Here is a 57,671-nt window from a genome sequence, read left to right on the forward strand (position 1 = left end):
AACGAAGTTCTTCGACAATTTTTCTTTTCTTTGCAGACGGATAATTCCTTTTTACAGTTTCTTTTAAATTCCTATTATTCATAACTTTATACTTAAAGTGTAAAGCTATTTCAGGAGTTTACCATTTGTCTTATAATTTTTGTTATGTTAAATAGGTTCCTTTGTTTGTTTTTTCATTAATTACCGCTAGTAATTACGTCTGATTACTTCTATTAAATTACAATAGGAATTAGTCCTGGCGGCATGATTACTGACCTTTTCAAATCTAGTTACATACAGAGTCTAATTAATCCAGATGGTTTACTAGTGAGCTTCCTGTGATTTCTGCTGCTTGCTATTGGTAGTTTTCTTTACAGAATAAGGTTTTGAAGATAAGGCGAGTAACGGTATCTGGCTGCGATAAACCAATTGTTCCGATACGCTATTGTGGAAAATTCTTTCCAGCATATCTGGTTCATAAACAGATAATGCCAAGATATCAATTTGGTTTTCCCGCACAAAAGTTTCTATTCCGGCAATTATATCATTTTCTTTTATTTGCGAAAAGCTAAAGTTATTCTCTGGAAAATCTCTCTTTATTTTACGCAAAATTTGCTGGTCGCTTACCAGATCAAGTTGATTTTCGCTTTTAATATTAAAGATGGCTATTGAAGAGCCAAGCGGTTCAGCAAATTTCACAAGCTGTTTCAAGTACATTGTTTCTTGGCTTTCAAAATTAGAGGCATAAGCTATAGTCTTAATAAATTTAAGCTGTACACCTGACGGAATTGCCAGAACTGGGCAAGCTGCTTGTTTAATAAAGCTAGCGGTATTGGTACCAAAAATTTTATCGAGCCAATTATGCGCACCTTTTGTGCCCATTACAACTAAGTCTACTTGCTTGCTACAAACCAAATCGTTTAAAGGGTTTGGGAAAGGACCTGGAACACATATGGTTTCCACCTCTAAATTACTATCGAACTGTAAACGGATGTATTTAGCCAGATTTTGGAGCTTGTCTTGGTAGTATGCTACCAATCTATTATCGGTTCTGCGAATGAAAGGATACCAGGAAACTCTACTACATCTGGCTCTATGGCGTGCATTAGAATCAGTTTACTATTTGTAGCTACGGCTATTCCAGCAGCATAATTGATGGCATTAGCAGCATTAGTAGAAAAATCAGTGGGAACAAGAATCGTTTTCATGGTATTAGAAAGTTATAGTTCATATTTTTAAATCAAGGTAGCAGTTGTTTTCAAACAGGTTAGTATTCTGTCAACACCTGAAATTACAAAGGCTATAACCTATTTGTAATGATTTTAGTTAGTAAGTTGAGTGATACTAATCATCATTCCCTTTATTAAAAGAAATTAACCCCCATTTTTTTCAACTTAGCCTGTTTAAAATTAGCCATGTTTTCTTTTCTCGTTAAATCACCAATTAGGCATTAGCTTTCACTAATGAATAGAATGGAAGAAAAACAAGTGCTTTATTCCTGAAAAATGACAATATTTTTTTTCTGTACCTCTAACCTCAAGCCCCTCTTGCTACAGGCCTGCCCATTACTACAGGCTATTATTTTACTAGGCCTATCCTACTCCAACAAAGCCCAGCCGGAAGCTTCTTTGAATTTTGATAGGCGGATGAAACAACTGAAAACCGGCCATGCCACCGTGCTGGCCATTTGGGCCGGGTTGAACATTATAACCGGGGGAATACTGATGTTAATTGCGGCGGAGGACCAACTTTCTTATTTTTCTGCCATGAACAGTAGTTGGGGGGTGGTAAATTTGGGAGTCGCCTGGTTCCTTTATTCCCACCACAATGAGGTATTTAACCAACCCCAGACACTCCTGCAACAAATGTATCACCAGCGGCACGCTGAAAAAATGATACTGTTCAGCATTGGCTTGGATTTAGCTTTTATTGCCAGTGGCTTTGCTTTACAGCTGCTTGGGCACTCCCTAGGTATCTCCTATCCCGTGTTGTGTAAGGGATTCGGAACATCCGTTATTCTACAAGGAGCTTTTTTACTAGTGCAAGACACGTTCTTTTACCAACTTCATCTAAAAAATCGCAAAAAGGTATATCCCTTATGGCAGCAGCAGTTAGTAGAAGGGCGTTAGGTGGGTTTAGTTTACAAGCCTGGTTAAATATTAGGCTGCTTTCTTTCCTTTTTTTCCAGTATCAAATACTTTAAGAAGTTTGGTAAAGAACTGCATTCTGTTTTTAAATATGAAGTATGGTGCGTTTCTGAAATGCTTCTTGGTAAGTTCCTGGACCTCCGCTTTAAATAGGCTTCCGCTTAAAATACCGTTTTTAATGAAAGGTGAATATTAAATATAAAATAAAATATCCTAAAGGACTGCTTAAAAAAAGTTTTTAACAGTAAACAAAAACAAACCATAAATCAAAGAGAACTATCCCCATACCACTTAACATGTTGATAAACATCAATTTACCTCATGATGTTTATCATTATTAAAGTTGAATAATTTTTGAACATTTGTTTCAAATCCTTCTCTCCACTTTAATATACAATCGCCATGAAAACAATCTTATGCCCCACCGATTTTTCTGCCGGAGCCGAGAATGCGGTCCTCTACGCGAACGAAATGGCCCAATATATGGATGCCCGTTTGGTTCTCTTTCATTCTGTTTTTGCCCCAGCCGCAGAAGTTGTTTCCTACGGCAGTGGTCCTTACACCCGTTCAGGTAAAGATTTAGCTTACGAAGATGCCCAGAAGAGGAAACTGGAAGCGCTAAAGAGCACGTTAGAAAGTACCGATTGGTGTATGCCGGTGCAGTACGAAACCAAGCTGCACTATGGTTTAACGAAAGATACCATTCCGCAGATAATACAGGAATTAAACGCAGATTTAGTAGTAATCGGAAATGAAGGTGCTGATAGCTTAAAAGAGATATTTGTGGGTTCAGTAGCGGCCGAAATCATTAAAAATGCAACTTGTCCGGTCTTGATTATCCCCCCCAAAGCTACTTTTAAACCATTACGTAAAATTGTTTTTGCCACCGATTTAAAAGGAGAACCCTTTCTGGATGTGCACTCTGTCATTAATTTGGCCAGCTTGTTTGAGGCAGATATTTTGTTTCTGCATATAATACCAGAAGCAGGTACTGCTAATGAGGAATTTGCCCAAGCAGAACTAGACCGCCTGCACAAACAATTTCCCTATCAGAATGCTACCTTTTACGCCGAACCTAATGCGCATATAGAAGAAGGCATTAGCCAGTTTTGCCGCCTGCACCATGCCGATATGCTGGTGATGGGCTACCATCCGCGCACTTTTTGGCAACACCTGTTTACTCAGGATTACACTCAGGAAATGGCTTACCACACTTATTTACCGCTGCTGGTAATTCATTACCGCCAATAAACTGCTGCCAGATTAATTCTGACCTATATTCTAATATTTCTCTCTAGAAAATATTCCATCTTATAGGTTGATTTAGATACAATTCACACCTCCCCTCTTTTATCTGTCCTCCTTCCATAACTTTATTTGCCATGAAAACATATATTCTCCCTTTCTCCCAAGTTAATTTAAAACACTTGCCACTGGTAGGCGGTAAAAATGCCTCGCTGGGCGAAATGTACCAGACTTTAACTAACAGCCAAATACGAGTGCCAGACGGCTTTGCCACCACGGCTGAAGCATTCCAGGACTTTTTAGCAGAAAACCAGATTCTGGCAGAAATAAAAAGCCAGTTAACGCAACTCGATACCCAAACCTTTAGCAACCTGCACCAGGTAGGCAGCCAAATCCGAAAGATAATCTGGGAAAGCCGTTTGCCCCCTACCTTGGTGCTGGCTATTAAAGATGCTTACCAGAACCTTTGTGCGCAATACGCGACCCCTATTCAGGTAGCGGTCCGGAGCAGTGCTACTGCCGAAGACTTGCCCAACGCCAGCTTTGCCGGTCAGCACGAGTCTTATTTAAATGTTGCGGGCGAAGAAGAATTATTGCGTGCAGTTCAGAAATGCTATGCTTCATTATTTACCGACCGGGCCATTAAATACCGGCAGGACCACAGCTTCGACCACCTGAAAGTATATTTATCGGTGGGAATACAAAAAATGGTACGTTCGGATTTGGCCAGTTCGGGTGTTTGCTTTACCCTCGACCCGGAATCGGGCTTTACCAACGTGGTACTAATTACCGGTAGCTGGGGTTTAGGCGAAAATGTAGTGCAGGGGGCGGTTAATCCGGATGAGTTTTATGTGTTCAAACCCACGTTGCAGCAAGACAAACAAGCCATAATTAACAAAAAAATGGGTACCAAGGCCCAAACCATGGTGTATGCCGCCCAGCCTAATTCCGAGCAGCCCGTTGTAAATATTCTTACACCACCGGAAAAGCAGGAACAGTTTGTTTTAACCAATGACGAAATAACTAACCTAGCTCAGTGGGCCGTGCAAATAGAAGAACACTATGGCCGGCCCATGGATATTGAGTGGGCCAAAGATGGCGAAACCAACCAAATATTTATTGTGCAGGCCCGACCTGAAACCGTGCACAGCCAGGAACAGAAATCTTACAAAATGCACAGCTACAGCTTAAAAGAAGCCGGTGAACTGCTGGTGAGCGGCAAAGGTATTGGTGAACGCATTGTAAGCGGCGTGGCCCGGCTATTAAATTCGCCGGCGGAAGCCGACTTACTGCAGCCCGGCGAAATATTAGTAACAGATATTACTAATCCGGACTGGGACCCTATCCTGAAAAAAGTATCAGCTATTATTACCAATAAAGGCGGGCGCACCAGCCATGCGGCTATTGTGGCCCGGGAGTTAGGCGCCCTGGCCGTGGTGGGCACCGGCAATGCCACCCAGGTTATTCAAAATGGGCAAGAATTAACCATTTCGTGCGCCGATGGGCAGAATGGATTGGTATACGCGGGTAAATTAGCCTGGGAAGTGCAGGAACTCGATTTTACCGATTTGCGCCAACCTACTACCCAAGCCATGTTTATACTGGGCGATCCGGAAAAAGCTTTTCAACTGGCGGCATATCCTAACGATGGTGTTGGTTTAATGCGCCTGGAATTTATCATCAACAACAGCATTCAGATACATCCGATGGCTCTAATAAAATACCACGAGTTGCAGGACGAAGCGGTAAAAGCCCAAATAGATATACTCACTTACCACCACCAGAACAAAGAAGATTATTTTGTAGAAAAGCTGGCCCAAGCAGTAGCCACTATTGGGGCGGCCTTTTACCCCAAAGACGTGATTGTGCGCATGAGCGATTTTAAAACCAACGAGTACGCCAATTTAATCGGCGGCAAAGCCTTTGAACCAAAAGAAGAAAATCCCATGTTGGGCTTTCGTGGGGCATCGCGTTATTATAACCCGCGTTACAGTGAAGGTTTTGGGCTGGAGTGTAAAGCCATGAAAATGGTCCGCGACGATATGGGTTTAACCAATATTAAACTGATGATTCCGTTTTGCCGCACCATAGCCGAAGGCAAAAAAGTTTTAGCCATTATGGAAAGCTTTGGCCTGAAACGAGGAGAAAACGGGCTGGAAGTTTATGTTATGGCCGAAATACCCAGCAACGTAATTCTGGCTGAAGAATTTGCCCAAATATTTGATGGTTTCTCCATTGGCTCCAACGACTTAACTCAATTAACCCTGGGCATCGACCGCGACTCTTCTATCGTGAGTGATTTATTTGATGAGCAGGACGATGCAGTAAAAGCCATGATGCAGCAAATCATTCAAACCGCCAAAAGAACCAACACCAAAATAGGATTGTGCGGACAGGCTCCCAGCGATTTTCCGGAGTTTGCGCAGTTTTTAGTAGAGCAAGGCATTAACAGCATCTCCTTTAACCCGGACGCCTTGCTGAAAGGCATTAAGAATATGCTGGCCGCGGAAGCAGCAGTGGCATTGCAGCAAAAAAAACAAACAGAAGAAAGATTAAGACAAGTACACTTAGCCAGTGAATTTGTGGACGAGTAAATTCTCTCATTACCTGCTGTTCCTAGTGTCTCCTTATGCCTCCAAATTATTTACCTACTCTTTAATTTGAAATTGTCATGAAAACGATTCTCGTACCCACCGATTTTTCAAAGAATGCCACCAATGCCCTCAACTACGCAGCCGGATTAATAAACCAAATAGGTGGAGAACTAATAATGGTTCATTTTATTGAACTGCCCGTAACTCCTCTTGATGGTGCCATGATAGTAACCCCGGTCGCTCAATTGGCCGAGGAATACCATCAGGAATTAACCCAGCAAGCAGACACCTTAGCTAAACAATTCTCTGGAAATATTAAAATTAAAGCTCAATGTCGGTTTGGTGATTTATTAACCAACCTTAATATCCTGATAAAAAATTATAATATTGATTTAGTCGTAATGGGAACCAAAGGTGCCTCTAATGTTCTCTATAAACTGGTTGGCACCAATACGGCTGATTTCATTAAAATAGCCAACTGTCCGGTGTTAGCCGTTCCGGATAAAGCCCAGTTTACTGGCATTAACCAAATAGCTTATGCCTCTGATTTCGAATCGGAAGAATCTATTTTCCTGCAACAACTATTTGCCTTTGCCGAACCCTTACAGGCCGAAGTAGCTATTATCAATATTATCCCGGAACGCCACCTCAATATCTTTTCGGATAACCACGTTCTCCGGGAAATAAAACTACAGTATGCAGATAAAAAGTACAGCATTGCTCAAATTCAGGAAGGTGATGTACTCACCGGAATAAATGAATTTGTAGCGGAAACGCATCCGGATGTTTTGGCTGTTTCTATTCATGCCCGGAGTTTTCTTGAGGATATATTCCACAAAAGTATATCAAAAAGTTTATTTTACCAGGTGCAGTTGCCCTTACTAGCTTTACCCGAAAGAACTTACTGGCAATCTGTTTTTAAACCAGTAACTCAAGCTCAGAATCCTTTAGTAAAATAATTATTATATAAAATACATGGGTAATGAAATACCCTGACTACTTGAATCAGTTTTGATATTTAAATAAAGGATGCTGTTGTAACCTGTTACCTAAGAAGCTGTTTGGAGTTTAGATAACCACCAAAGAAATAGAGGTTTAAAAGAGTTTACAAAGACAAATTTACCTAATCCCTACTTCAATGGCAGTAATAAGCGAAGATGGCGTAAAGCGGTATATAGTACCTCATTTAAGTATTAGTAAAAGAGGGAGTAAATTAAAAGTAGAAACGGCCCACCTGCTAGCCGCCATTATCTCTCGTTTAAAACAGGCTGTCAGTGGCGGGAACTACCTTCAAAAAGAATTGTTGAATGGGAATATTTGCTGGCAAGGGGTTTACCACCATTTTCGCAAATGGCCCTGTGAAGGCAGCCTGACCAAGGCCTGGGTGGAGCTTCTTAAAAGCCAGCGCCGGCTAATAGAATTGTCCAGCGTGCAACTAGATGGTAGCCAGACTATCTGCAAGAATGGCGGGGAAAGCATTGGTTATCAAACCAGGAAAGTCGCTAACAGTTGCAACTGCCTGTTTTAGACTGATAATAAGGGGCAGATGCTGGCATGCAGCCCGCCCGTATCAGGTGCCCATTGATTTATATGAAATAGAGGCGGTGTTTAAACAACTTTGTAATTTGTTAAAAGAAGAAGGCGTTGAAACAGAAGGCTTATTTTTAAATGCCGACGCCGGCTTTGATTCAGCTGAATTTAGAAGCTTGTGCGCTGAAATGAAAATAGAGGCCAATATTGCTTTTAATCCCAGGAATGGAAACCCACCGGATGATTATGTTTATTTTGATGAACAGCTTTTTAAAAGAAGGAACACTATTGAAAGGGCCAATGCCTGGTTAGACAGCTTTAAAGCTCTACTCGTACGCTTTGAAACTAAAGCCCTGCACTGGTTCAACCTCCAGCTATTAGCTTTTACCCTACTGTTCATCCGAAAAATTAACAAACTAAAACTCTAAACAACTTCTAAATTAAATTTAATATAAATGGCAACCCTCACCCTTTTTTCTTGGTTTTGCCCTTTAGTAATATTACCTGCCCAATCCACAACCCCACTGATTAAAGTTTTAAATCGGCATTTCTAAATAGCCATGGCCGCTCAAACGTTTAATTATAAATATTTAGGTTTAACAGCGATAAAATTAAATGTTATGGTTATATTATTAAACCATAAGTGTTGACCTCTATGAAGCGGTTTGCCTGTATTTTTGTCGTTATCGCTCTGGTTTTGGGGGGGTGCTCGGATGGTTGGGAACGGACCAAACCGGTTATCAGTCCGTTAACGGAATCGGTTTATGCAACAGGAAATGTTAAAGCCACTGATCAGTATAGTGTATTTCCGGTAGTGAGCGGCATTGTGCAAAGAGTAATGGTGAAGGCCGGCGATACAGTTAAGGTTGGAACGCCCTTGTTTCTGCTGGATGACCGCACCGCCGGCCTGAATGCCCAAAGTGCCCGACTGGCGTTGGAACTAAGCCAGCAAAACAGCCGCAACACGTTTGGCCGACTGCGCGAAGCCGAACTGAACGTAAACACGGCCCGTGCCAAATATGAGCTGGATTCGATTATGTATCGCCGGCAGCAACGATTATGGGAACAAAAAATAGGCACCCGGCAAGAGTACGAACTGCGCCAGCTAACCTATACAAGTTCCAGGAGCAATTACCAGGCCGCCCTCACTAACCTGGCTTTACACCAAACCCAAATCCGAAACGAGTTGCAGCGGGCCCGCATTAATTACGACATTAGCCGCCGCCTAGAAGACGATTACATGATCCGGAGCAGCCTGAACGGCAAAATTTACGATGTACTCCAGGAAGAAGGCGAACTGGTAACGCCGCAAACCCAATTAGCAATTATTGGCCGTAACAACAGTTTTTTGCTAGAGCTGCAAATTGATGAGGACGATATTGCCCGCGTAAAAGTAGGTCAGCCGCTGGTGGTGACTTTAAGCAGCCACCCGGGCCAGGCCTTCGATGGTCGCATCGAGAAAATATACCCCATCATGGACGAAAGATCGCGTACTTTTAGGGCCGAAGCCAGTTTTATTAACCCGCCGCCGGATTTATTCCCGAACCTGACCGTAGAAGCCAATATTATTATCCGGACAAAAAACAAAGCTCTGCTGATCCCGAAAAATTACGTGGTAGATGATAACCACGTTTATATAGCCAAAGACCGCAAACAGCCTGTAAAAACCGGGCTGCGCGATTACCGGAAAGTAGAAATACTGGATGGCCTGGACACTACCCAATATATTTATAAACCTCAGTAAGATGCCTGCTAGTCTGAGTCTGAAAATAGCCCTGAGTTTATTAAGGGCTCGCCTCGGCCAGACGGTGGTAGCGGCGGCCGGGGTAACCTTTGGTATTGCTATGTTTATCGCTTTGGTTAGCTTTATGACCGGCCTGAACAAACTGCTCGACGGGCTGATTCTGAACCGCATTCCCCACATCCGGCTTTACCAGGAAATAAAACCCAGCCCGGTGCAGCCGGTCGACCTTTCGAAGAAATACCGGCGCCACCAGAATTTTATTCGTTCCATCAAACCTCGCGACCGCGGCCGGGAAATACGCAACAGCCAGCTAATTATGCGGGCCATTCAGGCCGACCCGCAGGTAGTAGATGTGGCTCCCAAACTGGTTACCCAGGTTTTTTATACCACCGGTACCATCGAGTTAGGCGGCGTAATGGATGGCATTGTTCCAGCCGCCGAAGAAAACCTTTTCCGGCTGAGCGATTATGTTATTACGGGCAACCTGAATGACCTGACCACGGTAGCCAACAGTATTATTATCGGGAAAGGTATTGCGGATAAAATGCTGGTAGAACCCGGCGATATAATTCAGGTATCAACTGGCATGGGGCAGCAGGCTTTACTCAAAGTGGTGGGCATTGTACAGTTTGGCATTGCCGAGATAGATAATATTCAAAGTTATACAGCTTTGTCCACTGCCCAGAAAATCCAGGGCAAACCACCGGCTTATATTACCGATATCCAGGTTAAACTAAAAGACATTACCCAAGCGCCCGCAATTGGCCTTGAATATGCCAAGTTATTCCGGCTGGAAGCCATGGATCTGCAAAAGGCCAATACCCAATTTGAAACTGGCAGCAATATTCGGTCTATCATTTCGTACGCCGTGGGCGTTACTTTGCTCATTGTGGCCGGATTTGGTATTTATAATATTCTGAATATGCTGATTTACGAGAAAATGGATGCCATTGCCATTCTAAAAGCCACTGGTTTTTCGGGCCGCGATGTCCGGTTTATTTTCATTTCGCTCTCGTTGATTATTGGCATCGCCGGTGGAATTTTAGGTCTGGGGCTGGGCTACGTTCTATCGGTTATTATCAACCATATTCCATTTCAAATCGAATCTTTGCCAACCATCCAAACCTACCCGGTAAATTTCAATCCTTTGTATTACTTTATCGGCATTTCCTTTGCGCTTATTACGACTTATATAGCCGGTTTTTTCCCGGCCCGAAAAGCCAGCAAAGTCGATCCGGTGGTTATTATCCGAGGTAAATAAAATGGACAATATTGTACTGGAGGCCGTTTCTATAAATAAATATTTCTACGACCCAGTGAAATTCCGGGTGCTCTCGGATATTTCTTTTAAAATTGAGCACGGCGAATTTGTATCGGTAGCGGGTAAATCAGGCTGCGGAAAATCAACGCTCCTTTATATTTTATCGACCATGGACACCGATTACGAAGGCGAACTTTACCTGCATGGCGAAGCCTTGCACCAGAAAACAGCCAACGATCTGGCCCGGATTCGGAACGAGAAAATAGGCTTTGTTTTCCAGTTTCATTACCTTATCGAAGAATTTAATGTACTTAAAAATGTAATGCTGCCGGGCCTTAAACTCGCTAAACACAGCCGGCCGGAGTTAGAAAGCCGGGCCTTGAACCATTTAAAAAGATTAGACGTAGCCGACCAGGCTCTGAAAATGCCCCACCAACTGAGTGGCGGCCAAAAGCAACGGGTGGCGATTGCCCGTGCCATGATTAATGACCCACTAGTAATTATGGGCGACGAACCAACCGGCAACCTGGATAAAAAAAATTCCGACCTGGTATTCGCCATCTTCCGGGAGCTTTGTCAGGATAAAAAGCAATCGCTTCTGATAGTAACCCACGACACTGATTTTGCCCTGCGCACCAACCGAACTATCCAGATGGAAGACGGCAAAATTTTAAGCTGACAAAATCCAGATCTCGGCATGTTTCTTAAGATTAGTTATTTGAAGTTGCTACCCCGTAAAATTTGACAGGTGAAATTCTTAATAAAGCCGGACAACATTCGAGCTTCAACTCCCCCCCTTTTTTAATCAAGCTATTTTATTTTTTTATATAAATATCCAATATTCTGCTCCCGGTTGTGACCAATAACCTTTACGATCCTGATATATATCATTGATTTTTAAATTTTTATATTTTTTCTTAGTAAAAATATTTTTTATCAGTCAGGCATCGCAGCTTATTTATTTTAGATGTTTTCTCAATCTGTAAACCAGCCATTAAAACTTTAATTTGGTTACGCCCCTAAACAGGTAGCTTTTAACTGCAGAGAAAAACAAGAAATAGAACTTTTTAGGTTAAATACCATGAAACCATTTTTTAAATTTTTCAGCCTGCTGCTTATTCTTTCCTTTACCACTTCTCCAGTTTTTTCCGGAGATTTCCAGGCCGGAGGTAAAAAAACGATTAACCGCCCCGTTAACGAAGATTTGTATGTAAGTAGGGGTGCCATCCTGGTAAATGCCCGCATTAATGGGGATTTGGCAGCTGCCGGCGGCACTGTTACCCTGAAGACTCGGTTAGTGGTGATGTGCTCCTGGGTGACGACAATTTAAATATTACCGGCAACATTAAGGATGACTTGCGGGCCGCCGCCGGCAAAATTAAAATAGCGCAAGACGTACTGGATGACGTGATACTAGCCAACGGTGAGGTAGAAATGAGGTAGAAATAAGCGCCCGTGCCACGAATGGGAGCGGGTTCTGGTTGCCTGTTAAAAAATTATTGAATCTAAACTTTTACATCCATGGAAACTACTCAGATTAAACAACTTATTTCTTCCCTTACCGAAACCTTTTCGCAGAACTCCACCATCAAAAAAGTTTACGGCGACCCCAAAGAAACCCAGGGCAAAACCATTATCCCGGTAGCCAAGGTATCCTTTGGTTTTGGCGGCGGCTTTGGCGGTGGCGGTATCAAAGGCCAGGAAAATGCCGATACACCGGAACCTGAAACCAACAAAGCCAAAGGCCAAGGTGGCGGTATGGGCGGCGGACTTTTGGCCAAACCACTGGGGTTACTGGAAATTACGCCCGAATACACCCGCTTTGTCCGGTTTGATATTTCCCGCTACCTGGTGATTGGCGGTGTTTTGGGGTTAATGGTAGGTTTGATCAGCAAACGGAACCGGCGGAAGCATCAATACCCGGCTTTGTAAAGTATACAATTATCGGTGTTATATGAAAGATTATGTAAAGGCAGCCGGTACCATTAGTGGTTTTTAAATAAGTCCATTAAACTCTTAATGCCATGCTTGGAGAATTAAATCAGACCCAAATAGATTATGTACTGCGCAGCCAGGCAGTAGGCCGGTTGGGTTGCTGCGCTGGTGGCCAGGTGTATATTGTACCCATAACCTATGTGTACGAAGACCCCTATATTTACGGCCACACCAAAGAGGGCCTGAAAGTAAATATGATGCGGAAAAATCCGCACGTTTGCTTCGAGGTGGATATAATCCAGAATTTGGCTAATTGGCAAAGCGTGATTTTGCAGGGCGAGTACGAAGAACTAAGTGGCCAGGAAAATCAGCAAGCCCTGGAAATAATAAAAAGCCGCATTACGCCGCTACTATCAAGTGAATTCATACTTCCGGCTGCCAGCCCCGACATTCATCATTCCATTACCGCTTCCCGTCTAGTTAGGGTTTCTTACCGCATCCTGATAAACCACAAAACCGGTCGTTACGAAAAAAGATAGTATTTAGGGCCAGGAGAAGCTGGTAATATTTTGGCTTGGTTCAAACCGGGAGATAGTTTCCCGGCGGACATAAAGCCAATCCGCCATAATTTGTTTGGGAATAAAACCCTTTCAGGGTGATTTTCTCCCGATTTCAACGGTTTAAAAACCGGTTTACTGAAAACACCAAGTTTAAATGAGAGCCATCCAACAGCACCTGCCCAACCCGAGTCATACCGAAGTGCACCGGATTTTTGTGAAAGCTACACCCGAAGTGGCCTAGGAAACCGTCCGCCACTTCGATATGGCCTCTATTCCCTGGGTGCGCTTATTATTTAATATTAGAACCTTGCCCAACCAGTTGTGGGAGCAGCCACCTGAGAAAGACCGCAGATTGGGCGTAGACCAGATAGCTGACAGCGGTAAAGGGTTTATGCTGGTGCACGAAACGCCGGGCTGGGAGGTGGTAGTGGCATCGGTTGGCCAGTTCTTGCATTTAAATATTCCTTTTGCCCATATCAATCCCGCCGATTTCAAAACCTTCAGCACACCGGGTTATGGCAAATTGGCCTGGGCCCTTTCGGTAGAACCTTATTTAGAAGGTAGTACGATTTGCCTGGAACTCCGCACCACCGCTACCGATGAAGATAGCTGGCATAAACTAAATAATTATTACCTAATCATTGGCATTGGCTCACGCCTGATCCGTGAATCAAGTATGCATCATTTGGTAGCCACCCTTGGTAAGCTCCTGCTGCCCGATGATGATGAAAGAATATTGCCGGGTGATGAACTACTGCCTCACGCCCACTATGGCCTTACCCACCACCTTAATGTAGAAGCTCCCCCGAGCTGGTCTGGGCTTACCTCATGCAAATGGGCTGCGACCGGGCCGGTTGGTATAGCATCGACTGGCTCGACAACAATGGCGTGCCCAGCATTGACCACCTGGTGCCTGGCTGGGAAAAAAGGAACCTAGGCGAAAAAATTTCGGCCACTCCAGCCCATAATAACTTTTTTGAGGTACTGGCGCTGGTAGAGAAAAATTTATTCGTGATAGGCGGTGAAACCCAACGGATGGGCGGACCTTTTAAAATGACCTGGGCTTTTGTGCTGGAGCCTATTGGCACCGATGCTACCCACCTCATTACCAGGACCCGGGCGGAGGCTTCACCTAAATGGGCCGAATGGCTGATGGGTAATGTAATTTATCCGCCAATCCACGGAATAATGTCGGGTGCCCAGCTAAAACACATTCGGCAACTGGCCGAGCGGGATGCCCGCATGCGCTGACCGGTGAGATGGTTTGAAAGCAAGTTCAGAAATCTCTCAACATTTAAATCAGGAATACTCCAGCGGCTATTTCTTTACATAAATGTAATAATAGAGGTAGCCTATCCCATAAACTAGTAAGAATAAGGCAATTACTATACTTTCCATACGATTTTAACCTTTATTAAAACTATAAATTTTATTTTATTGTAAACCATGAACTAGAAACCCCCTTTGAAGAATCATCTTCCTATTGGCTGCATTAATTACCATAATGCACGTTTCTATTACCTGTTAAAAGAGCCCCAGATTTAAATTGAATAGCATTAATTGTTAGGGAAAATCTACTAACAATACAGCCGCGCCATTTACCTTACCTTGGCGTAATGCCTCTAAAGCTTCGTTAGCTTTTGCCAAGGGAAAAAGCTGTGTTTCTGTTTTTATGGGAACTTGGGGAGCTAATTCCAGAAACTCCAAACCATCCTGGCGCGTCAGGTTGGCAACGGAACGTAAAATTCTTTCTTCCCATAGCAGGTGATAAGGAAAAGTAGGAATATCGCTCATGTGAATACCTCCGCAAACCACTTTACCGCCTTTGTCTAATGCCTTTAGGGCTAAAGGTACCAATGGGCCTGCCGGGGCAAATAAGATAGCTGCATCCAGCTTCTCCGGCGGCAGTTCCATTGAGTCCCCCGCCCAAGTCGCTCCTAGTTTTAAAGCAAATTGTTGCGACGCTTTATCGCCTGGCCTCGTAAAAGCAAAAACTTTTATGTTTTGGGAAATAGCTAATTGAATCAGAATATGCGCAGCAGCGCCAAAACCATAAATTCCTAAAGTAGCCAGATGTGGTCCTGCCATTTTATAGGAACGATAACCTATTAAGCCAGCGCATAAGAGAGGGGCGGCGGCAGGACCGGTTGCCGCCGCCAACGGAAAACAATACCGCTCGTTGGCAACGGTGTATTCCGCATAGCCCCCATCCAGCGTATAACCCGTAAAACCAGCAAACTCACAAAGATTTTCCTGATTATGCAGGCAATACTTGCATTGCCCACAGGTGTAACCTAACCACGGAACACCTACCGTTTCGCCTTCCTTAATTTCCTTTACTTCAGTTCCTCGCGCTACTACCGTTCCTATAATTTCGTGCCCAAGTATAAGCGGTAACTTAGGCGGCGTAAGCTCTCCATCCAATATGTGCAGATCAGTTCGGCAAACCCCGCAGGCTGTAATTTTTATTAAAACCTGGCAAGAGTTCGGAACCGGCATGGGAATTACTTTTTCAACCAGCGACTGCCCCAGCTTTTCCAAAACCATGGCCCGCATTTGGGTTGGGAGTTTCATGGGTGTAAACTTTTAAAAGCCCACCCTTATAGTAAATAAGGAGGCATAACACACTACCTTTTTAATGTATTACCGGGTGGTGCTTTTGGTTTAGAATTCTATAATTCGGGTGCTTATACGGTATGTTTCGGAGCCATAAATAATCGGGATTGCCTCTTGATAAAACCACCATGGCCAAGGCCATAATTAAAGTAGCCGGAAAAGCTGACCCTACGCCAAAAGGAATAATGGCGTACAAAAAAATTATTCCCCCAATTAACCCAATGGTATACACTTTGCCGCGCAGCAGCATCGAAACCGCAATTAACCCTTGGCAGGTGGCAATAAACCCGACAACCAGTTGTATATGTTCGCTAAACCAGCCGGTAATAAATTTCTTATAAAGGTCACTTAGGGTTAAATCGGCATAATCCAGATACACCTCGGGCGCTGACAGTACCGTTTTCCAGTTTATCCAGCAAGCCCAGGCAAATAACATCAGAAACATTAAACGGCCAACCCGAGGCCACCTCCAGGCCGAAATGAGCATCAAAATGGCTACCGCATTCGAAATGAGGTAAGCTATGAGGTAAGTTTGGTTTTCTAACCCTTTCATAACATGAGAAAATTTTAGGTTAATCTAATTTTCAGGCAATAATTACTCCGGCAGAAATCTACTTTTATCTTCGGTGAGGGTTATTGCTGCTCATTCAGCAGCTTTTTCTCAACTCTTAGGCGGTTAGATTTTGTCGGACCAGGTAGGGTAAGAAAGGGTAAAAAAGGATTAGCGGTTATTTTGCCGGTGACGGTTTTTTGTAATAGTTTTTCTAAAAATGTATGCTGGTTAGGAGCTAGCACGAGTAAATCATTTGGATGAGACTCGGTAAAAGCCTGAATTCCTTCCGCAATGTCTGGTTGCTGCTGGAAATAAACTTTATAATTAAGGTCAAAAAACGCTTTATCCAGAATGGCCAAGGCCGTTAAGGTTTTCTCTTCTTCTTTTTTCCGTTCAGGTTCTTGGTATATATGCAATATTGTCAAATTAGCCTCAAAACTTTTCACCCATCCCCGGAGCGTGTTTAAATTAGTTATATCAGGAATTTTAGATAAGTCGCAGGCAAAAACAATGGATTTGATTTCTTTAAAGATAGTATTTTGTGGCAAAGCCAACACGGGTACTTTTCCGGATTGAATAACGGCACCAACGGTGCTGCCTAAAAACGCCTGCCTTATTGCCCCTGCTCCGCGGGTGCCCATTACCACCAAATCGGCTTTATGATTTTTGGCAGCCGTAATTATTTCATCGGCCGCCCAACCTAATTTAGAAATACAATTAATTTTAATAACTGCTATTTCCGCCACTCTTTTGTCTTCCTGGACGGTATGAAACTGGGTTCCCGAAGCGGTAAATTGGCCAGTTTCTTGGCTTACTCCGGGAGGTTGGGAATTTGCTGGGTCGTTATTGGCTTTACAGTTAAACTGTAGGCTAAAATTTTTACAAACTTCGGTTTTTACTTCGGTGGCATACTCCCGGAGAATGGTATTTTCCTCTTTTTCCAGCTCCTTTACCGCATCTTCAAACCGAACAGCATCGTTTAACTTAAGGGGCTTATGAAAGGCGTGCAGCAATAAAATATTAGCCTTTGTTAAGCTGGCCATTTCCAAAGCATACACAAAGGCCTTTCTGGCTTCTTTCGAATAATCGGTGGCAACTAGTATAGTTTTCATGACAGATGGCTTAACTCATTAAAAAGAAAATCACCTCTTGGCTTTCTTCAATTAAATTTAACATTGTTTTGCTTTGAAGACGATGATTATGATTAGCTACCCGGATGATTTTGCTCAATAAAAGCAGTTATAATTACCTTTATTTTTTTCTAAATGATTTTATTAATTCAGTACTGTTAATCAATACCACCTAGTCCATTCATAGCACTCTCCAGGTTCCTCCTCGGGAATCACTTGCAGAATAGTGAGGCAGTAAATTCAGGAGGAACTTTTTGCCAGTGTTTTTACCTGGCACCAAGTAGTTGACCCCAATCATCTAATATGCTGATAATTATCCTGTTATTCGGGCAAGGGAAGTAGTAGCTTTAACATAATAACAACAATTATTAACCTTATAAAGCAACAAAAAAATGACACGGCCAGCAGAACTTTACATTCTTTACTTTCTCCTCCTGATGCTGAGTTTAAATGCTTTGGTTGGCGGAGGTGCCTTAATCCTAGATCCCCAAGGTTCATTAATGGACCTTAATCCGGATTGGCTCCAGAACACGCCTTTTAACAGTTACTTGGTACCGGGCCTGCTGCTGTTCACCTTCATCGGCTTACTGCCTCTTTTTGCCCTTATAAGTTTATTGTTTCGGCCCAATTGGCACTGGGCCAATGTATTAAATATTTTTGCAGATAAATACTGGGGCTGGACTTATTCCCTCTTTACCGGCATTATCCTGATTACCTGGATAATTGTGCAGGAAATGCTCACCCATTATTTCTTGTTACACACCGTGTTTATCATAATGGGAATCCTGATAATCCTACTCACACTCCTGCCCCGGGTGCAAAAGTATTATTCCCAGCATCATTAAATCCGTTATGCACGCGCTCCATATAAGCCGTCAACTCACTCTTATCAGCACGGGACTGGCCGGTCTGGCCGCTGCCGGTGGCCTGGGATGGCCCAGCTTGTACCTGGATAAGGCTCTGTTTAAATTGGCCTGGCTCGGCAACGATATTGTGACTTTAGCAGTGGTTGTTCCGCTTTTGCTGTTAGCTTTATTCTTTTCCCACAAGGGTTCCCAACGGGCTTACCTAATATGGATGGGGTTGCTGTGCTACCTGTTTTATAACTATGCCTTTTACCTTTTTGGTGCCGCCTTTAATGTTTTCTTCCTGCTGTATGTAGCAATATTTACTTTGTCAGGATATGCCTTAATATTGGGGCTGGTAGCCTTAGATGTACGTGGTCTGAGTAAACAGTTCAAGCCCGAAACACCCCGGAAATGGTTGAGCATGTACTTGTTTTTCATTTCGCTGCCCTTGGGTATTTTTGAAATTACACAATGCCTGGGTTTTGTTTTTACCGGAAATCTACCGCAGCCACCCAGCTTAATTTTTGCCCTCGATTTAGCCATTGTGGTCCCGAATACAGCCTTAGCAGCTATTCTGCTTTGGAAACAACACCCCTGGGGCTACGTGCTAAGCATTATTATGTTGGTTAAAGCTTTTACCTACGGGTTAGTTTTAACTGTATCCACCACCTTAATTTCCTTATCAGACCTGCATGTTGGTTGGGATCCGCTAATGTCATTTTATGTGTTTGTAATGGTGGGCGGTTTTATCGGGAGCCTGATACTGCTTAATAATTTAAAACCCCGCTTTCAGCAATCCTCCATCTACTCACAAACACGAATAGCTAGCTTACATCAACCTTAATTATTTGGGAATCATGATACCTTTCCGCTACTTTCTACTTTGGCTCTTTCTGCCTCTTTTAGGGGTTCTGAATGGAACCTTCAGGATAATTTATCTTACCAGATATTTGCCTGATTTGGCAACTCACCAGGTTTCTACCCTAACCGGCATTATATTATTTGGTGGCTATATCTGGTACGTAAACCAGCGTTGGCCATTTGATTCAGGCAAGCAGGCAATTTTGGTTGGTTGCACCTGGCTTGTACTTACCATATTGTTTGAATTTGGTTTTGGGCATTATATTTTTGGTCAGCCCTGGCCGGCTCTCCTGCACGACTACCATATTTTAGCGGGTCGGGTTTGGCTTTTAGTTCTATTTTGGATAACCATTTCACCCTTGATTTTTTATAAAATAAAGGAAAAGAACCCTCCCAGCCGCCAACCTTTCTTAAAGTAAGATTTAGTTATTCCAATGAAGTAAATGGTATTTAATATAAGGTTTATAAATACCTCTAAACTCTCTTTCAAAACTGACATTCATCCTACTCCGAGCCAAAATCATGTTAAGATTCACCTTTTTTTTTATAACGTTTTTGCACGCGCTAATCCACCTGCTGGGTTTTGTAAGTGCCTTTCGGTTGGCTTCTGTGCCGCAGCTTACGGGTAAAACTATATTTACGCTACCTACCGAGGCCTTCCTGCCTTTAGGTTTATTGTGGCTGGTAGCAGGTAGCTTGTTTTTTGCCTCCGCCCTCTTGTTCTTGCTTAAAAAGGAGTGGTGGTGGATGATTGGAGCAACTGGACTGGTAGTATCCCAAGCCTTAATAATCCTGTACTGGCCGGAGGCAAAATTTGGTACTGTGGCTAATCTAATTATGCTGACAGGCATTGTACTGGCGTATGGCTCCTGGAATTTTAAAGCAATGGTAACCCGGGAACTCGCCAGATTTAATGCGCCATTAATTACCGAAAGAGAAATAATTACGCCAAAGAGGCTATCGGATTTGCCACCGGTGGTGCAACAGTGGTTGCATCACGCCCAGGTTATAGGTAAGGAAAATATTCAAACGGTGCACCTGCAACAGAGCGGCGAAATGCGGATTAGCCCCGAAGGCAAATGGATGCCCGTAATCGCCAACGAATATTTTACCGTGGCGAAGCCCGGTTTTATCTGGGTAGCCGATGTAAAGGCCGCCCCCTTCCTGCACCTGGCCGGGAGAGATAAATACGAGAATGGCCGCGGGCATATGCTCATTAAGCTACTTTCGGTATACCCGGTAGCTGATGCCAAAGGAAAAGAAACCGACCAGGGCACGCTGCTGCGTTACTTGGGTGAGATGGTTTGGTTTCCGACGGCAGCCCTCAGTAACTACATTCGCTGGGAACAATTAAGCGAAAACGCCGCCAGAGCTACCATGAGCTATGGTGGCGTTACAGCGGCAGGTATATTTAGATTTAACAAAGCCGGAGATGTTATTAGTTTTGAAGCCAAACGTTATTACGACCGGAAAGAAGGTCCTACCTTAGAGAACTGGCTGGTAACTGTTGACCCGCACAGCTGCCGGGAATTTAATGGCATCCGGGTTCCAACCAAATCAGACGTAACCTGGAAACTAAAAACTGGTGATTTTACCTGGTTTAAACTAGAAGTAACCGATGTAGTTTTTAATAAGGCAATAAACCCATCCGGAACGTTACAGCCCACCATAGCCGAAACTAATTCTTATGAAATGGCCCGGTAAATACACCCGCAAATGGATGATGCACTGTACTTTGGGCGCATTGCTGGGCATTGGTGCTGCTGGCGTTATTGCTTTCGCGGTAAATCATACGCTGGGCGAACCTGTTACGCTGCCGCAAAAGCTAACTGTTTTAAGTAGCATGCTGGCTGCTGGAGCCATAGAAGGAAGTTTACTGGGTTATATGCAATGGCGGGTTCTGCAAGAGCGCAATCCCCAACTACCTGCGTTGGAGTGGATGGGTTGGACAGTAGCAGTGGCGGTACTGGGCTGGTTCTTAGGTATGTTACCTTTCCTTTTCTTCCTGGTTGGTACTGCTGATAATTCTTCCCAAGCTCCTGCTGCGGCTCTGGATAATTTTTTCGTCTTATCTTCCTTTGCGGTAGCGGTGGGCTTGTTGGTAGGCGCTTTGTTTGGGTTGTTCCAATTGTTTTCTTTAAGAAAATATGTACCGGCGGCGGGTAAATGGATTCTGGCTAATGCTTTGGGCTGGGGTTTGGGACTTGGCTGGATTTACCTGGCCGCCTCGTGGCCTGACGAAAACACCTCGCTACCGTTAATTATTATTTCAGGTGTTTTGGGCGGAATAATGGCAGGCCTTTCGGTAGGCTTTATTACATGCATTTACCTGCAGAAACTAACCCATCCTAAGAGCCAGATAGTTTATTTTTTAAAGGCAACCTGATTTTGTTCTTACTAATGTGCACCCATAATGAATACTCCAAAACCGTCTTCTCCTTTTGCCGGGAATTTAATTCGTAATAAAAAGGCGAAACCGAATAAAGTAAGTAAGCCCCTGGATAGCCGGAATAAAAATAATTACCTGAAAGATTTTGTGTATGGGGCGGTAGACGGAGCAGTTACAACTTTTGCGGTGGTGTCGGGAGTAGCCGGTGCCAATTTGTCGCCCAGGATTGTAATTATACTAGGCATGGCCAATTTGCTGGCCGACGGGTTTAGCATGGCCGTAAGCAATTACTTAGGCGTTAAAACCCAGAATCAATTACTCCAGAAAACCCGGAACGAAGAAATAAACCATATTCAGCAAAACCCAGAAGCGGAAAGAGCAGAAATCAGGCAAATATATGCGCAAAAGGGGTTCGCCGGGGAAAATCTGAACCAGGCCGTTGCCATTATTACAGCTGATAAAACCCAATGGACCAACACCATGCTGCAGGAAGAATTTGGGCTAGTGCCCACCGAAACTACTGCCTGGAAAGCCGCCCTGGCTACTTTTATCGCCTTTCTGGTTGTTGGTTTTATTCCGGTATTCCCGTTTTTGTGGAATTACCTTTCTCAGTACCGGTTTGCCAACCCCTTCTTCTGGAGCAGCATCAGTACCGGTTTGGCGTTCCTAGCCGTGGGAGCCATAAAAAGCAAGTTTGTGAATAAGCCCTGGTATAATTCGGGCCTGGAAACACTTTTACTCGGAGGAGCTGCCGCTACCCTGGCTTACCTGGTGGGAGATTTATTAAAGGGTCTCGAATGATGGCAATATTTTAATATTGATTATAATTTGAATCAAATAATCAACTACAGTAAAAATTTTACAATATACTGATTTATAACATCCTACACGCGCTTACCTGATATTGTATATCTAAACCATAAACCTAAATAAAATCATGAAAAAAGCTATACATTACTTTGTCTGCTTTATACTACTTTATTTAATTGCAAATGCCACATTCGCGCAAGGCTTCTGTAACCAAATTGCGAAAGACGACATAGTAGGACCAATTCCTTGGAATTCAGGATTAAGTTTTTCATTGGCTAAGTTGCAGGCCAACGATACTGAAAAGTTAGAACTGGCAGACTTTCCCAGTAGATTCCTGTATTATGGCGACTACCGGATTGGGATAGTTGGTTATTCTGAGACAACTAAAATGTTCAGTATAAGCCTCCTCATTCAAGGATACATAGGGCCAGTTTCTTTTACTTACACTTTAAAAAAAGAACCGGAGACCCGTTTGGGGGCTCCCTTCATCATTAACGGAGAGGAGCACTACTACGAAGTTATTCAGCTAAATGCTCAACTTTCCTGGCAGGATGCCATGGCGCAGGTGGGAGCCCGTTCCTATAATGGTCAGAAAGGTTATCTGGCAACCGTTACCTCCGCCGAAGAAAACCAATTTATCCGCCAGAAATTAGAAAAGTCTGCATTAGGTTCAAGCGCCTGGTTAGGGGCGAGTGATGCGGCGGAAGAAGGAACCTGGCGCTGGATAACCGGACCGGAGGCAGGTACGCCTTTAAATTACAGTTATTGGGCACCCAGCGCACCAAATAATGCCGGCGAGGAAGATTATTTAACCATGAATCTGGCCGGTCAGTGGCAGGATGTAAATAAAGAGGAAAACGCGGCGGCTGGTAACCCGGTTAATCTTTATGTAGTAGAATACGGCAGTTCGGAAAATTGTTCTAATTATTTAACTGCCACTGTCAACTCTTATGCAGCAAAGCCAGATTATTCTCCTCCTTGTTCTTTAGCATTAACCACTAAGGTTACCCAGGCCGAGCCTTGGTACGGCATGTGGGGACCTGTAAACGGGGCCGGAGCCATTGATTTAACTGTAACGGGCGGCAACGGTTCTTATACCTACCAATGGAATAATGGCGCTACTACCCAGGATTTAGGCTTGGTTTCTCCGGGATATTACACAGTTACGGTAACAGATGGCGGCAGTGGCTGCAAGGCCAGCACCACTGTTTACGTTGGCATGAAGAACGATTTCCTGCGCGTGCTTTCCTCCCATATTGATGTTACCCGTCGCGGGGCTCAGGGTGGCAGCAACGGATCCATTGACGTGACGGTGGTGGGTGGCGTTCCGCCTTATACCTATGCGTGGGTAAGGGGACAAACTACCGAAGACTTGGCTGGATTGAACCCTGGGGTACAAACTGTTACGGTTAGGGATGCTATCGGCCAGCAAGCAACTACTTCTGTGTATGTTTCAGAGCTTAATTATCCGCTCCTTTTGCATATTGACCATCAGAATGTTTCGGCGGCCGGTAAAAAGGATGGGGCTCTTGATTTAACCGTGAGTGGCGGAGTAGGTCCCTATACCTACCGCTGGAATACTGGGGCTACCACCGAGGATTTAAATTATGCTATCCCGGGTTGGTATGAGGTAACGGTAACCGATGCTAATTTTACCACCACTACGGCTAGCGTCCAGGTAGAAGTAGGCCGCAGCCCGGTTATCATGCTTATGCCCCGGAATGTATCGGTAGCCGGGCAAGAGGATGGTTCGGTAGCAATTTCCGTATACGGCGGGGTACGGCCATTCACCTACCGCTGGAATACCGGAGCTACCACCGAGGGCTTACATAATGTTGGTGCGGGTTGGTACGAGGTAAGGGTAACCGATGCCAATGGCGTTATGTCCGCAGCTATGGTACTGATAGGAGTAGGCCGCTACCCAACTACAATGGCCCGCCAACCCAATGCTACGGATATACTCACCCCACCAGCCGGCTTTATGGTTTATCCCAATCCAGCCGCTGACCGGGCAATCGTAAACTTTAGTTTGGCAGCGGCTACCAAGTACACTTTAGAGATGTACGACATCCGGGGGGCTAAAGTAAAAACCCTGGCTACCGGGCAAGCCCAAGCCAACAAAGCTTTAACTGTAAAAGTGAACCTAGCAGATTACGGTAAAGGCGTTTACCTGCTTAAACTCCAAACCGACCACGAAGTTAGCTCCCGGCGATTGCTAATTGGACGTTAAACGCTTATGGCAGTCTTGTTTTTTACAGGTAAGGCTGCCTATTTTTCTTGTCACTTCTTTACTCTACCTCATCCGGCAGAGGGCTTACCTGCTTTTCAGTATGGTTTAAATCGCCAAAAAAATAGTTATGAAAACAGCAACTTTATCCCAAGTCAACCTTTTTCTAAAAGAGATATCCAATAGTTTTAAATTCCACCTTCTAATTTGGGGTATAGGCTACCTTTCTCTTTGCCTTACTTCTATCTCACCTTTATTAGCCCAATCCTTAGGAGTAGGCGGCGGTTCAGACAGCTTTCATTCCTTGGCGGTTACGGCAAATGGCAAAGTCTATGCCTGGGGAGGCAACTGGACCGGACAATTAGGGAATGGAATGGATATTAACAGAGCCATTCCACTTGATATTTCCGGTTATGGCGCTTTGCCCGGTAAAACCATTGTACAGGTTGCTAATTCCTTTGCTCATTCCTTAGCCTTGGCGTCTGATGGAACGGTTTATGCCTGGGGCGGAGGTTGGTTGGGTCAGTTAGGAGATGGCATTATTTATACGGATGATAATCGGGGTAGCTTTGTACCGAAACAGGTACCTAATTTAACAAATATTAGAGAAATTGTCACCGGAAGAAACTTCTCTTTGGCTATAAAAGCCGACAGCACTGTTTGGGCCTGGGGTGAAGGATATGGCCCATTACCACTTAAAGTGAACGGCCTATCCGGTATTATAGGTATTGCCGGAGGAGCCGGGCATTCCTTGGCTCTTAAAGCGAACGGTAAAGTTTATGCCTGGGGAAATAATAATTTTGGCCAGTTAGGTAATGGCACAAAAAACGCTAGTTCAGTACCGGTAGAGGTACTTAACCTTTTTGGTGTGGCAGCAATTGCAGCCGGAGCAACGCATTCCGCAGCATTAAAAAGCGATGGAACCGTGTACGCTTGGGGAAGTGGTGAATATTTTGGGCCGCCTGCTTCTTTTGGCAGCACCATACCGGTAAAAATTCCCAACCTCTCTAATATTAAAGCAGTTGCCACCGGAGCAATATTCTCGCTGGCATTAAAAAACGATGGTACGGTTTACGCCTGGGGCGGTGGCGGCCAAGGTCAGTTAGGAACTGGGATTATTTACAATGAGTATGTAACCGTACCGGTGCAGGTAACTGGTCTTACAGGCATAACGGCTATTGTGGGTGGTTCCGAACACGCCCTAGCCCTAAAAAAAGATGGCAGCATTTATGCCTGGGGAAGCGGCTTCTTCGGCCAGTTAGGGAACGGTGATTTTAATAGCAGTTACATGCCGGTAAAAGTAAAAGGCTTAAACTTAATTCAGCCTCCGCTCCCACCTAATACATCCATTATTAAATGGGATAAAACCTTAGGTGGGGATTTTAATGAACAATTGAATACGTTACTCCAAACAACCGATGGTGGCTATATTTTGGGTGGTTGGTCCGACTCCAATTCAAGTGGAGACAAAAGCGAGAATAATAAAGGTAGCGAAGATTATTGGGTTATTAAGGTTAATGCATATGGCAATAAAGAATGGGATAAAACCATCGGGGGAAGTTATGGGGATGTTTTAAATGCTATCCAGCAAACCGCCGATGGTGGCTACATTTTAGGCGGCACCTCATCTTCTAATGCAGATGAGGACAAAAGCGAAAATAATAGAGGTATAACAGATTATTGGGTGGTAAAACTGAATGCAGCAGGAAGTAAAGAGTGGGACAGAACTTTTGGTGGAAGTAAAGAAGATAATTTATTTTCCATACAACAAACCACTGATGGCGGCTATATCTTGGGTGGCTCCTCTAATTCTAATGCCGGTGGCGATAAGAGCGAGAACAGTAAAGGGGTAACAGATTATTGGGTGGTGAAGGTGAATGCTAGTGGCAACAAAGAGTGGGATAAGTCCATTGGAGGGGAATTGGAGGATTATTTTCGTTCCATCCAGCAGATTAACGACGGCGGCTATATTCTGGGGGGAACCTCTAACTCAAGTACCAGTGGTGACAAGAGCGGGAACTCTAAAGGATTCCAAGATTATTGGGTAGTGAGGCTCGATGCCTCCGGAAATAAACTATGGGATAAAACCATTGGGGGGATTGGTGATGATTATTTATCGTCTTTACAACAAACCAGTGATGGTGGCTATATTCTAGCGGGAAATTCTAATTATGACGCAGGCGGTGATAAAAGCGAGAATAGTAAAGGAGGTCCTGATTACTGGGTGGTCAAGTTGAATCCGGCAGGTAACAAAGAATGGGACAAAACTTTGGGAGGAGACAGTTATGATTATGCCCCTTCTATTCAACAAACAAATGATGGCGGCTATATCCTGGGAGGTTACAGCTTTTCAGGTAGAAGTGGAGATAAAACGGAGCCTAATATAGGTGATATTGACTATTGGATTATTAAGCTCGATGGAAACGGTAACAAAGAAGGAGATAAAACCATAGGTGGAAATAAAAACGACGTTTTAACTTCTGTTTTACAAACGACGGATGGCGGCTATATTTTAGGTGGGGCATCCGGTTCTAATGCCAGCGGTAATAAAAGCGAAAACAATAAAGGTTATACCGACTTCTGGATTGTAAAGTTGGTTGGAAATATTCAATCCCCAATAATTTGTGATTTAGGCTTAACTACCAAAGTTACCCAGGCCGAACCTTGGTACGGCTTATGGGACTATAACTTTGGGGCAGGCTCCATTGATTTAAAAGTAACCGGGGGAACGGCTCCGTATACTTATCAATGGAATGCCGGGGTAAGCAGCCAGGATATAACGGTTGCCATGCCAGGTCATTATTCGGTTACCGTCACCGATGCCAACGGCTGCAAGGCTACTACGCACGTTTTTGTCGGTAAAAAAGATGATTTCTTGCGCGTACTTTCTTCCCATCAAAATGTTACGGCTCCAGGTCGTAGCGATGGCTCTATTGATTTAACCGTAGTTGGTGGTGTAGTACCGGCTACTTACCGATGGAGCAATGGGGCATGGGTTAATTTTTCTGAGGATTTAACTAATCTCTCAGTCGGCACTTATACAGTAGTAGTTACAGATGCGTTTGGTCGACAAGCTACCACTACAGTCATCATTTCCGAGCCGGGTAGCCCCCTTTCCCTGGCTATTTCGCACCAAAACGTTTCCACTACCGGTAAGCAGGATGGTGCTGTGGATTTAACAATAATAGGTGGTACCGGCCCCTATACTTACCGCTGGAACACAGGGGCGGTAACAGAAGATTTACATTATGCCACTCCGGGTTTATACACCGTAATCGTAACTGATGCCACGGGTGCCACGGCTACAGCTTCGATTCAGATAATGGTAGGGCGCTCCCCTGCCCTGCTAGCCCTAAGAAATGAGGCAGCAGTATGGTTAAAACCTGCTAATAATTTAATTGTTTACCCCAACCCAGCAAATAATAGCGCCACGGTAAACTTTAGCTTAGCTACTCCGGGTAATTACACTTTAAATATGTTCGACCTTAAGGGATCGAAAATGAAGACCTTAGCCACCGGTAAGATTGAGGCGCATAAAGTTATAGCTGTAGAAGTAGATGTGACGGCTTTTTCTAAAGGAATATATCTGCTCCAGCTCCAAACCGAGCAGGGTATTCGCTTTCAACGGTTACTAATTCAACGATAAACCCCAATTCACCGGGCCTACTAGAGCAAAAATTCTGTTAAGAAAAAGTCCTGTCGCTTGGTACAGGGCTTTTTCTTAACTGCTGTTAAAGCAACCGAAATAGCCCTTTTAATAAATGGCAAGGTATATACTTATAATTTCCCTGAATAATACTTTACCTCAGCCCTAATGAGCACGCCTGAAGTTGTAAGAATATACCTTGCCATTTATTAAACATTTCAGTTTTAAGTGTTCCCTCCTCTAAATGTCACCTATATAACAAAACCACCAGTCAGCTTATAAATAACATGATGTAAATCAGCTTATTAACTGACATCCCTCCTTTAACTTATGGTAATGGTTGATTAAGTTTGTTATCACAATGTCCTGACCGATTTGGCAATATTTGGTTAAATCTGGATTGCACTATAGAAGATTCCGAATAAAACCGGGAATTAGAAAGTACTACGCTATTACTAGAGAGAGATTAGTGGCGCTATAAGTACATGAAAAGAAGCATACGCTAACCGCTAAAAATTTAAAGTCTGACAAAAGTTTTTATCTGTATTCTCTGTTGGCAAATCAAAGCCTAGAGTAACTGTATTAAATATCTAAACAAAGAACTATTATAAAGAGGAGGTAAAAATGAGAGTGATGCTCTTAGGCTGGAATAAGTTATTTACCAACCGGGATAGTACAGCAATATCCTGTATTAATCCGGCAGAAGCTTTGGCTAAATGGGTAAATGTTTCTTTAATTCTACCGCAATCTGAATGGCGAACAACGCAAAAAAATATTCAAATAACTGGTTTAAACCATATTAGGCTACGAGCAATTTCAGCTAATAATCCCAAACCTGAAACATTCCCATTTGCTGACCAGAATATTGCCCCGGCAATGATTCCATTATATGGCACCCCAGTTTATACCGGGCAGGGAATTGACCAAATCAGGCAAAAATTTTCCGGGGAAGCGATTACAACCGGTACGTTTACGGAGGAAACCAACCTAAATAGCCCAGAACAGGGAACAAAACTAAATTTATTTAATCCTGAGCAGTTTAATCAACTAAGCCTGTCCTCCCAGATTATTCAGTATGCCCGCTATGCCAGCCATTACGCTTCCCAAAGTAGCTTTGATTTAATTTATGCCTATGATTTACCTGCTTTCCTGGCGGGCACGGAACTTAAGCTACGTACCGGCAAAAAATTAGTGGTGCAGGTTTCTGGTTTGAGTTATATGCCAGCCAGTCACAAAAACGAGGGTTGGCTCTATGAAATAGAAAAATATACGCTTGAAAAAGCAGAAGTTGTTATTTCTGAAAGTAAAATTGTTAGGGCTGCGCTGATAGAAAAATATGATTTAAACCAGAAAAAGATAATTACCCTCGAAACAAAAGTTACAAAAACGACTACAGAAAAGACTGGCAATTCGCCAGCTTCAACTCCGGGAAACAATGAAATCGAGCCTGCAACTATTTATAAACAAGATTTCTTAAACCAGGTAACGGGTGAAATTCTGGAAACATTGCTTTCTTTAAATATTACCGAACAGCCTGAGGAAGTAAAAAAAGAAAAGTCTGAATCGGAAAGTATTTTGGTTTATAACTTAGCTTAATAATTACTGTACTTGATGCAATCATTGGCATTTACCCCAAGAAAAGCGCTGCTTTCAATAATGCTAATAGGAAGATAAAAATATCAAAATATCCCCCTGCAACCATGATTCTTTTTAGTGGTTCGAAAAGCGTTTGATTAGTTTAGGGCCGCTCTGTCTTGTTGTCAGACTAATAGGTGTGGTTACTAAAATTATTACGCTTCGCTTTAATCGTTAGCACTTCATTTTGTTCTTTTCAATCAATAAATACCATGCAAAAGCGTAAAATCATCTGGGTAATGGTAGCGGCTATTCTTTGGTGCTGGGCCGCCCTGGTAGCAGGTGAAATTTTTCCCAAAGTACCACTCCTTTTTGACTCCCCAGCTGGTAATAACATGGTTGGCCTTTCTGCTCTGTTTGAGTTATTTTTACTGGGAGCACTGGCGTTATTCCTTTTAATATTTAATCCCTCCCGCAATGTATGGCTGCTGACTTTATTCGTAGGAGTACTGCTTCTCCTCAAAGGTGTTTGGCTTGCCCCTTTGCTTCTTAGTTCTTTGGAGTGGGAATATCCGCCCCTTTCTTATCTACCTGCTATTTATGCATTTACCGAACTAATTAAGTTTGTTTTATTGCTTTTAACCAGTTTCTGGATCTATACCGAAATTACCACTATCACCCGGGTAGAAGAAAGATATCAACTTTTCATTTCTACCCGCAACGCTATAAGAAACCATTTGTCTCCGGACCATAAGTTAAATGATAAGTAATCTTTGCTACTAAAACTAGTTAACTCGCCATGAAAAACTTAATTGTTTTTTATTCCTTTTCCGGTAATAACCGGTTACTGGCCCAGCACCTGCAAAAAATGCTGGATGCGGACCTGCGGGAAATTGTAGAGCCAAGCCCAAGGACCGGCTTTCGCATTTTGTTGGATGTACTTTTCAGAAGAACGCCCAAAATAATAGCTCCGGTTATAGATTGGCAGCAATACAATCATGTGTTCCTGATAGCTCCAATCTGGGCCGGCCGGATCGCCACCCCCCTTAAAGCCTTTCTCCGGCTGAGCAAGCAGCACCTGCTACATTATTCATTTATTTCTTTGTGTGGTTCTGGTCATAATAAAAAGCTCAGAAAAGAACTAACCCAATTAACTGGAATGGAACCGGAATTCATATTGGAATTATTGGTAAATGATTTACTGCCGCCGGAAAAGAAAAATAAAATAAAATATACCTCAGGATATAAAGTACAACCTACCGATTTAAAATTTTTCGACGCTGCTCTGGACAAACAACTACCTGCTTCCCGGCAGTTAATGGTGCCTAAAAGGTAATCTGCAACAAGTTCAAAAAGTTCAGCTATAAAAGTAATAACCAGGCTTATAATTTTTTTCCTATACCTCTGCTTTGTTTCACTTTTAAACCCAGGCTTAAACCATAACTGCCAGGCTGGTAGATCGGAGCCAGCAAAATTTTTTCTTTTTTGAACTGGGACAAGTTAATATTTTCGCGCAACCAGGGGTAAACCTGTATTCAGAATATAGTTGTTACCTTTTTACCTGCAAGCCATAATCTAAGCCTAACGCTTAAAATGGCGCAAAAATCAGGTAATCATATACTGCAGTATGAAAATTGGGAAATTGCTGCAAATTTCGCTGGGCATCGTAGCTGCTGTAAATACAGTTGTTCTTAATAGTGGTTAAACCATTGGTAATTTATACCGCCGGAATAATCGTAGCCCGAAATATATTGGCCCGCAAAAATGGCCTTTTAGTCGTATCTCCGGTTACGAGATTTTCATATTCTTTCTGTTGTTTTATTGTACCGGCTGGGTCTTTTGTTGGTAAACTCCTGAAATAGCTTTACACTTTAAGTATAAAGTTATGAATAATAGGAATTTAAAAGAAACTGTAAAAAGGAATTATCCGTCTGCAAAGAAAAGAAAAATTGTCGAAGAACTTCGTTCCGGCATGCTGACTATCCGGCAAAGCACCAAGCAATACCAGGTGTCGGTATCTAACTTACAAGATTGGAGCCGCTGGTACTATAAAACTAGATTGTTAAAATATTTTAGACCAAAACCATCTTTGCTTATGGAGCCCACCCTTAATCAACTAAAGCAGCAATTAGCCGCTGCCCAAGCACAATTAGCGCAGGAAAAATTAAAGACGACCGCTTTAGAAACTATGATTTCGGTGGCTGAAAAACAATTAAATATAGAAATCAGAAAAAAGTATGGTTCCAAGCAGTCCAGCAGTTAAACCTACAATTGCCCGTTAGCCGTCCCAACCAGCTATGGGTAAGCGATATTACCTATATCAGAACGGGGAATGATTTTAGCTATTTAAGTTTAATCACGGACGCTTATTCCCATAAAATTGTAGGTTGGGCGGTAAGGGAAACATTGCATACCACAGGACCTTTAACCGCCTTGCAAATGGCCGTTAAGACTTTACAAAAGGGAAAAGAAAGCCTGATTCATCATTCTGACCGCGGCTTACAGTACTGCTGTCAGGATTATATTAAGTTGCTCTCCTCCCATACTATTCAAATCAGTATGACCAATCAGGGAGACCCGGGAGAAAATTCCATTGCCGAACGCATTAACAGGACCATTAAAGAAGAATTCCATTGCCAGGCCTTTCTTACTTTTGAATAGGCCCAAGCTGCTATAGCCAAGACGATACAAGCTTACAACAATCTACGCCCCCACGCCTCCTGTGATTACCTAACTCCCAGCCAGGCACACCAGCAGGAAATTCCGCTAAAAAAGCGGTGGCGAAAATATGAAAGAAAAAACTACCAATAAGGACTAGTTAGTAGATAAATCAAATAGAACTTTAACCGTATAACCTGTAAAGTATTTTCAGGAACCTACCTACTTGCAGATTCCGGAAAAAACCTTTTCAAACTTGGAGTAGTATTTGGTAGTTTTATTTAACTGGTTCAATTTGGTTTGAGTAACAGTTGGAAAAAAGTGTCTACGATTTGGACGGGACTGAAATGGTTAAAAGAGACAAATCTCCTGCTTCATTGTTGTTGCGAATATAAGCTTGCCCGTTTTGTACATCCTGAACCAAGTCCTGGATGGTTTTGGTGGAGAATAATGCAGCCAAGCCATCGCGGTATTTCTTGAAATCGTTGTGTAACGGGCACGGATGTGAATCGGAGCATTGTTTTAAACCTAAACCACATTTTTTAAAAGCTTCTACTCCATCAATTACCCGCACAACATCCATAATAGTAATTTCACTGGCGGTACGGCTCAGGTAAAAACCGCCATTCGGGCCTTTTACCGAAGAGATAATGCTTTTGCGTACTAAATCCTGCAATATTTTGCCAATAAAATGAAGCGGTAGTTCCAGTTCTTTTGCAATTTCTTTAATGCCTATCTTTTTCCCTTCGGCAGCCTGCATAGCTACGTAAACAATGGAGCGCAAAGCATATTCTGAAGTTTTAGTTAACATATAATTTCCAAGAACGCAATTTGTGTTTTTAGTTTAAAAATACTTCGGTAGTAATAAGCAAGTGTAATCGGTTCGGATTAACCTTTTCTTTACTCCTAACCTACTGCCGGTAAAAAGTATCTTTTAAGCAATGGTAAGTATACTGGCAAATAATTAATCTGGTCGTGTTTTTATGAATTTTAAATATAAATAGCTCTGTTGCTAAAAAAAGTGGTCCCACAAGCTGCCGCCGTGATCGCGGTTTTGGGATTGGTAGCCGCCATTTAGTTGAGCTTGTCCGGCTTCTGAAATCATGTCGGAATCCCACATGGGTATCCACACCAGTTCTACTATTATTTTATAACCGGGGTAATTTTTTTCTAAAACATTGGTTACAGCATTGGTAATCATCTGTCCCATGGGGCAACCTGGCGAAGTTAAAGTCATGTTAATGGTTATGGTTTTATCTTCCGATAATGCCACTTCGTAAACCAAACCTAAATCCACAATATTTAACCCAATTTCCGGGTCAATTACTTCTTTTAGTACTTCGAAAATATTTGCGCCAAAATTACTTTCCGTTGTCATTTTGATTTTCTTTTTAATTAGTTTTCAGGCCTTTACTTAAAAGCTTAAATACATTAATATTATAAATAAGAGCAGTGAGCAGAAAAAGACCACTACCGGCTTTTAAAAGAACTGGTTGAACCCAGGCCACGCCGATTAATAAGGTTACTAATCCTAAAAAATAGCTGATATTTTGCCAGCGCACCCAGCTTTCGCGGTACAAATCTTTGGGCTGCGGCACTGCCTGCTTCCCTACCAGATGCTGGTACCTGTGCATCCACACAATAAAAGGTAAAGTCTTGTATGTCTGGCCTAATATTAAAGCCGAGATAAAGCCGAGGAAAATGGAAATACCATAGGCCAGGTACCATTGTAAACGCGTTTTTTCGGGCATAGGCGCCTGCTCACTTACGGCTACTACCAGCACTATCGGTAGCACCATTAGAGCTACCGCTACTAGTGATTGCTGCATACCCGCATCTACTTTTTTGCGAACCCGGTGGCGGTAAGCTTGTACTACGAAACAGCCAAATAATAGCATACCTGCTCCCACGGCCAAGGCATAAATTGTTTGGTAAGGCGTATGCAGAAACAAATGGTCGACGCTGAACAGCAATAAACCCAGGTTAATCAGGTAATAGCTCCCGGAAAGTAATTTGGTTGGCAGCTTGTGCGTCAGCAGAAACATGGGCAATAATTTGGAACCTACGCCAATAATCAGCAACAAAAACCAGCCGGCCATGCCTACGTGCGCGTGTAGTTTTAAGTAATGCAGGTGCGATTCTTTCAGAAACGGATAAGAAAAGTTAAAGGCCATCAGCAACCCAATAACACCGGTTGTGAGTAACCAAATGCCCGAGGTGAAGATAAAATCGGCTTCTATGGTCCAGTTTTTGGTTTGCCGGGTAGTCAAAAACAAATTCAGGTTGAAAAGCAAAAAAGAAATAACCAAAAAACAGGAAGCCATGTATAATGGCAGCCCAACCGAAAAAGTCCAGAAGGCATATGCCAGCATTAAGGTACCGACGGCTAAAAACCCAAAGGTGAACAAAGCTAACTTGGCGCTGAACAAGGGCACTTGCAAAATAACCGGCAGCAACTGATACAACGACCCGAAAATAATCATGGTGGCCCACCCCAAAACAGCCACGTGGGTGAGGGTTAGAAGCTTGGGATGGAAATAATGCCCCACCAAGGCATCTTCAGAAAAAAGCAATAAAATACCCAGAGCTAAAAAGGAAAGTGCGGCAAAGGCAAAGTGCGGCAGTACCACTGATTTAGGAGCAGGTTTAGCAGTTATGAAGTTCATGATCAGGAATTTTATAAATAAGCAGGCGTACCTCGTCGGGGCCAGGTTCTGCAATGGCAAAGGCAAAGCCGCGGGCTGTTAGCTCTTGTAATAAATATTGGGGTATCCGACAATGGTAAACAAACAAGGCCTGCTCCGGAGTAAGTTTGAATAGCGCCTCCAAAATATTCATCATGGGCTGCGGCATTTCCAAATTTCTAACGTCTATTTCTATCAGGCTGTGTTGGTATTGTTGCTGCAGTCTTTCGAAAGAATTTAAAAAATCTGGCCCTGATATAGCATTATTTTCGGGTTTATCGGTTCGATAGAAATAAGTATGTACTAAGTTTTCCTCGGTCTGGTCAGTATAATGCGTAAAACCTTTTTTTCGGAGTACTGCATACAACGGAACGGGTTCAAACGTATTAATAATTAACATGCTTTGATTTTTGGAGAGTTTTTCGGCGGCAGTAATTATTTCTTTAAACGGGTCCTGGCCGGCTTGTAAGGTTTCGCGCACATCTAAAGTAATGCCAAGCGGCGGGAAAGCGGGCTGAGAAGAAGGGGCCGAAATCTTGGTCCCTTCTCCTACCCTATCAGAAACAAACCCTAAACTTTTTAATTTATCAAAAAACACCTCCACTTTTGTGCCACCAATGCGGGCCGCATCCGCTATTGTTACCCGCGAAGCCAGCACTTTACGCAATATTGGATTTCGCAACTTTTCGAAATGCTTGTTAATAGAAGCAATAACTTCAATTGCTGCTGGATTCGCCCGTATAATGGTAGAAATGCGGGTATTGGCACTAATTTTAAGGAATTGTGTTTGCGTGCTCATCTGTCAGCGTAAATTAGTTTACATTTCAACCGGTTGAGAAAGCCAAAATGCAGGCTCAAAATCATCGGTTGGCTCAACGGCATATTTATCCATTTCTAAACCAATCAATATTAATTGACCGGGCGTAGCAACTTGCTCCAGGTACGGGAAAAATATCCGCTCTTCGAAGCGTACGTGCTCTTTTACTAAAATTTGCAAGGTATTCAGCACGTAATCAATATTCTCCCGATAACAGGAAAGGTAATTTACGACACTGCGGATGAGGTCGTGGTCTTGTTGTACCCGAAACCGCATGGGGTCCGCTTCGGATAAAACCTGCACCACAATTTTCTCTTCTTTTTCCAGGTGGTTTTCTAAATGATTATCCCAGAAGTAGCGGATATAATCTTGAATAATATGGCTATCTACTTTGCGAGCCAATCCTTGTTTTATTTTCCAGGCGAAAAGCAGTTCAAAATGGTGCTCCCGTGATAGGCCTACCAGTTCCGGATGTCTTTTCAGGGGTTGTACTATCGTTTCCATAATTTATTTAAATTTAATTGCCAGAAAAAGAGAGAAAATATTAATCGTTTATCAGTCAGGAAAGTACTTTTTGCTCTAACGCAATGGCTTTCGGAAACAGAATATTATTTTCAAGGTGTATGTGCTGGTGCAGGTCGCTCTCAAATTCCTGCAGTTTGGCAAAAGCCAGGCGGTAAGTAGTGCAACCATCTACCGGTACGGTATAGTTATCACTTAATTCCCGGATAGCTTCCAGAGAATTGCCGGCCGCTTCGTGTTCCATCTCCATCATGTTAATCGGATTTTGGATGCTGCCAAAGCCGGGAGTTACTACAGAAACGCCAGCTTTATCTGCTTCATTTAACCGACGGATATACGGGAATAATACCCGCTCTTCTTTGGGCATGTGGGCGTTTAACTCGGCTGCTATGGCCGTAAAGTGTTGGGCAATGGCTATTAATTCCGGATGTTTTTCGCCGTGTACCCGGGCAATTTTGGTAGTGTATTCGGTTAAAGCCGGCAATGATTCGCGCACGTAAGTATGGTGGGTATTTTCAATATAATCGGCCAGGAAGCTTAAATCCCAAGCCCCAAAATTCTGGGAGCGGGCTACTGGCGTTTCGGTTAGGGCATTCAGTTCCTGTTCTACCTGGGCTAGGCTAATGCCTTTTTCCTGGCAGGCACGCGCTACCGATTTTTTGCCGCCACAGCAGAAATCAAGGCCGTATTTCTTAAATATTTCAGCTTTGCGGTAATCTTTGGCAACTAACTCCCCAATAGTTTCACCTTCCTTGGGATTAAGTTTGGTTATGCGTACTTCCCAAATTTCCGGCCCCTGCGACAAATATTCCCATTTAAAAATATTACCACGCTCACCTAAAAGTTGGTAATAAAGAGGTTTGGGGTCGTGGTCGTTGTGAATTACAAAATATTCGCCGCCAGCTAAAGCATCAAACCGGTTAAAAATGGTAGGGTGTTTTAAACGCGGTTCTATTACGGTTACATCTAAAAAATCGAGGGTTTCCATGCGGATTTTGTTTATGAAATTATTTTTTTTATTAAGTTATTTAAAGATAAAAAGTAATAATCAAAAATAAAATATATTTTACTCTTTTTTTCTTTATTTACAGCTTAAGCTAATTTATAGAAGTAAAAAGGCCCGCTTTATCTGCCAGGCCTTTCGTCTAATTAGCTGTTTACTTCTTCTGTTATTTCTCTGGAAGTAGGAACAGGTTCGCCAACAGGTTCAATAGTTGGGTAATCATCCGGCGAAATATCGGTGTGGGGTTGTAATGACCAACCGGTCTTCAAGCCAATTACAAACCAGGCCAGGGCTACCACTCCTAAGGCAAAAATGGTATCTCCTATTACCCGCAGCCAGCGCAAAATTTCCATGGTATCGGTTTGCATAAATTCCATGGAGCGGGCATACCATAAACCATGTTCTACACTGGCCCAGGTTTGCAGCAAACCCACTGGTAACACACTTATTAGTACCATCAGGCCCAGCCCAATATTTATACTCCAGAAAGCAAAACTAATAACACTGTCTTTCCAAACGTTGCGGGCAGCCATACCTTTGAGCGCGAACAGCATTAAACCAATTCCCAAAACTCCGTATACCCCGAATAAAGCGGTGTGACCGTGTACCGGCGTGGTATTTAAGCCTTGCATATAGTAGAGTGCAATAGGCGGATTGATAACGAAACCAAAAATACCAGCTCCTACCAAATTCCAGAAAGCCACCGCAATAAAGCAGTAAATAGGCCACTTGTAAGCTTTAATCCAGGTGGTAGAGCGGCTTAGTTCCAGGTTATGGTAAGCTTCAAAACCGATTAATACCAGAGGCACTACTTCTAGAGCGCTAAAAGTGGCGCCCAAAGCCAGCACCGAAGTAGGCGTACCACTGAAATACAGGTGGTGAAACGTGCCAATAATACCGCCAAACAAGAAAATAATGGTGGAAAATAATACTGTTGGCGTGGCAATTTTGGTACGCAGTAAACCCATCCGCACGAACAAAAAGGCAATTACCACAGTAGCAAAAACTTCAAAGAAACCTTCTACCCACAGGTGCACCACCCACCAGCGCCAGTACTCGGCAATGGCCAGGTTAGTTTGGCGGCCCCACATCAGGCCAGCGCCGTAGAATACCGCAATGGCTACCGATGAAATCAGGAACATACCCAACAAATGGCGGCCTTCAGCATCTTTTTTAAATGCTGGCCAGATGGCGCGGGTCATTAAAAACAACCACAAAAACAAACCTACCAGCAGGAATATTTGCCAGAAACGGCCTAAATCTACGTATTCATACCCTTGGTGCCCAAACCAGAAATTTTCTACCAGACCTAGTTTCTGCATTACACCAAACCACTGCCCGGCCAAAGAACCTACTACTATGATTAGTAAGGCAATAAAAAGCAAGTTTACGCCGGCCCGCTGGAATTTAGGTTCGTGGCCTGATACCGCCGGGGCAATAAATAAGCCGGTCGCCAACCAGGAAGTCGCAATCCAGAAAATAGCCAGTTGCACGTGCCAGGTGCGGGAGATAGAGTAAGGTAAAATATCGGCCAGTGGCAAACCGTAGAGTGCCTGCCCTTCTACGCCGTAGTGCGCCGTAACCACACCCATAATTACTTGTACCAATATTAAGGACGTTACAGTCCAGAAATATTTAAGCGTAGCACGCATAGAGGGCGTTGGCTCCAAGCCCAGCAGCGGGTCTTTCTGTGGCAGTTTGCTTACATCTAGCTCTTCTTCTTTATTTGAAGCATAATAATAGGCTAATAACCCAATGCCCGCAATCAGTACAATTACGCTAAAGCCTGTCCAGATAATCAGGTCGCTGCTGGGTTTATTGCCGACTAACTTTTCGTGGGGCCAGTTATTGGTGTAAGATATATTTTGGCCAGGGCGTTCGGTCACGCAGGCCCAGGAAGCCCAGAAGAAAAAGGCATTCATCTGGCGCATCCGTTCCGGGTCTTTAATGCTGTTATCCGGAATGGCGTAAGCTTCGCGGTATTTGGCCATGTCGGCATCATTCATAAATAAACCGGTATAGTAGCGGCTTACATCGGCAATGGCGGCGGCCCGCACATCCAAAATAGTTATGGTGTTGGCCTGATTATTATAAGTATTTTGCCGGATTTGTGTTTGCAACCGAGCTTCTAAACCGGCCTTGCTTTCGTTATCTAAATCAGAAAACTTTTCACCTTTCTCCGCGGTGGCCCAAATATCCAGCATATACATGGCTTCTTTGTGCAGCCACTCAGCCGTCCAGTCGGGTGCCTGGTAAGCGCCATGGCCCCAGATGGAACCTACTTCCTGCCCGCCCATCGATTGCCAAACATTTTGTCCGTTTTTAATGTCCTGGGCTGTAAATAAAACCTGGCCTGAAGCCGAAACTACTTTATCCGGAATGGGGGGTGCTTGCCGGTAAATCTCCGAACCATAATACCCTAAAACGGCAAAAGACCCGACTATTACGGCTATAAATCCGAGCCATAATTTGGTGTATTTCATAACAATTGTAATTAATGATGAACAAGAAATTTTAAAATTGACATGCTGATTTATGTTCCTTTATTTAGCTGTAAAAGCGATTACATGGACAAAAACAACAAATAATCCAATTATTAACCTGTAGCGATAATCATTCTGAATGCTATTGGTGCTTTTTCAAGAGATAAAAGTATATTTATCTTAAATGCTGGCTAATGATGAAAATCACTTAGTATTGTGATACTCCTCAGATATAAAGAAAATAATACGCGTATAGAAGACAAAAATGTCTTTTACTATTTTAATTTAGTATTTACTTTACTACCTAAAATCAATAATATTTTCTTTAAAGTTGAAGGCCTGATCTGGCAAATAGTTTTGGTAGGAAATTTAGCTATTGCTTTCTCTGCCTGAAGTATTAGTAAATAATTTGCTGATTCTTATCTCTAATCAATCAAATCCTAAAAAATAACAAGTAAAATATAAGTAAACGCCCTTTAAAACCGTAGGTAAGTGATAGTGCTAAAGTTTACCGCAATGTAATATTCTATGGAAAAAAACTTAAAACGTAGTATACACATTGAAATCCTAACCAACGAACATCATACAGGCCTATTATTCTGCTGGAGAATACGTCAGGGGCTAAAAAAAGGAATTAATACAAACCGGATTCAGGCGTATGTTCCGTATTTGGGAAATTCATTTGCAGCCCCATATTCAGAAAGAGGAAGAACAAATGGTCTATAAAATTAAATCTTGAATTATGCCAGAAAGCCTTACTCCAACACCAGGAAATTAAAAGCCTGGTTGCCTAGGTAACCGTTAGTACACCGGCACCATCACCCGATTTACTAAACCAGTTGACTGATTACGTAGATGCCCACATCCGTTTTGAATAAAGAGAATTATTTCAGCACTTGGAAAAAGTTTAAGCCAAAAAGAGTTGGAAAGCATTGGCGCCGCATTAGAAAAATCGCACACCACCCCAATACCCGACAACTATGCAGATGCGTTTTGGTCAAAATGAATAAGGCAAAAGGAAGAATTTATTTGGGTTAATAATCAATATTCCGAATTTCCGGCAGGCACTACCACCGCCATTGTACCATTAAACACGGAGATTATACTGCCCTATACTCCACAAAGTAGCCGGTATAAGGAACTGCATTCTTTTATCTAATTAGAAAAAAACTGATATTATAGCATTGGAGTGTTTATAAAGACTATATTGCAAATTATTCGGAATAACACAATTTGGCTAAAGGCCGTAATATCACAAAGCTTTTACGTTTCATAATTATTACATCTAATATTCAGCGAAACGAACGTAAGCAATTATTTTTATCTGATATAACTCTAAGGAGAATGCTAATGCCTTAAGTTACCTAACCCCAAAAGATAAAATTATGCCCGATGAAAGTCTTGTAAGTTTTACGTCGCATAAAATATTATTTCTGAATACCCTGGCTTTTACGGTTTGTTTTGCCGCCTGGATGCTGAACGGGGTATTGGTAACATACTTAACGGATAACGGGATTTTTGAATGGAGCATGGTACAAATTGGCTGGCTCCTGGGTGTACCAGTCCTAACTGGGTCTTTATTCAGGTTGCCCATTGGGATTTTAACCGACCGGATAGGCGGTAAATGGGTTTTTGGTATTTTGCTATTGTTTTGTTCCGTTCCCATGTTCCTGCTTTCCCAGGCCAATAGCTATTCTACCTTTTTACTTTTGAGCTTTTTGTTTGGCATGGCCGGTACCAGTTTTGCGGTTGGGGTGGGCTATACATCCGTTTGGTATCCCAAAAGCTGGCAAGGACGAGCTATTGGTATATTTGGTATGGGTAGCGCCGGTGCTTCGCTTACCACTTTAATCGGACCTTCCTTATTAAATAACCTAACGGCTGGTGGTGCCAATCCGGAAGGTTGGCGACAATTACCGGTTATTTATGCGGGGGCCTTGCTGGCAATGGCTATCTTGTTTTTGATTTTTGCCCAAAATAAAAAACCTGTTGCGGCCGGTAAGTCTCTGCAGGCTATTGTTATGCCCCTAACACAAATTAGGGTGTGGCGTTTTGGCTTGTATTATTTTCTGCTCTTCGGCTGTTTTGTAACTTTCTCGCAGTGGCTGGTTCCATATTTTGTGAATGTTTATCAGACAGACCTTATTCTGGCGGGTTTACTTGCCTCCACTTTTAGTTTGCCCGCCGGATTGTTCCGGGCGGTAGGCGGCTTTCTTTCGGATAAATACGGTGCCCGAAAAGTAATGTATGGGGTCTTGGGCTGTTCAGTAATACTCAGTTTCTTTTTAATTATTCCCCGCATGGAAATTTCTTCACCCGGCTCGGGGGTAATGGCTACCAGCGCTGGTACTGTAACATCGGTATCAGACACAGCTATTACGGTAAATAATAAAACATATCCGGTTACGGCCAAAAGTAATATGTTTGAACATGTTAACAGAAAGGCATTGGTTTTTCCGGCTAAAGAAAGCTGGCACGAGGTTTTGGTAAAGCCCGGCGATAAAGTAACTAAAAAACAATTACTGGCACAGGGCACTACCCGTATTTACTTCAAGGCCAATATGTGGGTATTTATTGGATTGGTGATGTTTATTGGCATGGCGTGGGGCATTGGTACAGCTGCGGTGTTTAAACATATTCCGGAATATTTTCCTACTCAAATTGGCTTGGTTGGCGGTATGGTAGGCTTAATTGGTGGGCTTGGCGGCTTTGTCGGGCCAATTTTGTTTGGCTATTTACTTAGTACTACTGGCCTCTGGACCAGTTCCTGGATGTTTGTCCTGCTACTTTCCATTATTTGCCTCGTTTGGATGCACCTGATTATTACCCGGATGATGAACCGGAGTGCTCCCGATTTGGCTGATAAATTTGAACATCCGCACTAAAAGAAAATCTAAGTGGCAGGTGGTATTATTTAATTATTGTTCGCTGAATCATTTAAATTAAAGCAGATGCTTGAACCAAGATAACCTTGGAATAACCTTTAATGCAATCTCGATAATTTAAAGAAGCGAATTAGGCATTTGCGATGATGTTTCTTATAAAAATTTACTTTTTATTTGGAAAACTAAAAGTTGATATTTTTTCTTCTTACCTGGTTGGGCAAGAAATAAAGCCAGCCGGCGCCAATTAAAAACAAGACAAATGAGGCAATAAAGGCTGGAAATGCAATATCAGTATTTTCGGCCAGTGCATTGTTCAATGCTGTATATAGCAGCCAAATCTGGAGGCTTACATTCATTATCAGAATAACAATTAAAGCCAGCATCAGGGTGCTGGTTTTGTTCGGGTGTGCCTGGTTCTGGGCTTCGCGGAAGTTACTCATACCTGATATTCAATTAAGTGCTACTGGTGTTAAACGGGTTGGCGGCGTTGGTTTCAAATTCTTTCACGTAAATATCTTCCCCTTTTATTACCACCTCTAACCGGGGTAAGGGCCGGGGCGGTGGTCCTGCCAAAACTTCGCCGGTTAAGGCATCAAACCAGCCATCGTGACAGGGGCATTCTATTTTGCCGCTTTTCGGCATATAAAATACGGCACACGATAAATGCGTACACTTTTGCTCATAAGCACGGAATTCGTCGGTTTCGAGGCGGATAAGAATATAGGGTATGGTGCTGCCGGTAATAACAAACGAGCGTGTGCCGCCTTTAGGCAGTTCGCTTTTTTTACAAACCAAGTGCTCCCCCTGCACTTTTTCGGGTGGAAAAAAATTTGCTTTAACCGCGACGTAACCGCTACCGGTAGCCAACCCACCCGAAACCAGGCAAAGAAATTTAGCAAAATCGCGGCGGGTAACCTGGGTTGCTTCCAGTTGCTCTATCGGGAAATCTTCTTTCCAGTGATTATCTTTTTCGTCGGTTGCCATAATGCTAGTCTACAATTAATTGGGTACTCCCCTTCGGCATCATAATATTTACTTTAGTGCTTACCTTTTCATTACCGAAAAGGAAATTATTGACCGGTGTACTGTTGGGCCGCATCCGGGCCATTTCTTCGCGGGTGCCGTAATAAAGAGCCTGGGTGGGGCAAACCGTAGCGCACATGGGCTTTTTGCCAGCGCTGGTCCGGTCGTAGCACATGTTACACTTCATCATTAAATCGTAAGCCTCATTCTTTTTGGGTACCCCAAACGGACAAGCCATTACACAATTAGAGCAGCCAATGCAACGAGCCGTGTTAGCTGTATGCACCACTCCAAACTCATCTTTCGAGATGGCATCGGCCGGGCAAACGTTAGCGCAAACCGGGTCGTCGCAGTGCATACACACCTGCACGGTGGTCTGAATGGTAACCGCCCGGTCTACGTAATTGACGTGTATCATCGATTCGTGGCCGTTGGTTTCGCATTCGGCACAAGCCATTTCGCAGGCTCTGCATCCGATACACCGCTGCATATCCACAAAAAATTCTTGCTGGGTTTGATAATTGGTTTGGGGCATACTGTTATGTTTTAGCTTACAAAATATTATGCACTGGCAAAAGCATTAGACTCCTGCGAAGGCGGCGCTTTAATTCCTAATGGCTCTAACTTACAAGCACATACCTTAAACTCCGGAATTTTGGATATCGGGTCCAGCGTACCAGGGGTAAACTGGTTAGCTGATTTTTTCCCGGGCCAGTGATACGGCAGAAAGACCGTATCGCGCCGGATAGTTTCTACAATATTCGCCGGGAATTCATCCGTTCCGCGCCGGGTAGAAACCCGCACCAGTTCGTCCTGATGGATGTTATATTTTAAGGCCAGTTCCGGATGTATTTCCAGCTTGGGCTCCGGATAAATATCTACTAATTTGCCAATTCGGCGGGTTTGAGTACCGCTTAAATATTGCGATACTACCCGGCCGGTAGTTAAAACCACGGGGTACAAATCATCGGTAACTTCGCCTGGTTCCCGATAAGCAACGGCATTAAAGTGGGCCTTGCCATCGGGAGTAGCAAACTTTTTATCTTCCCATAAACGAGGCGTACCCGGATGGTCTAACGTGGGACAGGGCCAGAAAACGCCCATTTTTTCTTCAATTTTTTGGTAGGTAATGCCAAAATAATCGGCGGTGCCGCCCTTAGAAGCTACCCGCAATTCATTAAATATATCTTCGCTGGAGTTGTACCGGAATTTATCGCCTGCTCCTAATCGCTCGGCTAATTCTAATATAATAGCGGTATCGGTACGCGCCTCACCCGGTGGACTTACCGCCCGCCGAATTCTTACTACTCTGCCTTCGGCAGTAGTAACGGTTCCTTCCTCTTCTTCGTGCAACGAACCAGGCAAAATTATATCGGCGTGGCGGGCTGTTTCGTTCATGAAAAAATCGATGCACATGTAAAACTCCAGTTTCTCCAGAGCCTCGCGTACATAGTTGTTGTTGGGTAGCGATACCAACGGATTAAAGCAAATGGAAATCAATCCTTTTACTTCGCCCCGGTGAATGGCTTCAATCAGTTCGTAAGCCGTAAGCCCTTTGCCCGGCATATCTTTTTCGTCTATGCCCCAAACCTGGGAAATATATTTACGATGCTCCGGATTGGTGATGTCGCGGTTGCCGGGCAATTGGTCGCATTTATGGCCGTGTTCGCGGCCGCCTTGGCCATTACCCTGGCCGGTAATGGTACCGTAACCGCAATAAGGTTTGCCTATCCGGCCGGTAGCCAGTACTAGGTTTATGCAACCCAATACATTGTCTACCCCTTTGGAATGATGTTCGATGCCGCGGGCGTGCAATAAAAAACTGGTAGCCGCTTTGCCCCACCACTGCGCCGCCAGTTCAATTTTTTCTTTTTCGATGCCGGTAACTTCTTCGGCCCATTCCAGGGTATAATCTTTTACGGTGGCTAAAGCCTGGTCAAAACCGGAAGTATAATTATTTATAAAATCATGGTCCAGCATATCATGGTCGGCCAAATACTTCAACATGGCGCCATATAAAGCTGAATCGGTACCGGGCCGAATGGGCAGGTGTAAATCGGCGGTACGGGCCAGCGGAATTACGCGCGGGTCTACTACAATTAGTTTCGCACCGTAATCGCGGGCCCGCCATATCCAATGCGTCAAAGTCGGGAATGTTTCACTTACATTGGCACCGGCCACCAAAATTACTTCAGCCCGCTCTAAGTCCTCAAACGTATTCGAAATCCGGTCGAGGCCAAAAGCTTTCTTGTTGCCGGCACCCGCGCTTACCATGCACAAGCGGCCATTATAATCGAGGTTAGCGGTTTTAAGTGCCACCCGGGCAAATTTCCCCACCAGGTAGCTTTTTTCATTAGTTAACGAAACGCCCGACAACATGGCAAAAGCATCGTTGCCGTACTGCGCCTTAATGCGTTTAATTTCTGAAACGGTTTTTTCCATGGCGGCATCCCATGGAACCGGGGTAAACCCTACTCCTTCCTGCCGCTGCAAAGGTTGCAACAGGCGGTCGGGGTGGTTGTTTTGCATGTAGCGCTGCACACCTTTGGGGCATAAGCGGCCTTCGTTAAACGGGAACTCCATCCACGGGTCGAAACCAACTACTTTATTCTTTTTAACCAACAGCTTAATGCCGCACTGCATACCGCAAAAACAGCAATGCGTTTTTACCACCGCATCCGGTTCATCGCGGCCTAAGAAACCTTCGTGCGAAGGATAATTTTTGTGGGGTCCAAATTGGGCAATCAGTTTTTCGGGAGATACCGGAAGATACGCCATATTAGTTCTTTTAACCGAATAATTTACCGCCATCCTGCTGGCGGGCCTTGAGGTGAGCCATACCCAACCGCGAACGTTTTCCTTCGGGGCTTAAATCCAGGTGAGAAGTTCCGTCTGCCCGGGTAAAATCAAAACCTAGCTCTTTGGTTACCGTTTTTAAATCGTCTATATGCATCTGGGTCGCGAATTCTTTACCGGTATGCGGACAAACGGCCATGCCTCTTTTAATACCTTCTCTTTTGTAGATGTGGGCGCCAATTTGGGCCGGCCGCTGAATAATATGAAAAAACTTACCAAATGGAATCCAAATCAAAAACATGATAACTGTTACAGCGTGGGTTACGGCCATAAAATCATAGGCCATGCCTTTCATAAACTGGTAATCGTAGGTTAATCCTAAACCGGTAATAGAAATAGCCAGCAGCAGTATTAAAGGCAGTAAATCGCCATCGAAGGATTGGATAGAAATTAAACCGGCGTGGGTTAGCCGGCGGCGCATAAAAATCAGCACCCCAATTATTACCAGCCAAGAACACCAGTTAAGGGCATGAAACGTGAAGAAAGCAATAAAAGAACCAAGCGGAAATTCAAAAACCTTAAATCCAAAAAAATGTGCTTCGTACATGCGAACGCTATCGGGGTTCAGACTGGTTTCGGGATTGAGGGTAAAATGAATCCAGCCAAAAGTGAGCGGAAAAGTAATGGCAAAGGCCATGGTACAACCTACGGCCATTAAAAAGTGACCAATCCACCGGCTGCGGCCTCTGGGATAAATAAATTTCTGAAAACCAATATTCTGAATGAATTCTTTTATAAAAAAGTACAAGTGCGCAAACACTTGGCCTTTAAATACAAACTGCCAGGTACGTTTAAAATACATCCAGGTGGGTGGCCGTTGCAGCCAAACCGAATACCGGTACACAATTCCAAAAAAGGCGAATACCGTTCCGAATAAATAACCAATCAGGGCCGGGTCAAAATTCTGTAGTTTGCGGGAGCCGTAAAAGACCGTTGCTATCACCAAAACAGAAACCAGCGTTGCTATCAGAATTGCTTTTCGGTTGAGGGTGGTATTCATGCGTAACTTTTAAAATTGGAACAAAAGTTATTGATGATATAGGTATAAGTACGAATATATTCCCAAAGGTTTGGCTGCTTTCGCAAAAAACAAGAATTTACTAAGCCTTAAAATCTTTGGATTTCGTTAAAAAGCCTTCTTAATACTTTTGATAAACCGTATTAAATAAAATGAGTATCAACTACTTTCGATTTTTATAAGTTTAGTAAATACAGAAGGGAATAGCTATCATAAATTAATAAAAAAAATTTTTTTTATGATATTTCTGTTCATATCTGCCGTAAAACACCAATTTATAAATTACTGAACCTTTATCACAGACGTAATATGAAAGAGGTGAACTTATTTCTGGAAAAATTCGACAAGCAAATTAAGTTAAAAGGTTTTGGCGTGCCGGGCCAGGAAGCATTGACCAATGCCAAGGTTCTGGTGATTGGTGCCGGGGCACTGGGTATTCCGGTAATTACTTACCTGGCTGCTGCGGGCGTTGGCAACCTGGGAGTAGTTGAACCCGGTATGGTTTCTTTATCAGATTTACCCTTGCAGCCTTTGTTTAAGAGCAACGAAGTAGGCAAAGCTAAACTAGCGAGCGTGGTTCAGCACGTAAGAGATTTAAATCCGGATACAACCCTGCAACTGTACGATTATGCGCTGGATGCAGAAAATGCACTTCAAAGAATATCCCGGTATGAAGTAGTAGTAGATGCTACTAATAATTTAAAATCAGCTTTATTAATGAATGATGCCTGCGTAATTGCGGGTGTACCGCTTGTCTTTGGCTTGGTTTACCAATACACTGGTATGTACTGTGTATTAAATTTTAAAAAAAGCGCCACCTTGCGTTGTATGAAGTCGGATGCTAAGCTGCGGAAATATTTGAATGAAGACGAGTCGGACGGGGTATTAGGTATTCTGCCCGGTATAATTGGCTGCCACCTGGCAGGAGAAGTGGTAAAAATAATAAGTAACCTGGGCGATGTACTTGCTAATAAGCTTCTAAGCTACGATTTCCTGAAAAACCAGCAACAGGAATTAAAGGCCACTCTTAACCCGGAGAACCTAAAAATAGAAACACTACAAGAGCCTTATTTTTCCACTGAAATACCTCAAGTAAATAAAAAAATACAGTCGATTACGCCGCATCAGCTTTTCTTAAAATTAAACTATCAGGAATCGCTACAACTGATTGATATCCGGGAGGATGAAGAATGGAACATTTTCCATTTGGAAAATGCCATCCATATACCGGCCAGTGAATTTCTAAATAATTTAGATAAAATTCACCAGGATATTGCTGTAATATTAATTTCCCATAAAGGTGAAATCAGTAAAGAACTTACTGACTTACTTTTAACGAAACATGGGTTTGGCAATATTTATAATTTAGCAGGAGGAATTGATGCCTGGGCGCGAGAAATTGACCAATCTATGGCAACTTATAAAGGGTAAATTTACTAAATAAATAAAGTTACTAAATAAATCAGGCTTCTTACCAGAAGCATAATTAAAATGTAGATTTGTTACAAGCTATTAATTAGAAAGTTGTTCACTGTAATTTTTAACTTCTCGCGGAATTGGCTTGCACCCCAACACTTTTCCCTGCTACCCTACTAAAAACAAAAAAAACCTGCCCGGTAATAAAGTAATTACCCCAAACAACAACCTAAAATACGCCTGTAGCATTCCGCAGCCAGTCTTGAAATTAGGCCTAAGATTCCTTGTACGCGCTGGTTCGTCAGGGAACCATTAATGTTAATATCATTACCAAATTAGAAAAACTAACTACCGGATACAAGGCGAACCGCTCACATAAGAATACTCATATGTGTCAGCAGTTGTGCGAGGTTTGTCACCAGTATTATTTCTTCAACAGTTATAAATTCTGACGGATACAACCGGTGATTTTCGGTACCTGAATACAGAACAAGTACAACCTATAAACGCCAAGCAACAGAAATATTTGCAGGCATTCCGCCAGAATTTGCTCCAGGGTATCTCCTACTACGAAGAATTAGTAACCCAAATTTCTGCTTTTAAAAATGTACAGTAGTTGATGCGGGACCAGTTAAGGAAAAGTAAAGAAGAGTTAATATAAAGAGCCCTACTTATAAATTGAGCAAGGTGGATTGTAATTATATTTTGACTGTTTAAAGGTTTATTCTAGTTGCACTAAGATAAATTTGGTAAGCAAAAAAAAATAATCGTGCCGTTTGTTCAAGCGGCAGGATTATTTTTGTGCAAACGATTACTCTGATGATTTTTGGCTTTGCTCTTTTGCGCTTTCTGCCGAACGGATAATATCTACTTCAAATCGGTTGTCTGGACCTGGATCTTTGCTTAGCTGAGGGGACCTGCTCTCGTGGGAATTTTCTTTCACGTGGTCGGCATTGTTATTATTGCCACCTTTCTTTTCGCCGGCGGTATTCTTAGCATTGTTTCCGCAAGCAAAAACATTAACGCAGCTTAATAATAGGAGTACTTTTTTTACGTGGTTGGAATAGTTAATTCACCACTAATTTCTAAATGCATGCTTTACAAAATTAACTTCATCAAATTTTATCTGAACTGATTTTTTGAAATTCAATTTTTCTATCAGCCACTTTAAAAATCCTTATTTTGTACTTTTTTCAGGAATAGCAGCAGCGGAACAAATATCCACACTAATAACGCCCCCAATGAAACCACCATGCCCAGCGCCGTACCTAAAAATTTATTAAATACCGCCCCGGTGTAGCCCAGCAAAGCGGCCGTTTCGAGGCGTAGTAAAATCAGAATACGTGACAAGTCGATAGGATTAAATAATGTCAGACCGATGGTGGCTTTCTCTAAAGGATAATCGTTGAAGATAACCAGGAAAGTTAGCAGCAGGCCGTCGTAAATAACGGCGGCAAACAGCCAGATCAGGATAGCAATGCCAAAACCTTTTACCCGGTCTTCGAACAACGCCGACATCAGGAAAGCCAAACCGGTAAAAATGGCCGTAAGCAAGGTCCCACACAGCGTAAGCATACCCAAGTGCACACTTTCTTCGGCGGTGCCGGCAAATAATAAAAAGGTAATGCCTAAACCCAAACTCAAACTCAGCGCCAACGATAAGGTTAAGCCTAAATACTGGCCCAGAAATATATTATTGCGCTTAATAGGCTGGGCCAGCAGCAGTTCAGTAAATTCGCGGGAGTTATAGGCGTACATCACCCCAAACACCGTGCTGATAAGCGGCACCAGCAAGAGCACAATATTCAACAGACTTACAATAGCCTTGTTAAAATCGCCGGAAAAGTACAGCAGCGTGGCCGAAATTACCAGGAAAAATAACCCGTACAGCAGTGCCCACCAGCTCCGCCAGGTGTCGTAAAACGAATATTTTATGATTTTGGTGAGGGAGTTCATGCCGCTTGAAAACTTAATTTTTTACTTTTTTTTTCGGTTTGCAGCAATAGCTGGGCAATGGCCCGTTCGAGGTTGCTTTCGTTTTGGGTTTGCACCAGGTTTTGCACCGTGCCTTGAAAGTATATTTTACCGTCCAACAGAAATATTACTTCGTCGGCCAGTTCTTCTACTTCGCTTAAAATGTGCGTGGTAAGCAAAATGGTTTTGCCATTGTCGCGTTCTTCGCGCATTAAATCTTTCAGCTTCAGGTGCGCAACCGGGTCCAGGCCCACCGACGGTTCATCAAAAATCAGAATATCAGGATTAAACATAAAAGCCAGCACGGCATTTACTTTCTGTTTGGTGCCGCCCGATAAATTTTTCAGCTTTTTATCGCGGGCGCCCTCCAGGTTAAAATAAGAAATATACTTTTCTTCGTCCGAAGCGGTTTTCCGGATATCCCGGGTCATGCCGAGCAATTCCATCATGTTCAGGTTCTCGGGAAAACGGGCAATCTGCGGCATGTAGCCTATGCAACTTTTATACTGCCAGTTGTTCTTAATATTTTCGTTCTGAATAAGTATCTCGCCATTATCCGGTTGGTTTAAACCCAGAATAGTTTTAATAAGGGTAGTCTTGCCGGAGCCGTTCGGCCCCAAAAAAGCATATATTTTTCCTTTCTCCAGATTTATATCAATGCCCTTCAGTACCTGCAGCTTACCAAAAGCTTTGGTTATATTTTTAATTTCGATCATGATTTCCAAGTGTTTAAACGGGTACTGGGCTGGTTATCCAATACATTTTCGGGGGTCAGTACCGGTGCTACCTTTTCTATCAGTTCCAACAAATCAATAAACAAACTGCGCAGCAACACCACCGAAGTTGGAATATCTTCGAGCAAGTAAGAAAATAATCTTACCGGTTTATGCGCTACATCGCCCGTTCCGTCGTGGTTTAGGTCGTAGCCAGTATAGCTGCTCCAGTAATTACCTCGGAAAATATTGTTGCTGTTATAATTGGTACTGGTACTGATTTCGAAAGTATTGCCGATAAAATTATTCTCTTCAAAGGTCAGGTCTTCGCTGCTGCCCAAGAGGCGCACGGCCCAGCCATTATTCCGGAATTCATTATTTTTCAGGTACAGCCGCGTAGAGCCTTCGGCGTAAATGCCGGTAGTGTTTTGCCGGAAAATATTGCGTTCGATGCGGCTGTCCACGATATCTTTCAGCAGAATGCCGTAGGCGGCCGCGCCCCAGTTCTGCTCAAATAAATTATCTGTCATGATAATATTGCGGGAATACATCACGGCAATACCCGAACCGTTCCGGATAAATTTATTACGCTGGTAGCTATTATTATCCGAGAACATAAAGTGCAAACCGTAACGCAAGTTGTTCTGGCTAACATTACCAGTGATGGTGCTATTGCTGGAACTCTCCAGATAAATGCCGTCGCGGTGGCCCGAAACTTTATTATCGGCTACAGTTATGTTCTCCGTGCGGTATAAGTGAATGGCATTACCGGAAGTTGATTCCTGTTTAGCATTGCCCCGGATATAATTATGGCGTACAGTGCAGCTATCGGTTTGCTCCAGGTACACGCCATAATAACAATTTAATATGGTATTATTCCGAACGGTTATGTGGCCGCCGCCGCGTACCCGCACTGCGGCGTAATTTTTAGTAAAGCTTTCTTCTACGTTTTGGAGGGTAAGGCCAGCGATTAACACGTTTTGCGCCATCACGGAAAAAATACCCTTTTTAAAACCGGCATCTATGACGGGGTTTTGCCGCCCTATAATGGTAAGCGGTTTATTTATTTCAATGTCATTTTCGTGGTATATTCCGGAAGCAATTAAGATGGTATCGTAAGATTGCGCCAGCCGTACTGCTTCTTTTACCGACCGAATTTCACCAGTAGGGCTCACGGGTAAGGTTTTTGCTTGAACCACCTGCCCAGCCAGCAACAGCACCACTGACAAAGCGGTCTTTAAAATAAATCTGCTGGTTTGAAAGATTGCGGCCATTTTACTATTAATATATTTTACTGCTGCGCCTATTCAGGATAAAGAAAATGTTGTTTTAATTTGTGTTTACATTTGCTTTGCGTAGTCGGCGGCTAAATGCAATACATCGGGCCAGCGTAGGAGATTACCGTCTTTTTCCCGGGCGGTTGCGGTGGCGGTTTTCTGGTCGGCAAAGGCCGTCAGGTTTAAGCCCATGGGGCTGGGCTGCTGTTCGCTTTGCAGGAATGTGGCTTCGGCAGCATTTACAAACTCGCCCGGACGGGTATAATCCGTTACCAGTAACAACGCGGGGTCAATTTCTTTTTGTTCGTTAACATAAGCGGCCAGGCATTCGGCCGAATCAAATTTAAAAGCTTTACCTTTTTTAGTTACTAACTCGGCGCCATAGCGGTTATCCGAAATGGTCATGCGGCAATGGTCGCAGTTATCGGTGCCATAAGCAATTGGTTGGGGCTCGGCGGTACAGGAAAACAGCAAAAGGCTGGTGGCAACCGCGCCTATCTTGCTAATTGTGGGTAGCGACAAAGGTGCGTAGTTCGTTTCTTTTTTGTAGGAAAAGTAGATGGCTAGGCAAAGTGCCATTACAGCTAATCCGAAGAAGTACCCGCCTAAATCGGGGAAAGAAGTGGCGGTAATATTTAGTAAGGTTTTAACCCCTAAAAAAGGTGGGGAATAAGTCATGCCGGGTACCACTATGGGAGCCTGTGGATCTAGATTATTACCGAATTCCTGAATCCAGTAGTAAAAATCGGCTAATCCTACCGCCCCGGATAATATTAAGATAAAGGTATAAGCCACCAGCGCTTTCCGGTTGCGCCAAACCATAACCCCAACACTTAAAAGAATTAAACCCAGCAGTACAAAGGGCATAATATTCAGTTCGGTAAAAGAAGCGGGGGTAATGGCGGCCATGCCTACGTAATGGTTCAGGATATTAATATTTTGTAAGGTAAATTCGTCGGTGCCGGTAATCTGGTGTATCCAGATGTACATATCGAGTCCGCCGGGATATTGCGGTGCCTCAAGGCGAATGTGCCACAGCGGCACAAAAAATATAGCCGCTAAAAAAGCACTGCTTAACAGTAATAAAAAGAGGGAGGTCTTTTTCATGGCCTTGGTTTTTAGTTTTAGGTACCCGGATTGCTTTATTAACAATCCGGGTAGCCTGTTACAAAATTTGTTTACTTAGATAGCGGGCTTCTTTTTCTCGCCCAGCCAAAATTTAATTGGGGTGTTGGTACCTTTAGGAGAAACCCTAGCGTAACCCTGCATTTCCTGGTGTAAAGCCGAGCAGAAGTCGGTGCAGTAGAATGGGGTTACCCCGCTTTTGGTAGGAACCCATTTCAGGGTTCTGGTTTGGCCCGGCATTACCAGCAACTCGGCGTTTTGGTTACCCATCACGGCAAAGCCGTGCGGTACGTCCCAGTCTTGCTCCAGGTTGGTTACGTGGAAGTAAACCTCATCTCCTACCTGGATACCTTCAATGTTATCAGGAGCTAAGTGGCTCCGGATAGCGGTCATGTACACGTGTACCTGGTTGCCTTTGCGTTCCACGCGCGCATCAGCCTCTTTTGTAGTAGCATGCGGGTGTTTATTTTCGTCGAGGCGGTAGAATTTTTTAGAATTTTTAGAGACTACATCGGCTTTAATGGCTTGGGCGTAGTGCGGTTCACCAAAGGTTGGGAAGTCGAGCAGCATTTTCATTTTATCGCCGCTAATATCAATTAACTGCGCGGTTTGGGCCAGTTCCGGACCGGTAGGCAAATAACGGTCTTTGGTAATTTTGTTCATGGCCAGCAAATATTTACCATCAGGGTTCTGGGTGTCGCCACCCGGTATCATTAAGTGACCAATAGAGTAATACACTGGTATCCGGTCCAACACTTCACGGGATTTAACATTCCATTTTACGACTTCCGAAGACACGAACATAGAGGTATACGCATTGCCTTTGTTGTCGAACTCGGTGTGCAACGGACCTAAACCTGGTTTCTGTACTTCGCCGGCCAGCACGCTTTCGTATTTCAGGACTGGTATGCCATTGATGTCTTTGTCGAAAGATTTATTCTTGATGGCTTCTAACATTTTGGTATAAGAGTGCACCGGAATAACAGCGGCCAGTTTTCCGCTTACCACAATATTTTCGCCGGTAGGGTCTACGTCCACACCGTGCGGCGATTTAGGCACCGGTATCAAATACATCATGCCGGGGCAATCTTCGGGCAATAATACCCGTACGCTTTTCATTTGGGTTGAAACGGCGGTATGCGTTTTTTCATCCATCCGGTTGTGGTAGTAATTGGCCGGAATTTCGCGGGCTTTACCCTGGCGGGCGTATTCGGCGGCTTTTTTCCAGTTAATAGCAGCCAGGTAGTCTTTGTCGTTCTGCGAAGCTCCAATTTCTTTCAGTGTACCGGCTTTTTCGGTGTTATAAGAAGTAAAGAACATCCAATCCGCCGACGGGCCTTTACCCCCGTTGGCTAAGTCGAAGTCGAAGCCCGGCACCAGAATCTGGAAGTCAATATCCATTTCGCCAGATTCTTTATTTACTTTAATAAAAGAAAGTGAAGCCCGGAATTTATCTTTATAGGTATCGAGCGGCACGTCCTGAATACCACTGCCGTCGGTGGCTATCGGCACCGCAAAGCGGGTACCGGCTACTACGTACTCGTTGTTATCGGTGGGGTATGGCGAGCAGTGCTGACCGGCGCTATTGGGTATTTCTATGATTTCGGCAGTTTCGAAAGTGCTCAGGTCTACCCGCGCAATGCGGGGCGTATTGTTACCATTCACAAATAGCCAGCGGCCATCGGGTTTGCCGTTGGTGCGCGACAATTTAGGGTGGTGCAAATCATCCCACGGAATCTGACCGAAAGATGTTTGCAGCATGGGTTTGGTTTCTTCGTTGTAGCCGTAGCCGTTTTCCGGGTTTTGCGAAAATACCGGAATTACTTTTAACAGACGGCCGGAAGGCAAGCCGTATACGTCTACCTGGCCGTTAAAACCGCCGGAGAGGTATGCATAATATTCATCGTGCTTGCCCGGGGCAACGTAAACTTTTTTGGCGGCCTCCCCGTCGGCCGAAATTGCCGAATCGTTACTCAGGGCTGATTTCTGACAATTGGTTAGGGCAAGTGCTCCCAACAGCAGGCAACCGGCACCGGTTAAGGCAGATGTAGTTAAGGTTTTCATGATGTTTTAAATATGAGTTAAGCTTTACTTTTTCGTTTGGGTTCGAAAATATTCCAGCACTGCCCGCGCTTCTTCTTCGGTTAAGTTTTGGTTAGGCATCTGGGTCATAAATTCGCCGAGCAGTTCTTTAGCAGTTGGGTCTTGCTGTACCATTTCCTCTGGGTTTAGGACCATGTTCATCACCCACTCGGGCTTACGGCGTTCGGTTACGCCGGCTAAATCCGGACCAACATAACGATCGCCAAATTTGTGGCAGGCAGTACATTTGCTTTCAAAAACCGCTTTTCCTTTGTCGGCCAGCGCCTGGTCGATACCGGTGCCCAGGTCTACGGTTTTAACTGGTCCTACCCCTTTGCCTTCGTCAGCAGCTGGTGCATTTGCAGTAGCTGCTGGGCTTTCAGTGGATGCGCTTTCCTGGTCGTTCTGAGCATTGTTTTCATTGCCTCCGGAAGAACAACTCACTAAAAAGAAACAACCAAGGGCAAACCCCAGCGGTAGGCATTTTTTCCGGAATAGATTCTGATGATTTAGAATGTGTTTTTTCATCTTTTTTTGACTTTAAGTAGCCAAGAGCCTCAACATTTACCCATTGGTTACAGAACAAAAGTAAGTTTCATTATAAAAACAATAAAAGACATTAATCTCTTTTATTAATGATAAATATCATTTTTTTAAAAGCTTAAGGACGGGAATTTTGAAGCATACAGGAGATGCCAAACACCTGTTTCCGAATGAAAAGCTTTGTTTATATATTATTAAGTGTGTGTATTTTGGCGCAGGCCAGCAGCAAAAGTATTTTGCTGTTACACTACCGCTTAAACAAAGAAGCAATTGCAGCCCGATATTGTATTAATAAAAGTAAACCGGAGAAGAACTGTGCGGGCAGCTGCCAATTGCACAAAAACCTGAAAGACACCAAAGAAGCACCAATCCCATTTGGCGGGAGTACAAAAGAAACTACCGGAACTACTTTGTTTTGTCAGGCACTTACCTGCATTAGCTTCAATCTTTTTCCAGCTTATAGCGCTCACCTAAGCCACTACCTGGAATTTAAGCTTTTTGCTTTTAAAGCAAAGTTTCTTCACCCGCCCAATTAGAAATACGCTTTCAACCGTTGGTAATCAGTTTTTTCTGATTATGAGAATTATTAGGGTGCAGCGGGCCTGCTCTTTCAGACTAGCATTGCTCAAAACATGAATATTTTAATTTAAAAAAGATGAAAAAGCTTTTACTTGCCGTTTCCTTGTTGTCAGGATTAACATTCGGCAATACTATTACCGCTAAAGCCTGTGATAAAAGTTGTACCATGGGTGGTCATTATATAGGCGTATTACCCCAAATACAGAAAAATTTTATAGGGGTCCGGTTTAATACCCGGCAATACACATTTACCCAAACCCATACCCATGTGCACGAGGGTATGGTTCACGAACACCAGGAAGTTACAAAAGAAAGCTATAATACTTATGAAGTCTGGGGTCGCTTTTATCCGGCCAAACGAAT

General features: G+C 43.4%; 56 protein-coding genes (1 of these 56 running past the window's edge). 32 read left to right on the forward strand and 24 right to left on the reverse strand.

Features of this window, described 5'->3' with window-relative positions:
• Positions 1-303: 303 nt before the first annotated feature.
• A complete protein-coding gene (locus tag F0145_RS23405; protein WP_190277618.1) occupies positions 304-1,017 on the reverse strand; it encodes a universal stress protein in 714 nt (237 codons plus the stop codon).
• Positions 1,011-1,187, reverse strand: coding sequence for a universal stress protein (locus F0145_RS26910; protein ID WP_150092597.1), 177 nt, complete (start codon positions 1,185-1,187; stop codon positions 1,011-1,013). Before F0145_RS26910 ends, F0145_RS23405 begins: the two co-directional genes overlap by 7 nt.
• 297 nt (positions 1,188-1,484) lie before the next feature.
• Here F0145_RS26910 and F0145_RS23415 point away from each other — a divergent pair, with 297 nt between their 5' ends.
• The 9 genes from F0145_RS23415 to F0145_RS23450 all read left to right on the forward strand — a co-directional run bounded on the left by F0145_RS23415 (position 1,485) and on the right by F0145_RS23450 (position 11,179).
• Positions 1,485-2,108: a DUF6992 family protein gene (locus tag F0145_RS23415; RefSeq protein WP_150092599.1), complete on the forward strand. Its 624-nt coding sequence runs from the start codon at positions 1,485-1,487 to the stop codon at positions 2,106-2,108.
• 420 nt (positions 2,109-2,528) lie between these two features.
• Complete coding sequence (locus F0145_RS23420; RefSeq protein WP_150092600.1) at positions 2,529-3,377, forward strand: universal stress protein; 849 nt, start codon at positions 2,529-2,531, stop codon at positions 3,375-3,377.
• Between the two features lie 131 nt (positions 3,378-3,508).
• The gene (ppsA, locus tag F0145_RS23425) at positions 3,509-5,965 is read left to right on the forward strand and encodes a phosphoenolpyruvate synthase (RefSeq protein WP_150092602.1); all 2,457 of its coding nucleotides are present in this window, start codon (positions 3,509-3,511) and stop codon (positions 5,963-5,965) included.
• 77 nt (positions 5,966-6,042) lie between these two features.
• Complete coding sequence (locus tag F0145_RS23430; protein WP_150092604.1) at positions 6,043-6,924, forward strand: universal stress protein; 882 nt, start codon at positions 6,043-6,045, stop codon at positions 6,922-6,924.
• A 179-nt stretch (positions 6,925-7,103) separates the two neighbouring features.
• Positions 7,104-7,493 (forward strand): hypothetical protein, encoded by a 390-nt coding sequence (locus tag F0145_RS26720; RefSeq protein ID WP_223816216.1) that lies wholly within the window; start codon positions 7,104-7,106, stop codon positions 7,491-7,493.
• Positions 7,429-7,923: a hypothetical protein gene (locus tag F0145_RS26725; protein WP_223816217.1), complete on the forward strand. Its 495-nt coding sequence runs from the start codon at positions 7,429-7,431 to the stop codon at positions 7,921-7,923. The genes F0145_RS26720 and F0145_RS26725 overlap by 65 nt, the downstream gene beginning before the upstream one ends.
• A 227-nt stretch (positions 7,924-8,150) precedes the next feature.
• Positions 8,151-9,239 carry an efflux RND transporter periplasmic adaptor subunit gene (locus tag F0145_RS23440; RefSeq protein WP_150092608.1) on the forward strand — a complete coding sequence of 363 codons (1,089 nt, stop codon included), beginning with the start codon at positions 8,151-8,153 and terminating at the stop codon, positions 9,237-9,239.
• A gap of 1 nt (position 9,240) precedes the next feature.
• A complete protein-coding gene (locus F0145_RS23445; protein WP_150092610.1) occupies positions 9,241-10,500 on the forward strand; it encodes an FtsX-like permease family protein in 1,260 nt (419 codons plus the stop codon).
• 1 nt (position 10,501) lies between these two features.
• The gene (locus tag F0145_RS23450; protein WP_150092612.1) at positions 10,502-11,179 is read left to right on the forward strand and encodes an ABC transporter ATP-binding protein; all 678 of its coding nucleotides are present in this window, start codon (positions 10,502-10,504) and stop codon (positions 11,177-11,179) included.
• A 393-nt stretch (positions 11,180-11,572) separates the two neighbouring features.
• On the opposite strand, the gene F0145_RS27065 is transcribed toward F0145_RS23450, so the two are convergent.
• Positions 11,573-11,755, reverse strand: coding sequence for a putative dsRNA-binding protein (locus tag F0145_RS27065; protein ID WP_394349606.1), 183 nt, complete (start codon positions 11,753-11,755; stop codon positions 11,573-11,575).
• A gap of 50 nt (positions 11,756-11,805) precedes the next feature.
• On the opposite strand from F0145_RS27065, the gene F0145_RS26340 reads away from it, so the two are divergent.
• From F0145_RS26340 to F0145_RS26735, 5 genes are all read left to right on the forward strand, one after another.
• Positions 11,806-11,943, forward strand: a complete 138-nt coding sequence (locus tag F0145_RS26340) for a hypothetical protein (RefSeq protein WP_190277619.1) — start codon at positions 11,806-11,808, stop codon at positions 11,941-11,943.
• Positions 11,944-12,021: 78 nt separating this feature from the next.
• Entirely contained in the window at positions 12,022-12,432 is a 411-nt protein-coding gene (locus F0145_RS23460; RefSeq protein ID WP_150092616.1) for a spore germination protein GerW family protein, read from the forward strand.
• Positions 12,433-12,524: 92 nt separating this feature from the next.
• Entirely contained in the window at positions 12,525-12,974 is a 450-nt protein-coding gene (locus tag F0145_RS23465; RefSeq protein ID WP_150092618.1) for a pyridoxamine 5'-phosphate oxidase family protein, read from the forward strand.
• Positions 12,975-13,257: 283 nt separating this feature from the next.
• Positions 13,258-13,932, forward strand: a complete 675-nt coding sequence (locus F0145_RS26730; RefSeq protein ID WP_223816218.1) for a hypothetical protein — start codon at positions 13,258-13,260, stop codon at positions 13,930-13,932.
• Entirely contained in the window at positions 13,884-14,246 is a 363-nt protein-coding gene (locus F0145_RS26735) for a hypothetical protein (RefSeq protein ID WP_223816219.1), read from the forward strand. Before F0145_RS26730 ends, F0145_RS26735 begins: the two co-directional genes overlap by 49 nt.
• A gap of 312 nt (positions 14,247-14,558) precedes the next feature.
• Here the strand turns inward: F0145_RS26735 and F0145_RS23475 are convergent, their stop codons facing one another.
• The 3 genes from F0145_RS23475 to F0145_RS23485 all read right to left on the reverse strand — a co-directional run bounded on the left by F0145_RS23475 (position 14,559) and on the right by F0145_RS23485 (position 17,276).
• Positions 14,559-15,569, reverse strand: coding sequence for a zinc-dependent alcohol dehydrogenase family protein (locus F0145_RS23475; RefSeq protein ID WP_223816220.1), 1,011 nt, complete (start codon positions 15,567-15,569; stop codon positions 14,559-14,561).
• 61 nt (positions 15,570-15,630) lie between these two features.
• On the reverse strand, positions 15,631-16,164 hold the full coding sequence (locus F0145_RS23480; protein ID WP_150092620.1) for a hypothetical protein: 534 nt from the start codon (positions 16,162-16,164) through the stop codon (positions 15,631-15,633).
• An 80-nt stretch (positions 16,165-16,244) separates the two neighbouring features.
• Positions 16,245-17,276, reverse strand: a complete 1,032-nt coding sequence (locus F0145_RS23485; RefSeq protein ID WP_150092623.1) for a universal stress protein — start codon at positions 17,274-17,276, stop codon at positions 16,245-16,247.
• 410 nt (positions 17,277-17,686) lie between these two features.
• Between F0145_RS23485 and F0145_RS23490 the strand changes: the two genes are divergently transcribed.
• The 14 genes from F0145_RS23490 (at position 17,687) to F0145_RS27070 (ending at position 32,461) form a co-directional block, all read left to right on the forward strand.
• The gene (locus F0145_RS23490) at positions 17,687-18,139 is read left to right on the forward strand and encodes a hypothetical protein (RefSeq protein WP_150092625.1); all 453 of its coding nucleotides are present in this window, start codon (positions 17,687-17,689) and stop codon (positions 18,137-18,139) included.
• Between the two features lie 7 nt (positions 18,140-18,146).
• On the forward strand, positions 18,147-18,986 hold the full coding sequence (locus tag F0145_RS23495; RefSeq protein WP_150092627.1) for a hypothetical protein: 840 nt from the start codon (positions 18,147-18,149) through the stop codon (positions 18,984-18,986).
• A gap of 572 nt (positions 18,987-19,558) precedes the next feature.
• Positions 19,559-20,707: a DUF6544 family protein gene (locus tag F0145_RS23505; RefSeq protein WP_150092631.1), complete on the forward strand. Its 1,149-nt coding sequence runs from the start codon at positions 19,559-19,561 to the stop codon at positions 20,705-20,707.
• Positions 20,691-21,389 carry a hypothetical protein gene (locus F0145_RS23510; RefSeq protein ID WP_150092633.1) on the forward strand — a complete coding sequence of 233 codons (699 nt, stop codon included), beginning with the start codon at positions 20,691-20,693 and terminating at the stop codon, positions 21,387-21,389. The genes F0145_RS23505 and F0145_RS23510 overlap by 17 nt, the downstream gene beginning before the upstream one ends.
• A gap of 27 nt (positions 21,390-21,416) precedes the next feature.
• The gene (locus tag F0145_RS23515) at positions 21,417-22,193 is read left to right on the forward strand and encodes a VIT1/CCC1 transporter family protein (RefSeq protein WP_150092635.1); all 777 of its coding nucleotides are present in this window, start codon (positions 21,417-21,419) and stop codon (positions 22,191-22,193) included.
• A gap of 136 nt (positions 22,194-22,329) precedes the next feature.
• Positions 22,330-24,432 (forward strand): T9SS type A sorting domain-containing protein, encoded by a 2,103-nt coding sequence (locus tag F0145_RS23520; protein ID WP_150092637.1) that lies wholly within the window; start codon positions 22,330-22,332, stop codon positions 24,430-24,432.
• Between the two features lie 6 nt (positions 24,433-24,438).
• Positions 24,439-24,615, forward strand: a complete 177-nt coding sequence (locus tag F0145_RS26345; RefSeq protein ID WP_190277620.1) for a hypothetical protein — start codon at positions 24,439-24,441, stop codon at positions 24,613-24,615.
• Positions 24,560-28,075 carry an RCC1 domain-containing protein gene (locus tag F0145_RS23525; protein WP_150092640.1) on the forward strand — a complete coding sequence of 1,172 codons (3,516 nt, stop codon included), beginning with the start codon at positions 24,560-24,562 and terminating at the stop codon, positions 28,073-28,075. The genes F0145_RS26345 and F0145_RS23525 overlap by 56 nt, the downstream gene beginning before the upstream one ends.
• Positions 28,076-28,699: 624 nt before the next feature.
• Entirely contained in the window at positions 28,700-29,671 is a 972-nt protein-coding gene (locus tag F0145_RS23530) for a glycosyltransferase family 4 protein (RefSeq protein ID WP_150092642.1), read from the forward strand.
• A 251-nt stretch (positions 29,672-29,922) separates the two neighbouring features.
• Positions 29,923-30,420, forward strand: a complete 498-nt coding sequence (locus tag F0145_RS23535) for a hypothetical protein (RefSeq protein ID WP_150092644.1) — start codon at positions 29,923-29,925, stop codon at positions 30,418-30,420.
• A gap of 29 nt (positions 30,421-30,449) precedes the next feature.
• Positions 30,450-30,986, forward strand: a complete 537-nt coding sequence (locus F0145_RS23540) for a flavodoxin family protein (RefSeq protein WP_150092646.1) — start codon at positions 30,450-30,452, stop codon at positions 30,984-30,986.
• Between the two features lie 549 nt (positions 30,987-31,535).
• A complete protein-coding gene (locus F0145_RS23545) occupies positions 31,536-31,913 on the forward strand; it encodes a hypothetical protein (protein ID WP_150092648.1) in 378 nt (125 codons plus the stop codon).
• Between the two features lie 8 nt (positions 31,914-31,921).
• Entirely contained in the window at positions 31,922-32,311 is a 390-nt protein-coding gene (locus F0145_RS23550; protein ID WP_190277622.1) for a DDE-type integrase/transposase/recombinase, read from the forward strand.
• A 12-nt stretch (positions 32,312-32,323) separates the two neighbouring features.
• Positions 32,324-32,461 (forward strand): hypothetical protein, encoded by a 138-nt coding sequence (locus F0145_RS27070; protein ID WP_394349607.1) that lies wholly within the window; start codon positions 32,324-32,326, stop codon positions 32,459-32,461.
• A gap of 172 nt (positions 32,462-32,633) precedes the next feature.
• Here the strand turns inward: F0145_RS27070 and F0145_RS23555 are convergent, their stop codons facing one another.
• The 7 genes from F0145_RS23555 to F0145_RS23585 form a co-directional block, all read right to left on the reverse strand.
• Entirely contained in the window at positions 32,634-33,119 is a 486-nt protein-coding gene (locus tag F0145_RS23555) for an RrF2 family transcriptional regulator (RefSeq protein ID WP_150092652.1), read from the reverse strand.
• A gap of 201 nt (positions 33,120-33,320) precedes the next feature.
• The gene (locus tag F0145_RS23560; RefSeq protein WP_150092654.1) at positions 33,321-33,686 is read right to left on the reverse strand and encodes a metal-sulfur cluster assembly factor; all 366 of its coding nucleotides are present in this window, start codon (positions 33,684-33,686) and stop codon (positions 33,321-33,323) included.
• 13 nt (positions 33,687-33,699) lie between these two features.
• A complete protein-coding gene (locus F0145_RS23565; protein ID WP_150092656.1) occupies positions 33,700-34,974 on the reverse strand; it encodes a cbb3-type cytochrome c oxidase subunit I in 1,275 nt (424 codons plus the stop codon).
• Positions 34,955-35,791 carry a DUF2249 domain-containing protein gene (locus tag F0145_RS23570; protein ID WP_150092657.1) on the reverse strand — a complete coding sequence of 279 codons (837 nt, stop codon included), beginning with the start codon at positions 35,789-35,791 and terminating at the stop codon, positions 34,955-34,957. The genes F0145_RS23565 and F0145_RS23570 overlap by 20 nt, the downstream gene beginning before the upstream one ends.
• Positions 35,792-35,809: 18 nt before the next feature.
• Complete coding sequence (locus tag F0145_RS23575) at positions 35,810-36,313, reverse strand: hemerythrin domain-containing protein (RefSeq protein ID WP_150092659.1); 504 nt, start codon at positions 36,311-36,313, stop codon at positions 35,810-35,812.
• Between the two features lie 55 nt (positions 36,314-36,368).
• Positions 36,369-37,319 (reverse strand): iron-sulfur cluster repair di-iron protein, encoded by a 951-nt coding sequence (gene ric / locus F0145_RS23580; protein ID WP_150092661.1) that lies wholly within the window; start codon positions 37,317-37,319, stop codon positions 36,369-36,371.
• 161 nt (positions 37,320-37,480) lie between these two features.
• A complete protein-coding gene (locus F0145_RS23585) occupies positions 37,481-39,817 on the reverse strand; it encodes a nitric-oxide reductase large subunit (protein WP_150092664.1) in 2,337 nt (778 codons plus the stop codon).
• 1,385 nt (positions 39,818-41,202) lie between these two features.
• Here F0145_RS23585 and F0145_RS23590 point away from each other — a divergent pair.
• On the forward strand, positions 41,203-42,702 hold the full coding sequence (locus F0145_RS23590; RefSeq protein ID WP_150092666.1) for an MFS transporter: 1,500 nt from the start codon (positions 41,203-41,205) through the stop codon (positions 42,700-42,702).
• A gap of 182 nt (positions 42,703-42,884) precedes the next feature.
• Here F0145_RS23590 and F0145_RS23595 read toward each other — a convergent pair whose 3' ends face one another.
• Genes F0145_RS23595 through F0145_RS23615 form a run of 5 tightly spaced genes read right to left on the reverse strand, consistent with a single transcriptional unit; the run spans position 42,885 to position 47,581 of the window.
• Positions 42,885-43,142 carry a DUF6755 family protein gene (locus F0145_RS23595; RefSeq protein WP_150092668.1) on the reverse strand — a complete coding sequence of 86 codons (258 nt, stop codon included), beginning with the start codon at positions 43,140-43,142 and terminating at the stop codon, positions 42,885-42,887.
• A gap of 13 nt (positions 43,143-43,155) precedes the next feature.
• The gene (locus F0145_RS23600) at positions 43,156-43,686 is read right to left on the reverse strand and encodes a Rieske (2Fe-2S) protein (protein WP_150092670.1); all 531 of its coding nucleotides are present in this window, start codon (positions 43,684-43,686) and stop codon (positions 43,156-43,158) included.
• A 4-nt stretch (positions 43,687-43,690) separates the two neighbouring features.
• Positions 43,691-44,260 carry a 4Fe-4S dicluster domain-containing protein gene (locus F0145_RS23605; RefSeq protein ID WP_150092672.1) on the reverse strand — a complete coding sequence of 190 codons (570 nt, stop codon included), beginning with the start codon at positions 44,258-44,260 and terminating at the stop codon, positions 43,691-43,693.
• A 26-nt stretch (positions 44,261-44,286) separates the two neighbouring features.
• Positions 44,287-46,503, reverse strand: a complete 2,217-nt coding sequence (locus F0145_RS23610; protein ID WP_150092674.1) for a molybdopterin oxidoreductase family protein — start codon at positions 46,501-46,503, stop codon at positions 44,287-44,289.
• 10 nt (positions 46,504-46,513) lie between these two features.
• Positions 46,514-47,581, reverse strand: a complete 1,068-nt coding sequence (locus F0145_RS23615) for an MFS transporter (RefSeq protein ID WP_150092676.1) — start codon at positions 47,579-47,581, stop codon at positions 46,514-46,516.
• A 327-nt stretch (positions 47,582-47,908) separates the two neighbouring features.
• Here F0145_RS23615 and F0145_RS23620 point away from each other — a divergent pair, with 327 nt between their 5' ends.
• On the forward strand, positions 47,909-49,030 hold the full coding sequence (locus F0145_RS23620; RefSeq protein ID WP_150092678.1) for a HesA/MoeB/ThiF family protein: 1,122 nt from the start codon (positions 47,909-47,911) through the stop codon (positions 49,028-49,030).
• Between the two features lie 1,152 nt (positions 49,031-50,182).
• Here the strand turns inward: F0145_RS23620 and F0145_RS23625 are convergent.
• From F0145_RS23625 to F0145_RS23650, 6 genes are all read right to left on the reverse strand, one after another.
• The gene (locus F0145_RS23625) at positions 50,183-50,971 is read right to left on the reverse strand and encodes an ABC transporter permease (RefSeq protein WP_150092680.1); all 789 of its coding nucleotides are present in this window, start codon (positions 50,969-50,971) and stop codon (positions 50,183-50,185) included.
• Positions 50,968-51,705 (reverse strand): ABC transporter ATP-binding protein, encoded by a 738-nt coding sequence (locus F0145_RS23630; RefSeq protein WP_150092682.1) that lies wholly within the window; start codon positions 51,703-51,705, stop codon positions 50,968-50,970. The genes F0145_RS23625 and F0145_RS23630 overlap by 4 nt, the downstream gene beginning before the upstream one ends.
• On the reverse strand, positions 51,702-52,976 hold the full coding sequence (gene nosD, locus F0145_RS23635) for a nitrous oxide reductase family maturation protein NosD (protein WP_150092684.1): 1,275 nt from the start codon (positions 52,974-52,976) through the stop codon (positions 51,702-51,704). The genes F0145_RS23630 and nosD overlap by 4 nt, the downstream gene beginning before the upstream one ends.
• Before the next feature lie 66 nt (positions 52,977-53,042).
• On the reverse strand, positions 53,043-54,086 hold the full coding sequence (locus F0145_RS26740; RefSeq protein WP_223816221.1) for a nitrous oxide reductase accessory protein NosL: 1,044 nt from the start codon (positions 54,084-54,086) through the stop codon (positions 53,043-53,045).
• A gap of 75 nt (positions 54,087-54,161) precedes the next feature.
• Positions 54,162-56,168, reverse strand: a complete 2,007-nt coding sequence (gene nosZ / locus F0145_RS23645; protein ID WP_150092686.1) for a Sec-dependent nitrous-oxide reductase — start codon at positions 56,166-56,168, stop codon at positions 54,162-54,164.
• Between the two features lie 24 nt (positions 56,169-56,192).
• Positions 56,193-56,714, reverse strand: coding sequence for a c-type cytochrome (locus F0145_RS23650; RefSeq protein WP_150092688.1), 522 nt, complete (start codon positions 56,712-56,714; stop codon positions 56,193-56,195).
• Positions 56,715-56,899: 185 nt separating this feature from the next.
• On the opposite strand from F0145_RS23650, the gene F0145_RS23655 reads away from it, so the two are divergent.
• Entirely contained in the window at positions 56,900-57,265 is a 366-nt protein-coding gene (locus tag F0145_RS23655; RefSeq protein WP_150092690.1) for a hypothetical protein, read from the forward strand.
• Between the two features lie 119 nt (positions 57,266-57,384).
• Positions 57,385-57,671, forward strand: the 5' portion of a protein-coding gene (locus tag F0145_RS23660) for a hypothetical protein (RefSeq protein ID WP_150092692.1). Its footprint extends 652 nt past the window's final position; the window shows 287 of its 939 coding nt (coding positions 1-287); its start codon is at positions 57,385-57,387; its stop codon lies beyond the right edge, outside the window.

The sequence above is a fragment of the Adhaeribacter rhizoryzae genome (assembly GCF_008629685.1).
In the GTDB taxonomy this organism is placed as follows: Bacteria; Bacteroidota; Bacteroidia; order Cytophagales; family Hymenobacteraceae; genus Adhaeribacter; species Adhaeribacter rhizoryzae.

What these genes read in the sequence shown, in the direction of transcription:
- F0145_RS23535 (WP_150092644.1), top strand. Translation starts at nt 29,923, where the DNA reads ATGCAAAAGCGTAAAATCATCTGGGTAATGGTAGCGGCTATTCTTTGG.
- F0145_RS23440 (WP_150092608.1), top strand. Translation starts at nt 8,151, where the DNA reads ATGAAGCGGTTTGCCTGTATTTTTGTCGTTATCGCTCTGGTTTTGGGG.
- F0145_RS23450 (WP_150092612.1), top strand. Translation starts at nt 10,502, where the DNA reads ATGGACAATATTGTACTGGAGGCCGTTTCTATAAATAAATATTTCTAC.
- F0145_RS23560 (WP_150092654.1), bottom strand. Translation starts at nt 33,686, where the DNA reads ATGACAACGGAAAGTAATTTTGGCGCAAATATTTTCGAAGTACTAAAA.
- ric (WP_150092661.1), bottom strand. Translation starts at nt 37,319, where the DNA reads ATGGAAACCCTCGATTTTTTAGATGTAACCGTAATAGAACCGCGTTTA.
- nosD (WP_150092684.1), bottom strand. Translation starts at nt 52,976, where the DNA reads ATGGCCGCAATCTTTCAAACCAGCAGATTTATTTTAAAGACCGCTTTG.
- F0145_RS23415 (WP_150092599.1), top strand. Translation starts at nt 1,485, where the DNA reads ATGACAATATTTTTTTTCTGTACCTCTAACCTCAAGCCCCTCTTGCTA.
- F0145_RS23545 (WP_150092648.1), top strand. Translation starts at nt 31,536, where the DNA reads ATGAATAATAGGAATTTAAAAGAAACTGTAAAAAGGAATTATCCGTCT.
- ppsA (WP_150092602.1), top strand. Translation starts at nt 3,509, where the DNA reads ATGAAAACATATATTCTCCCTTTCTCCCAAGTTAATTTAAAACACTTG.
- F0145_RS23650 (WP_150092688.1), bottom strand. Translation starts at nt 56,714, where the DNA reads ATGAAAAAACACATTCTAAATCATCAGAATCTATTCCGGAAAAAATGC.
- F0145_RS23525 (WP_150092640.1), top strand. Translation starts at nt 24,560, where the DNA reads ATGAAAACAGCAACTTTATCCCAAGTCAACCTTTTTCTAAAAGAGATA.
- F0145_RS23600 (WP_150092670.1), bottom strand. Translation starts at nt 43,686, where the DNA reads ATGGCAACCGACGAAAAAGATAATCACTGGAAAGAAGATTTCCCGATA.
- F0145_RS23610 (WP_150092674.1), bottom strand. Translation starts at nt 46,503, where the DNA reads ATGGCGTATCTTCCGGTATCTCCCGAAAAACTGATTGCCCAATTTGGA.
- F0145_RS23590 (WP_150092666.1), top strand. Translation starts at nt 41,203, where the DNA reads ATGCCCGATGAAAGTCTTGTAAGTTTTACGTCGCATAAAATATTATTT.
- F0145_RS23565 (WP_150092656.1), bottom strand. Translation starts at nt 34,974, where the DNA reads ATGAACTTCATAACTGCTAAACCTGCTCCTAAATCAGTGGTACTGCCG.
- F0145_RS26720 (WP_223816216.1), top strand. Translation starts at nt 7,104, where the DNA reads ATGGCAGTAATAAGCGAAGATGGCGTAAAGCGGTATATAGTACCTCAT.
- F0145_RS23540 (WP_150092646.1), top strand. Translation starts at nt 30,450, where the DNA reads ATGAAAAACTTAATTGTTTTTTATTCCTTTTCCGGTAATAACCGGTTA.
- F0145_RS23570 (WP_150092657.1), bottom strand. Translation starts at nt 35,791, where the DNA reads ATGAGCACGCAAACACAATTCCTTAAAATTAGTGCCAATACCCGCATT.
- F0145_RS26730 (WP_223816218.1), top strand. Translation starts at nt 13,258, where the DNA reads ATGGCCTCTATTCCCTGGGTGCGCTTATTATTTAATATTAGAACCTTG.
- F0145_RS23485 (WP_150092623.1), bottom strand. Translation starts at nt 17,276, where the DNA reads ATGAAAACTATACTAGTTGCCACCGATTATTCGAAAGAAGCCAGAAAG.
- F0145_RS23430 (WP_150092604.1), top strand. Translation starts at nt 6,043, where the DNA reads ATGAAAACGATTCTCGTACCCACCGATTTTTCAAAGAATGCCACCAAT.
- nosZ (WP_150092686.1), bottom strand. Translation starts at nt 56,168, where the DNA reads ATGAAAACCTTAACTACATCTGCCTTAACCGGTGCCGGTTGCCTGCTG.
- F0145_RS26740 (WP_223816221.1), bottom strand. Translation starts at nt 54,086, where the DNA reads ATGAAAAAGACCTCCCTCTTTTTATTACTGTTAAGCAGTGCTTTTTTA.
- F0145_RS23655 (WP_150092690.1), top strand. Translation starts at nt 56,900, where the DNA reads ATGAAAAGCTTTGTTTATATATTATTAAGTGTGTGTATTTTGGCGCAG.
- F0145_RS26910 (WP_150092597.1), bottom strand. Translation starts at nt 1,187, where the DNA reads ATGAAAACGATTCTTGTTCCCACTGATTTTTCTACTAATGCTGCTAAT.
- F0145_RS23490 (WP_150092625.1), top strand. Translation starts at nt 17,687, where the DNA reads ATGACACGGCCAGCAGAACTTTACATTCTTTACTTTCTCCTCCTGATG.
- F0145_RS23615 (WP_150092676.1), bottom strand. Translation starts at nt 47,581, where the DNA reads ATGAATACCACCCTCAACCGAAAAGCAATTCTGATAGCAACGCTGGTT.
- F0145_RS23480 (WP_150092620.1), bottom strand. Translation starts at nt 16,164, where the DNA reads ATGAAAGGGTTAGAAAACCAAACTTACCTCATAGCTTACCTCATTTCG.
- F0145_RS23465 (WP_150092618.1), top strand. Translation starts at nt 12,525, where the DNA reads ATGCTTGGAGAATTAAATCAGACCCAAATAGATTATGTACTGCGCAGC.
- F0145_RS23515 (WP_150092635.1), top strand. Translation starts at nt 21,417, where the DNA reads ATGAATACTCCAAAACCGTCTTCTCCTTTTGCCGGGAATTTAATTCGT.
- F0145_RS23625 (WP_150092680.1), bottom strand. Translation starts at nt 50,971, where the DNA reads ATGAACTCCCTCACCAAAATCATAAAATATTCGTTTTACGACACCTGG.
- F0145_RS23445 (WP_150092610.1), top strand. Translation starts at nt 9,241, where the DNA reads ATGCCTGCTAGTCTGAGTCTGAAAATAGCCCTGAGTTTATTAAGGGCT.
- F0145_RS23585 (WP_150092664.1), bottom strand. Translation starts at nt 39,817, where the DNA reads ATGAAATACACCAAATTATGGCTCGGATTTATAGCCGTAATAGTCGGG.
- F0145_RS23460 (WP_150092616.1), top strand. Translation starts at nt 12,022, where the DNA reads ATGGAAACTACTCAGATTAAACAACTTATTTCTTCCCTTACCGAAACC.
- F0145_RS23520 (WP_150092637.1), top strand. Translation starts at nt 22,330, where the DNA reads ATGAAAAAAGCTATACATTACTTTGTCTGCTTTATACTACTTTATTTA.
- F0145_RS26725 (WP_223816217.1), top strand. Translation starts at nt 7,429, where the DNA reads ATGGCGGGGAAAGCATTGGTTATCAAACCAGGAAAGTCGCTAACAGTT.
- F0145_RS23620 (WP_150092678.1), top strand. Translation starts at nt 47,909, where the DNA reads ATGAAAGAGGTGAACTTATTTCTGGAAAAATTCGACAAGCAAATTAAG.
- F0145_RS23605 (WP_150092672.1), bottom strand. Translation starts at nt 44,260, where the DNA reads ATGCCCCAAACCAATTATCAAACCCAGCAAGAATTTTTTGTGGATATG.
- F0145_RS26345 (WP_190277620.1), top strand. Translation starts at nt 24,439, where the DNA reads ATGGCAGTCTTGTTTTTTACAGGTAAGGCTGCCTATTTTTCTTGTCAC.
- F0145_RS23495 (WP_150092627.1), top strand. Translation starts at nt 18,147, where the DNA reads ATGCACGCGCTCCATATAAGCCGTCAACTCACTCTTATCAGCACGGGA.
- F0145_RS23420 (WP_150092600.1), top strand. Translation starts at nt 2,529, where the DNA reads ATGAAAACAATCTTATGCCCCACCGATTTTTCTGCCGGAGCCGAGAAT.
- F0145_RS23630 (WP_150092682.1), bottom strand. Translation starts at nt 51,705, where the DNA reads ATGATCGAAATTAAAAATATAACCAAAGCTTTTGGTAAGCTGCAGGTA.
- F0145_RS23555 (WP_150092652.1), bottom strand. Translation starts at nt 33,119, where the DNA reads ATGTTAACTAAAACTTCAGAATATGCTTTGCGCTCCATTGTTTACGTA.
- F0145_RS23475 (WP_223816220.1), bottom strand. Translation starts at nt 15,569, where the DNA reads ATGAAACTCCCAACCCAAATGCGGGCCATGGTTTTGGAAAAGCTGGGG.
- F0145_RS23575 (WP_150092659.1), bottom strand. Translation starts at nt 36,313, where the DNA reads ATGGAAACGATAGTACAACCCCTGAAAAGACATCCGGAACTGGTAGGC.
- F0145_RS23595 (WP_150092668.1), bottom strand. Translation starts at nt 43,142, where the DNA reads ATGAGTAACTTCCGCGAAGCCCAGAACCAGGCACACCCGAACAAAACC.
- F0145_RS23510 (WP_150092633.1), top strand. Translation starts at nt 20,691, where the DNA reads ATGAAATGGCCCGGTAAATACACCCGCAAATGGATGATGCACTGTACT.
- F0145_RS23530 (WP_150092642.1), top strand. Translation starts at nt 28,700, where the DNA reads ATGAGAGTGATGCTCTTAGGCTGGAATAAGTTATTTACCAACCGGGAT.